This window comes from Massilia genomosp. 1, from assembly GCF_011682185.1.
Lineage (GTDB): Bacteria > Pseudomonadota > Gammaproteobacteria > Burkholderiales > Burkholderiaceae_D > Telluria_A > Telluria_A rubra.
In genome coordinates, this window is sequence record NZ_WHJF01000043.1 from 1 (window position 1) to 54,888 (window position 54,888).

The 54,888-nt window shown below is 64.3% G+C and carries 31 protein-coding genes; 9 read left to right on the forward strand and 22 right to left on the reverse strand.

Annotation, left to right across the window (positions count from 1 at the left end):
- Positions 1–608: 608 nt before the first annotated feature.
- The 5 genes from F1735_RS17070 to F1735_RS17090 all read right to left on the reverse strand — a co-directional run bounded on the left by F1735_RS17070 (position 609) and on the right by F1735_RS17090 (position 6,507).
- Positions 609–1,634, reverse strand: coding sequence for a glucokinase (locus tag F1735_RS17070; protein ID WP_167238042.1), 1,026 nt, complete (start codon positions 1,632–1,634; stop codon positions 609–611).
- A gap of 176 nt (positions 1,635–1,810) precedes the next feature.
- The gene (locus F1735_RS17075) at positions 1,811–2,758 is read right to left on the reverse strand and encodes a VTT domain-containing protein (protein ID WP_167238043.1); all 948 of its coding nucleotides are present in this window, start codon (positions 2,756–2,758) and stop codon (positions 1,811–1,813) included.
- A 115-nt stretch (positions 2,759–2,873) separates the two neighbouring features.
- Entirely contained in the window at positions 2,874–4,550 is a 1,677-nt protein-coding gene (locus F1735_RS17080) for an ABC transporter ATP-binding protein (RefSeq protein WP_167238044.1), read from the reverse strand.
- An 8-nt stretch (positions 4,551–4,558) separates the two neighbouring features.
- Positions 4,559–5,572 carry an ABC transporter permease gene (locus tag F1735_RS17085; RefSeq protein ID WP_167238045.1) on the reverse strand — a complete coding sequence of 338 codons (1,014 nt, stop codon included), beginning with the start codon at positions 5,570–5,572 and terminating at the stop codon, positions 4,559–4,561.
- The gene (locus F1735_RS17090) at positions 5,569–6,507 is read right to left on the reverse strand and encodes an ABC transporter permease (RefSeq protein ID WP_167238046.1); all 939 of its coding nucleotides are present in this window, start codon (positions 6,505–6,507) and stop codon (positions 5,569–5,571) included. The genes F1735_RS17085 and F1735_RS17090 overlap by 4 nt, the downstream gene beginning before the upstream one ends.
- 411 nt (positions 6,508–6,918) lie before the next feature.
- Here F1735_RS17090 and F1735_RS17095 point away from each other — a divergent pair, with 411 nt between their 5' ends.
- The 3 genes from F1735_RS17095 (at position 6,919) to F1735_RS17105 (ending at position 14,671) form a co-directional block, all read left to right on the forward strand.
- Complete coding sequence (locus F1735_RS17095; RefSeq protein ID WP_222853006.1) at positions 6,919–9,711, forward strand: TonB-dependent receptor; 2,793 nt, start codon at positions 6,919–6,921, stop codon at positions 9,709–9,711.
- A 282-nt stretch (positions 9,712–9,993) separates the two neighbouring features.
- Positions 9,994–12,612 carry a TonB-dependent receptor gene (locus tag F1735_RS17100; RefSeq protein WP_167238047.1) on the forward strand — a complete coding sequence of 873 codons (2,619 nt, stop codon included), beginning with the start codon at positions 9,994–9,996 and terminating at the stop codon, positions 12,610–12,612.
- A 535-nt stretch (positions 12,613–13,147) separates the two neighbouring features.
- Positions 13,148–14,671 (forward strand): NAD(P)/FAD-dependent oxidoreductase, encoded by a 1,524-nt coding sequence (locus F1735_RS17105; protein ID WP_167238048.1) that lies wholly within the window; start codon positions 13,148–13,150, stop codon positions 14,669–14,671.
- On the opposite strand, the gene F1735_RS17110 is transcribed toward F1735_RS17105, so the two are convergent.
- From F1735_RS17110 to F1735_RS17130, 5 genes are all read right to left on the reverse strand, one after another.
- Positions 14,647–15,690 carry a polyprenyl synthetase family protein gene (locus F1735_RS17110; RefSeq protein WP_222853007.1) on the reverse strand — a complete coding sequence of 348 codons (1,044 nt, stop codon included), beginning with the start codon at positions 15,688–15,690 and terminating at the stop codon, positions 14,647–14,649. The two genes, F1735_RS17105 and F1735_RS17110, sit on opposite strands and share 25 nt — an antisense overlap.
- A complete protein-coding gene (locus F1735_RS17115; protein ID WP_167238049.1) occupies positions 15,683–16,366 on the reverse strand; it encodes a COG1470 family protein in 684 nt (227 codons plus the stop codon). Before F1735_RS17115 ends, F1735_RS17110 begins: the two co-directional genes overlap by 8 nt.
- A 67-nt stretch (positions 16,367–16,433) precedes the next feature.
- Entirely contained in the window at positions 16,434–16,790 is a 357-nt protein-coding gene (locus F1735_RS17120) for a hypothetical protein (protein WP_167238050.1), read from the reverse strand.
- A gap of 25 nt (positions 16,791–16,815) precedes the next feature.
- Positions 16,816–17,769, reverse strand: coding sequence for a 4-hydroxy-3-methylbut-2-enyl diphosphate reductase (gene ispH / locus F1735_RS17125; protein WP_167238051.1), 954 nt, complete (start codon positions 17,767–17,769; stop codon positions 16,816–16,818).
- A gap of 216 nt (positions 17,770–17,985) precedes the next feature.
- Entirely contained in the window at positions 17,986–20,883 is a 2,898-nt protein-coding gene (locus F1735_RS17130) for a TonB-dependent receptor plug domain-containing protein (RefSeq protein ID WP_167238052.1), read from the reverse strand.
- A gap of 365 nt (positions 20,884–21,248) precedes the next feature.
- On the opposite strand from F1735_RS17130, the gene F1735_RS17135 reads away from it, so the two are divergent.
- Positions 21,249–21,404, forward strand: coding sequence for a hypothetical protein (locus F1735_RS17135; RefSeq protein WP_167238053.1), 156 nt, complete (start codon positions 21,249–21,251; stop codon positions 21,402–21,404).
- A gap of 89 nt (positions 21,405–21,493) precedes the next feature.
- Here F1735_RS17135 and aroG read toward each other — a convergent pair whose 3' ends face one another.
- Entirely contained in the window at positions 21,494–22,555 is a 1,062-nt protein-coding gene (aroG, locus tag F1735_RS17140) for a 3-deoxy-7-phosphoheptulonate synthase AroG (protein ID WP_167238054.1), read from the reverse strand.
- Between the two features lie 486 nt (positions 22,556–23,041).
- Between aroG and F1735_RS17145 the strand changes: the two genes are divergently transcribed.
- Both F1735_RS17145 and F1735_RS17150 read left to right on the forward strand, forming a co-directional pair.
- On the forward strand, positions 23,042–25,891 hold the full coding sequence (locus F1735_RS17145; protein ID WP_167238055.1) for a TonB-dependent receptor: 2,850 nt from the start codon (positions 23,042–23,044) through the stop codon (positions 25,889–25,891).
- A gap of 45 nt (positions 25,892–25,936) precedes the next feature.
- Positions 25,937–28,615: a TonB-dependent receptor gene (locus tag F1735_RS17150; RefSeq protein WP_167238056.1), complete on the forward strand. Its 2,679-nt coding sequence runs from the start codon at positions 25,937–25,939 to the stop codon at positions 28,613–28,615.
- Positions 28,616–28,728: 113 nt separating this feature from the next.
- Here the strand turns inward: F1735_RS17150 and tldD are convergent, their stop codons facing one another.
- The 3 genes from tldD to F1735_RS17165 all read right to left on the reverse strand — a co-directional run bounded on the left by tldD (position 28,729) and on the right by F1735_RS17165 (position 35,314).
- Complete coding sequence (gene tldD / locus F1735_RS17155) at positions 28,729–30,189, reverse strand: metalloprotease TldD (RefSeq protein WP_167238057.1); 1,461 nt, start codon at positions 30,187–30,189, stop codon at positions 28,729–28,731.
- An 82-nt stretch (positions 30,190–30,271) separates the two neighbouring features.
- On the reverse strand, positions 30,272–31,069 hold the full coding sequence (locus tag F1735_RS17160; RefSeq protein ID WP_167238058.1) for a carbon-nitrogen hydrolase family protein: 798 nt from the start codon (positions 31,067–31,069) through the stop codon (positions 30,272–30,274).
- Positions 31,070–31,096: 27 nt separating this feature from the next.
- Complete coding sequence (locus tag F1735_RS17165; protein WP_167238059.1) at positions 31,097–35,314, reverse strand: YhdP family protein; 4,218 nt, start codon at positions 35,312–35,314, stop codon at positions 31,097–31,099.
- A 181-nt stretch (positions 35,315–35,495) separates the two neighbouring features.
- Between F1735_RS17165 and glnE the strand changes: the two genes are divergently transcribed.
- Entirely contained in the window at positions 35,496–38,246 is a 2,751-nt protein-coding gene (gene glnE, locus F1735_RS17170; RefSeq protein ID WP_167238060.1) for a bifunctional [glutamate--ammonia ligase]-adenylyl-L-tyrosine phosphorylase/[glutamate--ammonia-ligase] adenylyltransferase, read from the forward strand.
- 7 nt (positions 38,247–38,253) lie between these two features.
- Here the strand turns inward: glnE and F1735_RS17175 are convergent, their stop codons facing one another.
- The 5 genes from F1735_RS17175 to F1735_RS17195 form a co-directional block, all read right to left on the reverse strand.
- On the reverse strand, positions 38,254–39,033 hold the full coding sequence (locus F1735_RS17175; RefSeq protein ID WP_167238072.1) for a phosphate/phosphite/phosphonate ABC transporter substrate-binding protein: 780 nt from the start codon (positions 39,031–39,033) through the stop codon (positions 38,254–38,256).
- Between the two features lie 20 nt (positions 39,034–39,053).
- Positions 39,054–40,037 (reverse strand): fatty acid desaturase, encoded by a 984-nt coding sequence (locus tag F1735_RS17180; RefSeq protein ID WP_167238061.1) that lies wholly within the window; start codon positions 40,035–40,037, stop codon positions 39,054–39,056.
- Between the two features lie 354 nt (positions 40,038–40,391).
- Positions 40,392–42,704 carry a TonB-dependent receptor gene (locus tag F1735_RS17185; protein ID WP_167238062.1) on the reverse strand — a complete coding sequence of 771 codons (2,313 nt, stop codon included), beginning with the start codon at positions 42,702–42,704 and terminating at the stop codon, positions 40,392–40,394.
- A gap of 237 nt (positions 42,705–42,941) precedes the next feature.
- Positions 42,942–45,752, reverse strand: coding sequence for a TonB-dependent receptor domain-containing protein (locus F1735_RS17190; RefSeq protein ID WP_167238063.1), 2,811 nt, complete (start codon positions 45,750–45,752; stop codon positions 42,942–42,944).
- Positions 45,753–46,002: 250 nt separating this feature from the next.
- Positions 46,003–48,894, reverse strand: coding sequence for a TonB-dependent receptor plug domain-containing protein (locus F1735_RS17195; protein ID WP_167238064.1), 2,892 nt, complete (start codon positions 48,892–48,894; stop codon positions 46,003–46,005).
- A 352-nt stretch (positions 48,895–49,246) separates the two neighbouring features.
- Here F1735_RS17195 and F1735_RS17200 point away from each other — a divergent pair, with 352 nt between their 5' ends.
- Positions 49,247–49,708 (forward strand): cache domain-containing protein, encoded by a 462-nt coding sequence (locus tag F1735_RS17200; RefSeq protein WP_167238065.1) that lies wholly within the window; start codon positions 49,247–49,249, stop codon positions 49,706–49,708.
- Between the two features lie 280 nt (positions 49,709–49,988).
- Here F1735_RS17200 and F1735_RS17205 read toward each other — a convergent pair whose 3' ends face one another.
- From F1735_RS17205 to tkt, 3 genes are all read right to left on the reverse strand, one after another.
- Complete coding sequence (locus F1735_RS17205; protein ID WP_167238066.1) at positions 49,989–50,354, reverse strand: hypothetical protein; 366 nt, start codon at positions 50,352–50,354, stop codon at positions 49,989–49,991.
- 191 nt (positions 50,355–50,545) lie between these two features.
- A complete protein-coding gene (gap, locus tag F1735_RS17210) occupies positions 50,546–51,556 on the reverse strand; it encodes a type I glyceraldehyde-3-phosphate dehydrogenase (RefSeq protein WP_167238067.1) in 1,011 nt (336 codons plus the stop codon).
- A gap of 222 nt (positions 51,557–51,778) precedes the next feature.
- Positions 51,779–53,776: a transketolase gene (gene tkt / locus F1735_RS17215; RefSeq protein WP_167238068.1), complete on the reverse strand. Its 1,998-nt coding sequence runs from the start codon at positions 53,774–53,776 to the stop codon at positions 51,779–51,781.
- A gap of 157 nt (positions 53,777–53,933) precedes the next feature.
- Between tkt and F1735_RS17220 the strand changes: the two genes are divergently transcribed.
- Positions 53,934–54,659 (forward strand): 16S rRNA (uracil(1498)-N(3))-methyltransferase, encoded by a 726-nt coding sequence (locus tag F1735_RS17220; RefSeq protein ID WP_167238069.1) that lies wholly within the window; start codon positions 53,934–53,936, stop codon positions 54,657–54,659.
- The last annotated feature ends 229 nt before the right edge of the window (positions 54,660–54,888 follow it).

Here is a 54,888-nt window from a genome sequence, read left to right on the forward strand (position 1 = left end):
ATCGCCTACCTTCGCATGTCCAAGTTTAAAAACCTTCCGGCCAATCCACTACAACCAGCCGCCGCTCCGTTGCGATCTACCATCTACCGTGCCGGCTGTCCAGTTCCACTCAAAACGGCATAGAGCCACTAGTTGCCACCAGGCTTCAAAACCACCCCAACCGGGGTCTGAGCTCTGATTAGTAATTAGTTACCCAAAGAATGATGCCAGCGGCACTAATTGGGCGCGTTTTCGCAACGGCCCTATGAAGGCACGACGATCACGCCACATTTTTGGGGCAGCAAGCATGCCGAAATTCGATTCGCCACGCCGGATTGCACAATTAAATGCAAATCAGAGGTCAGACCCTAATGGCGTTAACTTAAGCTCCGTCCTTCCCGCGCAGGCGGGAATCCATAGCACCTTCGCTACTCATAGGTGCTATGGATTCCCGCCTGCGCGGGAAAGACGGTTTTTAGGTTTGTGACCAGAAAGCCGCTTAACTTAACGCCATCAAGGTCAGACCCCGGTGCGGGAGGATTGCCATCAAAGTAACTAGTTGCCAATTAAAGCTCTGACCCCGGTTGTAGGAATCGGGGAGAGCTTTGGCAGGTTTTTTAGGAAAGATCTTAGCTGCCGAGCTTTTCGGCAAGGATGGCGGAGACGCCGAGGAAAGCCGGGTAGTCGGCCGTAATCACGAACGTCGGCACTTGCGCCAGATAGTTGACGAAGCGCCCTTTCTGCTCGAAGCGGCTGCGGAAGCTCGAGCGCGCAAAGCGCTCGCCCAGCCTCGGCACGATCCCCCCACCTATATAGATACCACCCTGCGCCCCGAGCGTGACCGCGAGATTGCCCGCCACCGTGCCCAGCATGCCGCAGAACGCTTCGATCGCCTGGTCGCACAGGGTACACTCCCCCGCCAGCGCGCGCCGCGATATCTCGGGGGCGTCCAGCGCTTGCCCCGCTTGCCCCGTATGCTGCGCCAGCGCCCGGTAGATCAGTTCGATGCCGTCGCCGGACAGCAGCCGCTCCGCCGAGACATGCTCGTACTGGCGCCACGCAAACTGCAAAATCGCCACTTCGGTCTCGTTGGCTGGCGAAAACGTCACGTGCCCGCCTTCGCTCAGCAAGGCGGTCCAGCTCTCGCCCGCGGGAATCAGCCCCGATACGCCCAGCCCGGTTCCGGCGCCAACCAGCCCCAGCGGTGTGCGGGCGCGCGCCACGCCGCCGCCGACTTGCCGCTTCTGGCTGGCGGCCAGGTGCGGCAAGGCGCGTGCCAGCGCGGTGAAGTCGTTGACCACTTCCAGGGTCTCGAAGCCGCACTCGACCCGCAAGGCGGCAATCGAAAACTCCCAGTGATGATTGGTCATGCGCACCAGGTCGCCCGTGATCGGATTGGCAATCGCCAGCGCCGCGTGACGCAAGCCGTCCACCCCGGCCGCCACCACGGCGGGCGAGCCCAGATAGGCGCGCAAGGCATCGGCCAGGGTCGGGTAGTTGTCACACGGCAGCACGTCGATCAGGCCGACTTGCCCGGGAGCGGTTTCGAGCGCGAAGCGGGCGTTGGTGCCGCCAATGTCGGCCAGCAGGCGCGGGCCGTCAACATAGGAGGAAAGCGGGACAACAGGGTGCGGCGCGGTGGCGTGGTCGGTCATGGTGGCGATTGTTCTATGGACTCGCCAAGCTTAATGGATCACCTGCCCACGGCGCAAGCTTTCTTTGTAGTTATAGTACAGAGACGCCGAAAATTCCTGCCTTAAGGCGGGTTTTCACCTGCCCGGGCGTAGTATAGGTACGCGCGGCACTTGCGCAAGGGGCTTGGCGGCGGCTGTCAGCCGGCGTGGGCCGGGTACTGTTCGGGGTCGAGCGCGCGATGGGCATTCCACGCGTCCAGTCCGCCATGTAGGGGGCGCGCCAGCCGATAGCCGCGCGCGATCAGTTCCTTGGCGACTTGCGCGGCCGTGACGTCGTTCGGGCAGCTGCAGTAAACGACGATGTGGCGCTCCTTGTCGAGCAGGGCCACGAAGCTGTCCGGCGCGCTGGCGTTGTAGATCAGCGCGCCGGGCACGGCTTGTTCGAGCTGCTGGGCGGTGATGCTGCGCGCGTCGATGAGGATCGGCTGCTGCCCGCCGCGAATCAGCTGGGCCAGTTCGTTCATGCTGATGCGCTCGATCTGCATGCCCTGGCGGAAGCGGCGCCGTTCGATGTACTTGTACAGGACGAACAGTCCCAGCAAGGTCAGCAGGACCATCAGGGCGGTGCTGCCCATGTTTTCGAGCATGAGCAGCACCTTGTCGACGCTCTTGTGGAACAGGGCGCCGATGCCGATCCCGGTGCCGCTCCAGAGCAGGCTGCCGGTCATGCTGAAGGCCAGAAAGCGCGCCGTGCTCACGCCCAGCGCGCCGGACATGGGCGAGGCGATGATGTTGAAACCCGGAATGAACTTGGCGACCATCAGCGATTTGGGCCCGAAGCGCTTGAAGCGGTCTTCGGTCTGGCTGACGCAGTAGTCGGGCGAGAGTGAAATCTTGCACAGCAGCCGCAGGATGCGCTTGCCGTAGAAGCGGCCGGCGTTGAACCAGATCACGTCGCTGATCAGGCAGGCGCCGATGCTGACGGCCAGGCACACGCCCCAGCTCATCTCGCCGCCCACGGACAGGGCGCCGGCCACGATCAGGATCGGGAAGGCGGGAATCGGCATACCGATTTGTTCGACCAGCACGATGGCAAACACGATGAGCACACCGTAGAGCTGAAGCAATTCGATAAGATTGGGCATGCCGCTATCTTATCCCAAAACGCCCCGCGCTTCTCCCCCGAAGGTGGTATTCCAGCCCGGCGGCGGCAAACGATTGTGGCGATGCCCCCGCACGCGCGCCATCGGCGTGCGGATGTCATGCACCCGGGATCGCCGCCAGCAAGGCCTGGGTGTACGGATGCCGCGGATTGCGGTACAGCTCGTCCGAGTCGGCCATTTCGACCACGCTGCCGGCACGCATCACCATCACCCGGTCGGCCATGTACTTCACCACCGCCAGGTCGTGCGAGATAAAGATGTAACTCATGCGGTATTCATCCTGCAAGTCTTGCAGCAGGTTGAGCACCTGCGCCTGCACCGACACGTCCAGCGCCGACACCGATTCGTCGCACACCAGGATCTCGGGGCGCATGGTCAGGCAGCGCGCGATCGCGATGCGCTGGCGCTGTCCGCCCGAAAACGCGTGCGGATAGCGCTGCATGGCCTGCGCCGGCAGGCCGACCTTGTCGAGCAGTTGCAGGGCCATACCGACGCGCTCGCCGTCGCCCGCGCCGATGCGGTGGATGCGCATCGGTTCGAGCAATATTTGCCCGACCGTAAAGCGCGGATTGAGCGAGGCGTACGGGTTTTGGAACACGATCTGGATGCGCCGCTTGTAGGGCAGAAAATCGCGCGCCGGCATGCCGATCAGGTCCTTGCCGTCGAACATCGCCGTGCCGCCGCTGGCCTGGTGCAGGCGCAGCAAGGTCAGTCCGAGCGTGCTCTTGCCGGAGCCGGATTCGCCCACCACGCCGAGCGTCTTGCCGCGCGCCAGGGTGAACGAGACCTCGCTCACGGCGCGCAGCGCGCGCTGGCCGAACAGCCCCTCGCGCGTGTAAAAACACTTGCTCAGCTTGCGCACGACCAGCACTTCCTCGTCGCCGGCCGCGTAGCCGCGCGCGCGTTGCGCCCCGCCCGCCGCTTCCCGCGCGTCTGACGTGTGGGCCAGGTAATCGTCCAGCACCGGCAGGCGCAGCGGGCGCTGGTCCAGGCGCGGCCGGCAGTGCAGCAAGGCACGGGTGTACGCGTCAGCCGGATGGTCCAGCACCTGGCGCGCCAGGCCCTGTTCGCGCACTTCGCCGTGGCGCATCACGATCACATGGTCGGCAATCTCGCTCACCAGCGCCAGGTCGTGCGTGATGAACAGCACCGACATGGCGCGCTCCTTTTGCAAGCGGGCAATCAGCGCCAGGATCTGCTTCTGGATGGTGACGTCGAGCGCGGTGGTCGGCTCGTCGGCGATCAGCAGGGCCGGCTCGCAGGCGATCGCCATGCCGATCATCACGCGCTGCTGCTGGCCGCCGGACAACTGGCCGGGGTAGGCGTCGATTCTCCGCGCCGGGTCGGGCATGCCGACTTCGTCGAGCAAGGCCAGGGTGCGCACCCTGGCCGCTTTCGCGCTCATGCCCAGGTGCTGGCGCAGCACTTCGCCGATCTGGTAGCCCACCGTCAGCACCGGGTTGAGCGACGACATCGGCTCCTGGAAGATCATGGCGATGTCCTTGCCGCACAGGCGGCGCCGCCCGGCGCGCGGCAGCGCCAGCAGGTCGACCCCGTCGAACACGATGCGCGAGGACGGGTCGATGATGGTCGTTTCCGGCGCCAGCAAGCCCATCACCGCCAGCGAGCTGACCGACTTGCCGCTGCCGGACTCGCCCACCAGCGCCACGGTGGCATTGCGCGGCACCGAAAACGATACGCCGCGCACCGCCTCGACCGTATTGCGCTTGTCGATGCGGAAGGTAATGCGCAAGTTGTTTACTTCCAGCAGCATGCCGGCCTTTACTTGAGTTTCGGATCGAGCGCATCGCGCAGGGCGTCGGTCAACAGCGAAAACGCCGTCACCAGCAGCGCCATGGCGCTGGCGGCGGCGCTGAGCTGCCACCATTTTCCGAGGATCAGCTCGTTCTGCGCTTCGTTCAGCATGCTACCCCACGACACCACGCCGACCGGCACGCCGAAGCCGAGAAAACTCAGGATCACTTCGGCCTTGATGAAGCCGACCGCCAGGATCGACAGTTGCACCAGGGCCACGTGGCTGACGTTCGGGAAAATATGCGAAAACATCTTGCGCCAGTGCGAGGCGCCGATGGCGTCGGCCGCCAGCACATACTCGCGCCCTTTGTGCTTCATGTATTCGGCGCGGATCAGGCGGTACGGCCCGGTCCAGCCGGTCAGCCCCAGGATCAGCACGATGGTACTCACGCCCTTGTGCTGCAGTACGGCCGCCACCGCGAGGATCATCAGGATCGGGGGAATCGCGGTAAACACACTGTAGAACCAGTTGAACAGGTCGTCGACCGCGCCGCCGAAGTAGCCGGACAAGGCGCCGCCCACGGTGCCCAGCGCGACCGCCAGCAGCGCCGCCGCCAGCCCCACCACGATCGAGGTTTCGCCGCCCTTGATGGTTTTGAGCAGCACGTCGTGACCCCATTTGTCGGCCCCGAACGGCAAGCTGGCCAGGCGCGGCGGCGCCGGGGCGGTGATGGCCGCGCCCTGCGCGGCGATGATGGCGGCGATCTCGCCGGCCAGCGGGTCGAAGGCGTTCGCCGGCGCCGGCCCGCTGCGCGCCGCGCCGGCGCCCTCCCCCGGCGAGCGGTCCGCACCGATGAACGATGGCGGCGCGTAGCTGACGCCCACCTCGTCTTCCCAGCCGGCCGCGACCAGGCCCGTGCTTGAGAGCGCCAGCAGCGCCAGGAACAGCGCCACCACCGCCAGCGACGCCAAGGCCACGCGGTCGGCGCGCAGGCGCCGCATGGCCAGGGTCCACAGGCCCGCCGGGCGGCCCGGCCTCATGCGAGCTCAACGCGCGGATCGACCGCCTTGTACAGCAGGTCGGCCAGCAGGTTGAACACCATGGTGGCGGCCGCCACGTACACCGTAATGGCTTTGATCACCGGAAAATCGCTGCGCTCGACCGCCAGGATGACTTCGCGCCCGATCCCGGGAATGCCGAAAAAGCGTTCCAGCAGGAACGCGCCGATCAGCAGCGCCGGCAGGTTCGCCATCACGTGCGTGATGATCGGAATGGCGGCGTTGCGCAGCACATGCACCCACTTGATGCGGCGCTCGGACAAGCCCTTGGCGCGCGCCGTGCGCACATAGTCCTGCTGCACTTCGTCGAGCACGAAGCTGCGGTACAGGCGCAGGGTCGGTGCCACCGACACCGCCAGCCCGATCAGCACCGGCAGTGCCGCGTAGCGCAGCAGGTTGTCGCCCAGAGCGCTACCCCAGCCCTGCACCGGAAACAGCCCCAGCTTGTAAGCGAGCGCGTACTGGAAGGCGATGATGTACACCAGGATACTGACCGACATGCCGACCGTGCAGGCCAGCATCAGCGCGCGGTCGGTCAGCGAGCCGCGCACGAAGGCCACGGCCAGCGCCAGCGCGATCCCGGTCACGGTTTCGAGCACGGTCAGCGGGATCAGCACCGTCAGCGACGGCCCCAGCCGGCTGGCGATGATGCGCGACACCGGCTCGCCGGTGCTCCAGGCATTGCCGAAGTCAAAGGTCGCGATCTGCTTGACGAAGATCCACAGTTGCACCTGCAGCGGCTGGTCGGTGCCGAGCTGGCGCCGGATGTTCTCGATCTCGGCGGCGTCGGACATCTTGCCGGCGAGCAGATACGCCGGATCGCCGCCGATCCAGTTAAACAGGATAAACACCAGCAGCACGACGCCGGCCATGGTGGGCAGCATCTGCCACAGGCGGCGCAGGATATAGGCAAGCATAGTGGTGCGGTGCGGTCCTTTCCTGGTCGGCGTGGCGGCTTGTGGCGCAGGCCATGACGATAGCGCATTTCGGCCCCGCGTGGGGGTGGCGGGCGAACACGACCTTGGTTGCCGAGCAGAAAACAATCTTCGTTGACGGCAGACAACGGAGAACAATTCAAGTACAAATTTGTAGCGTGGGGAAACTGTTGTTTCGCTGCCAAACTAGCCCGTGTGTACATTGACAGTCAGACATTGAGATGTTGAGATGTGTGCGCTTGGAAAATGTTCTCACCAACTATTTCACAAGAAAACGAGAGACATCATGTATTTTTCGCCGATCTCAGCAAGCCTGTGCTGGGAATCGGGCACAAAGCGAAATATGCATGCAGATATAGAAGTTTTTAACATTGATACCCTCTGGAGTGACACATGTTTAGAAAAACCGTAATGGCGCACGCCGTCTCAGTGGCGCTCGCTTCGGCAGCATTCACCCTGGCCGCACCGGCCATGGCGCAAGACCCGTCAGGCCCGATTCAACGCGTTGAAGTGACCGGCTCGAGCATCAAGCGTGCCAGCGCCGAAACCGCTTCCCCGGTCCAGGTCATCACCGCCCAAGACATGGCCAAGTCCGGCAAGGGCACGGTCGCCGAATACCTCCAGACCCTGACCGCCGATGGCGCCGGTTCGCTGCCGACCGGCTTCGGCAACGGTTTTGCCGCCGGTTCGACCGCGATCTCGCTGCGCGGCCTCGGCGCCACCTCGACCCTGGTGCTGCTCAACGGCCGCCGCATGGCGCCGTTCGCGCGCGCCGACGATGGCCAGAAGAGCTTCACCGACCTGTCGACCATCCCGATGGAAGCGGTCGAGCGCATTGAAGTGCTGAAAGACGGCGCCTCCTCGACCTATGGCGCGGACGCGATTGCGGGCGTGGTGAACATCATCCTGCGCAAGGATTTCACGGGCTTGATCGCCAAGGGCACCCTCGGCCAGTCCAAATACAAGGATGGCGAAATGGCCAAGGGCTCGCTGACCTGGGGCAAGGGCAACCTGGAAGCCGACGGTTACAACGTGCTGGTCAACGCCGAGTACTACACCAACAACGAACTCAAAAACAAGGACCGCGCCGACCGCGCCTGGATCGGCCACGGCGACCTGCGTCCGTACGGCTATGCGATGGATACCCAGTTCGCTTCCGGCTACCTGGCGGGCAGCAACAATACCGGTGCCAGCCCGACCGGCTCGATCCGCAACCCGGCCAACAACACCTACGTCTCGCTGCCGGGCTGCGCGGCCCTGTCGGCAACCAAGAACAGCGATCCGCAAGGCGGCTGCCTGTGGCACCACGACCAGTTCCGCTCGATGCAGCCGCAGGTCGACGGCCTGAACCTGTACACGCGCGCCAGCAAAAAACTCGGCGACGACCTGCAGGTCTACGGCGAAGTCGGCTACTCGAAACGCGATACCTCGTTCACCCTGATTCCGGGCGAAATCACGCGCACCTATGCCGGCCCGCCGACGGCCGCCAACCCGACCGGCGTGACCAACTGGGGTTCGGGCGCCGGCACCACCATGCAACTGGCCGCCAACCACCCGCAAAACCCGTACGGCGTGCCGGTCCGGGTGCGCTATTCGGCCTTCGACGTCGGCCCGAGCGAGCGTTCGGTCAACAATGAATTCAACCGTCTGGTGGTCGGCCTGAAAGGCGCGGCCATGGGCTGGGATTTCGACACCTCCTACGTGCATTCGGAATCGAAGCTCGACCTCTTGTACAGCAACATGCTGAACCTGCGCGTGGTGCAGGCGGCGCTGGGCAATGCGGCCAGCCCGTACTTTCCGTACTACCTCGGTGACCAGGCCAGCAAGAACCCGGCGTCGCTGTACCAGGCCATGGTGCGCACGGCAACGTCGCATTCGACCACCAAGCTCGACATCGTCGATTTCAAGGCCTCGCGCGAGCTGTTCCAGCTGCCGGGCGGCGCCCTGGGCCTGGCCGTCGGCGCCGAACACCGCCGCGAAAAACTCGACAACCCCTCCCTGTCGGGCACCGAAGACGGCTCCATCAACTCGTCCTACGTGGCGGCCAAGGGCGAAGAGAAAATCTCGGCCGTGTTCGTTGAGGTCGCCGCGCCGGTGATCAAATCGGTGGAACTGTCGGCCGCGCTGCGTTACGACAAGTACACCAACTTCTCCTCGAGCACGCCGAAACTGGGCGCCAAGTGGACGCCGGTCAAGAGCTTCGCCCTGCGCGGCACTTATTCGGAAGGCTTCCGCGCGCCGGGCGCGGCCGAAGCGAGCGCCTCGTCGCGTTCGACCGGCACCGCCACCACGCGCGATCCGGTCCGTTGCCCGGGCGGCACCCCGGCAGCCGGCGGCGGCAGCGCCACCGATTGCTTGATTTCTCTCGCTGCGGTCAAGGTCGGCAACCCGGCCCTGAAACCGGAAACGTCCAAGGGCATGACGCTCGGCATGGTCTGGGATCCGCTCAACGATACCAGCCTGTCGGTCGACCTGTGGAAGATCAAGCGCAGCGACGAGATCAATCCGCTGCCGTACAACGAAGCGGCGGCCCTGCCGACCGCGGTGCGCGCCGATAACAACCTGGTGGTCGGCGGCGTGGCCATTCCGAACACCGGCACCATCCTGATTTCGAATGCGCCGTACCGCAATTCGAGCTTCACCGAAATCAAGGGCGTCGACGTCGACATCAAGCAGAAGTTCCGCCTCGGCGACTACGGCCGCGCCAACCTGGGCCTGACCTGGACCTACATCGATTCGTGGATCCGGGCCGAGTCGGCTACCGTCAAGTACCAGTACGCCGGCACCCACGGCAACTGCGACACCTCCAACTGCGCCGGTACGCCGAAGCAGAAGATCAGCTTCGTGGCCGGCTGGGACTGGAACGACCTGAACCTGACGGCCACCACCAACTACCGTTCGAAGATGAAGAACGTGGGCTTCGAAGGCGACCTGTGCGCATCGAAGTTCGCCAACGGCACCTCGGCGCCGAACTCGGAATGCACCCTGGCTTCATTCACCTCGACCGACCTGTCGGTGCGCTACAACGTGTCGAAGAACTTCCAGCTGTTCGGTTCGATCAACAATCTGTTCGACAAGGTCGCACCCCTCGATGCCTACACCTACGGCGGCATGAGCTACAACCCGATGGACGCCAGCGGCGCCATCGGCCGCTACTTCAAGGCTGGCGCGCGCTACCAGTTCTAGCCTGAAACGCGGGTGATCGCATGACCCGAGGGCGGTGCGCAGGCACTGCCCTTTTTCATGCGCGTCTTGTTCATATGTATAGACGCAGCGGGCGTTTGTGTTGCACCGCAGCAGACAATTCCCGCAGGAACATGCTTGCTGACTGGAAGCTTACTTTGCAATCAAGCTAAACAATTTATCTATTTTCGTTGTATTTCGATCAAACCCAATCTTGTTCGATTGACACCCGCAGTTCCTGATGATTCTATAGTCCCCTCTCACTTTTGGATGGAGTTGAACAGCATGATGAAGCCAACCGTATTATCCCTGTCGTTGGGCGCGATGTTTGCAGCCGGCGGCGGTTTTGCAGGCACGGCGTTCGCACAGGACGGCCAGCCAATGCAACGCGTCGAGATCACCGGATCGTCGATCAAGCGCATTCAAAGCGAAACCGCCAACCCGCTCTCCATCATCAAGGCTGACGAGTTCATCAAGCAGGGATTGACCACGGCCCAGGAAGCGCTCTCGCGCATTCCCTCGAACCAGAGCACCATGGGCAGCGGCAACGTCGTTGGCGGCAACAGCAGCGGCCTGCCGACCGGCGGCCAGGCCAGCGCCGACTTGCGCGGCCTGGGCGGCGACAAGACCCTGGTGCTGCTCAACGGCCGGCGCCTCGCCAACCACCCGTACGACAGCTCCAGCGTCGACCTGAACATGATTCCCCTGTCCGCCCTCGACCGGGTCGAAGTGCTGCGCGACGGCGCCTCGGCCATCTACGGCACCGACGCCATCGGCGGCGTGATCAACTTCATCACCAAGCGCTCCGTCACGACCACCACCATCACCGGCGAAATCGTGCGTCCACACAAGGACGGCGGCGATGAAAAGCGGGTCAACCTGTCCAGCGGCTTCGGCAACCTCGACAAGGACGGCTTCAACGTCTTCGGCGTCGTCGACTGGCACAAGCAAACCTCGATCAATTCGCAGCAGCGCGAATTCTCGAAAACCGGCATCGTGCCGAGCCGCGGCCTGAACCTCACTTCCGGCACCACCTTCCCCGGCAACTACTACGATGCGGGCGCCGACAAGTCCGGCAATCCGGGCTGGGCCAGCGGTTGCAATCCACCCTTTTCGGTACCGAACGCGGCCGGCATTTGCCGCCAGGATTACACGCGCCAGATCGACAGCATGCCCGACCAGGAGCAACTGGCCCTGTTCGCGCGCGGCAGCATGAAGCTCGGCGCCGACCACCTGGCCACCCTGGAATTCTTGCATTCGCAAAACGACGTGACCTCGCGCACCGCGCCGCCGCCGCAGACCGGCCTGATCTTGCCGAACACCAGCAAGTACTATCCGAAGACCGGGGTGTCCGGCCAGCCGCTGTCGGTCAACTGGCGTCCGACCGAAGCGGGCCAGCGCACCATCGATTCGACCGGCAAGGCCGACCGCCTGGTGCTCGGCATGGAAGGCTTGCTGGCGGGCTGGGATTACAAGGGCGGCCTGGCGCACTCGATTTCGAAGTCGAGCGAAGATTTTGTCAACGGTTACGTGGCCGACGCCTCGTTCGCGGCCGGCGTGGCCAATGGCATCCTCAACCCGTTCGCGCTGCAGGATGCGGCCGGCAAGGCTTACCTGGAAACGACCGCCCTGCGCGGGCGCGTCCAGAGCGCCGAAGTGAAGAACACCAGCTTCGACTTCAAGGCCAGCCGCGACATCATGGCCATGGGCGGCGGCCAGATGGCGGTGGCGGTGGGCACCGAGATCCGGCGCGAAACGGCCGACTTCAACGTCAACCGCGCGATCGCCTCGCAGGCGTCCAGCTCGGGCTTGTCGGGTTCGCTGTCGAAAACCGGTTCGCGCAATATCCAGGCCCTGTTCACCGAGCTGAACCTGCCGTTCACCAAGGAACTGGAAGTGCAGCTGGCGGCCCGTTACGACCGCTACAGCGACGTCGGCAACACCACCAACCCGAAAATCGGCCTGCGCTACCAGCCGACCCCGCAGTTGCTGGTGCGCGGTTCGGCCAGCACCGGCTTCCGCGCGCCGACCCTGTTCGAAAAGAACGGTCCGCCGTCGCGCAACGATACCAACGACAGCTACAGCGATCCGATCCTGTGCCCGGGCGGCAAGCCGCAGCCAGGCTCGAATCCGCTGCGCGATTGCGACCTGCAACAGTTCAAGCTGCAAGGCGGGAATATCAACCTGAAGCCGGAAAAATCGACGTCGTTCTCCTTCGGCGCCGTGATCGAGCCGATCCCGAGCGTGACGATCGCCGCCGACTACTGGAACATCCAGTTGAAAGACAAGATCGCCGCCCTGCCGGAGCAAACCATCTACGGCAACTACGCAAAGTACAAGGCCTTGTTCCTGCGTAATCCGGACGGCTCGCCGAACGCGATCGAAGACTTCCTCAACAACCTGGGCGAAGTCAAGACCGACGGCGTCGACCTGAGCGCCACCCTGCGCCTGCCGCGCACCAGCGTCGGCAACTTTACCGTGACGGTGGACGGCACCTACGTACACAAGTACGACTACCAGAACGAGCGCAATGGCGAGTTCATCCACAACGTGGGCCGCTACGCCGACATGGCGCCGGTGTTCCGCTGGCAGCACACCGCCGCGCTGAACTGGAGCAGCGGCCCGTGGGGCGCGACCCTGTCGCAATCGTTCAAGTCCGCGTACCAGGATCAGAACCAGGTCGATCCGGAGTTCAAGCACAAGGTCGAGGCCTACAGCCTGCTGAACCTGTCGGGCAGCTACAGCGGCATCAAGGGCCTGACCCTGACCGCCGGCCTGAAAAACCTGCTCGACGAACAGCCGCCGTTCTCGAACCAGGGCACCCTGTTCCAGAAGGGCTACGATCCGCGCTTCAGCGATCCGATCGGACGCGCGGTGTACCTGCGCGCCAGCTACGCGTTTTAAGCGTTCTTAGCCTTGTAGGCTGACCCAAAAACCGCCGGATGCGAGTCCGGCGGTTTTTTTCGTGCATCAGGGTCGCTTCGGCCTCGGCTTACGCGGTGCGCGCATGCGCTTTCCGTGTTCAGCGTCACGTTCCAGTTGCGCAATCGCCACGCGTCGCCAGCCGTTGCAAGGTGGCTGTGCCCATCCCGGCGCGCTCGGCTAACGTTTCCAGGGCCATCCCTTTGATAAGCCGTCGCTACCTGAGGCGCGCGGTCAGCTCTTCACGAATCTCTTTTTCGGTTGCCAGCGAAAATTCCAACATTGATCACCCTCCATGCCGCAAGCCTCGCGGCCGGATCTGACAAGCGATCTTCCCAAATATCATTTTTGATCTGTAAAAAGCCAATTTTCACGATAAGACATCGATTTTGATATTTTGTTCTGCACACGTCCCTCCTCGGACATTTTCCGACAAGCGATGCAGCACTTGCGCTACATCAGCGATCTCATTCTCCATTGCGCCATACTAAAAGATTCCCATGCCCGGACCGTGACCATGCTGACCCTGAAAATTGGCGCCGCCCGCGATGGCGACGTGATCATCGCGGGCGCCGGCCCGGCGGGCGCATCGGCTGCCGCCCATCTGGCCGACGCCGGCTTTTCCGTCATCCTGATCGACCACCAGCAATTCCCGCGCGATAAAGTCTGCGGCGACTTCGTCGGCCCGGCCGCCCTGCTCGAACTGCACAGCCTGGGCATCGCCGGGCTGCCCGCGTTCCGGCAAACCAATATCATCGACGAGGCCGCGCTATACCTGAACGGGCGCCACCTGATCACCCATCCCATCCCGCGCATGCCCGGCATGCCCGCGCATGGACGGGTCATCGAACGCAAGGCGCTCGACCAGTGGATCCTTGAACGGGCGCGCGCCGCCGGCGCCCGGGTGATCGAAAACACCCGCGTGCAAGGCTTCGCGATCGAGCCCGACGGCGTGTGCGTGAGCCTCAAAGGCCCGGCCGGGCCGGCCACCCTGCGCGCGCAAGCCCTGATCGGCGCCGACGGCAGCAGTTCGGTGGTGGCGCGCCTGCTGCGCGGCCACGCCGTGCCGGACCGCAACCGCATCATCGCCATGCGCGGCTACCTGGACGGCTTGCCGGACACGGGCAAGCGCTGCGACCTGTACTTTTCCAACGACACTTTCCCCGGCTATTACTGGCTGTTCCCCACCGGCCCGCACTCGGCCAATGTCGGCATCGGCATGGTGCGCGAAACCCTGCCGCGCAATGAGGAACACCTGCGCCAGCTGATGCTCGGCCTCATCTCAAGCGACCCGGCCTTGCGCGCACGCCTCGGCGGCGCGCAACTGCGCGCTGCGCTGGTCGGCTGGCCGCTGACCACTTACGACGCCGCCCTGCCCTGCGTGGGCGAACGCGTGCTGCTGGCGGGCGACGCCGCCGGCCTGATCAACCCGCTCAATGGCGAAGGCATCCAGTACGCCATGCTGAGCGGGCGCTGGGCCGCCGAAACCCTGCTGGCGGCGCGCGCGCGCAACGACTTTTCGCAGCCCGGCCTGCTGCCCTACGCGCAGCGCATCGAACGCGAGCTGCGTTTCGACATGGCGCTGGCGCGTCTGCTGGTGCAACTGATCCGCAACCGCCACCTGACCCCGGTGTGGCTCGAAGCCTTGCACATCATCGTGGCGCGCGCCCGCGTCGACCCGGGCTATGCCGAGATCACCGGCGGGGTGCTGGCCGGGCTGGTGCCGGCACGCCGCGTGCTGGGCGCCGACATCGTGCGCAAGAGCGCCGTGCAGGCGCTGCTGTCGTTGGCCGGGATGGGGGCCAAGCACCTGCTGCGCGGGCGCGCCCATTGCGTGCGCATCGGCCTGCAAACCGGCACGGCGGCGGCCGCCGTGGCCGTGTCGATGGCGGCCGATCCGCGCGCCGCGCTGGCCTGGGGCATGGGGGTGGCCGGCAGCGCGCTGGAGCTGGGCGGCGGCATGGCCGGCGCGCTGCTGCGGCCCGCGGCCGAGGCGCCCTTGCCGATCGAAGCCGCTTACAAATCGCGCTCGATCATGTAAAGCACCACCTCGCGCAGGAAGCGCTTGTGCTCGGAGTCGGGCAGCGCGCCCAAATGCAGGTCGAATTCGTGCAGGGCCGCGCCGGCCAGCTGGCGCGCGCTGCTGCGCGCATGGGCGATGCTGTCGTACTTGTCCATCGTGGCGCGCAGCCAATCGACCTCGGCTTGCCGGCGCGCGGCGCGCGGCACCGACAAGAAATCCCGGATGCGTTGCTTCTCGCCGTCGCTGGCATGCCCGACGGTGTGGATCAGCATCAGGGTGCGCTTGCCTTCCCAGAGATCGCCATTGATTTCCTTGCCGTACTTGCCCTCGTCGGCGGCGAGGTTGAGGATATCGTCCTGGATCTGGAACGCCGCCCCCATGTAATAGCCGAAGCGGTCGAAGCGTTCGGGCGCGATGGCCCCGCCGCCGGCGACCAGGGCGCCGATGCGCAGCGGATGCATGCAGGTGTACCAGCAGGTTTTCTTGAGCACCATGCGCAGGTAGTCTTCTTCGCTCAGCTCGGCCACGTTGTCGCGCACCCAGCCCAGTTCCAGCGCCTGGCCTTCCACCGTCTGGCACACCATGTGTTCGATCTCGTTGACGATGCGCCAGGTCAGCTGCGGACCGACGATGCCCAGGTTGTTGAGCAGCAGGCGGATGCACAGCACCTGCATGGCGTCGCCCACATTGAGCGCGACCGCCAGGCCCTGGTCGGCCTGCAGGGTGGGCAGTCCGCGCCGGCTTTCGCTGCCGTCTTCGATGTCGTCGTGGATCAGGAAGGCATTGTGGTACAGCTCGATGGCGACGGCCGACTCGAGCACCCGCCGCACCTCGCCGCCAAACGCGCAGCAGGCGGCGATGCACAGCGCCGGGCGCAAGCCTTTGCCCGAGCGCAGCGGATACACCGGCAGCAGATCATACAGATAGCGCCGCGGCTCCTTGCTGGGCAGGTATTCCAGCAGGCGCGCCATGGTGAACTCCTTGTAGCGCGCCAGGCTGGCCTCGACAAAACGGGAACGCCCGGCCGCCTCACTCACCGGGCGACTCGACCCGCACGGTGAGCACGGCGCGCACCTGGTCCAGCTGGCTGGCCAGCAGCAACCCGGAATAGGTGCCGGGCGCCGCATCGGGCGGCACGCTGACGGTAATGTGTACCGTGGCCGAGGCATGCGCGGGGATGGACAAGGCCTCCGGCGCGAAGCCGACCTGGACCGCCGCAAGACGGGCGCCGCTTTCGCTGAGCAGGTCGGAGCAGTGGAAGCGCAAGGTCGCGGTCGGCACATCGGCCGCGTTTTCCAGGGTCATCGGCACGCTGAGCGAGCCGCCCGGCGCGATCGGCTGCGGCATGGTGAGCGATGCGGCGCCGCCGCCTTGTTTCGGCGCCGCCGCGCCGGGGCGCACCGTGACCACCCGCTCCGACAGCGCGCCCAGCGAATTGCTGGCCAAGACCACCATGTCGAGCAGGATGTCGACCACCTCGTGCGCATCGCGGCGAAAGCGCTGCATGACGTCGGCGGGGTCGCCGGCACGCAGTTTTTCCACGTCCACGAAACGCATTTCGACCCGTTTGGCGGCGGCCACGCCGAGGGCGATTTCCTCTTCCAGGGTCGAGGCGGCCTGCTGCACGATGCGCGAGGTGGTTCCGGCCATGCGCATCAGGTAATCGAGTTCGGCCCGGCTCATGCTGATGTTGTCGCTTTCATTGCTTGGCATTGCTCACAGCTCCTGATGAGGGTGATAACGGTTGTAAAGACGGGATGATCGGGCCTCGCCTGCGACCTCAGCCCGGTACCGGTGTCGGCGTCGGTGGATCGTCGCGGCAAGCGAACAGGCGCGTGGTGCCGCGCACCGAGATGCTGGCAAACGGGTTGCCGAACACCTCGATGCCGATGGTGTAGTCGCTGCGCGCGCAGATCGGTTCGCACACGGTGATGCACAGCGGTACCGGCTCGCGCGCGACCAGCTGCATGTTCATGCTGACCTGGAGCGGACGCTGCGGGTCGCTTGAGAGCATCACGTTGGCCGGCGCCGGCTCGAACGAGATCGAGACCGGGCACGGCTTGTCGAGTTTGAAAGTGTGTTCGAGCCGGGCCGATTGTTCCGGCCAGGACACGATCGAGACGGTTTGTTCGGGCATGACGGTTCTCCTTACAGGGTAAAGTTCAGGTTGCGGAGCGCGCGGCGCCGGCCAGTTCGCGCGGCAGGGCGAACACCACATGTTCGCGCACGCCGGGCCGGTTGAGCACCGGGCCGGCGCCCCACTCTTCCAGGCGCGCCACCACCTGCGCGAGCAGGACTTCGGGGGTCGAGGCGCCGGAGGTGATGCCGACGCAGCGCCGGCCCTCGAACCACGCGCGCTGCAACTGGTCGGCGTGATCGATCAGATGGGCGTCCACTTGCTGCTGGGCGGCGATCTCGCGCAGGCGCTGCGAATTGGCGCTGGCGGGCGAACCGATCACCAGGATCAGGTCGCAGGTGGCGGCCAGTTCCTTGACCGCCGACTGGCGGTTCTGGGTGGCGTAGCAAATGTCTTCCTTGCGCGGGCCGAGCAGCGCCGGAAAGCGTGCTTGCAGCGTTTCCAGGATCGGCTTGATGTCGTCGATCGAAAACGTGGTCTGGGTGGCGTAGGCCAGGCGCGTGCCGTCCTGCACCTGGAGCCGCGCGGCTTGCTCGGGGTTGCCGACGACATAGATGGCGCGTGCGCCCGCGCCGCTGTAGTGGCCGAGCGTGCCGATGATTTCGGGATGGCCTTCGTGGCCGATCAGCACCACTTCGCGGCCGGCGCGCGCGTGGCGCGCCACTTCCATGTGTACCTTGCCGACCAGCGGACAGGTGGCGTCGAACACGTGCAGGCCGCGCTGGCGCGCCTCGGCCGCGACCTCGGGCGCAATCCCGTGCGCGCTGAACACCACGACGCTGTGCGCGGGCACCTGCGCCAGTTCCTCGACGAAGACCGCGCCGCGCTCGCGCAGCCCAGCGACCACATGGCGGTTATGCACGATTTCGTGGCGCACGTAGACCGGCGCGCCGAACACGTCGAGGGCGCGTTCGACGATCTCGATGGCGCGCTCGACCCCGGCGCAAAAGCCACGCGGATTGGCCAACACGATTTGCATACATCCTCCGCAAGGGGAAATGGATCAGTCCGCTTTAGAGCTTACGTGCGCGAGGCCGGGCGAGCTTGCGCCAGATCAAGCTGATGATATTTCGCAAACACAAACGCCCAAGAAAAAACCCCACCGGACACGAAGTCCGGCGGGGTTTTTAACGCCCTACAAGTTTCTTACAACAGTACGCGATGGCTGTCTGTCAACCGCCGCGCACGGCGGCAATTACAGGAACTTGTAGTTCAGACGTGCGTAGAACGTGCGACCGAGCGGGTTGGTGAACGAGGCGTCGTAACCGACCTGGAAATTGGCGCCGTTACGCGACGATGGTGGATCTTCGTCGGCGATGTTCTTGATACCGAAGGTCATGCTCACGTTTTTCATCGGTTTCCAGCCAACGGTGGCATCGAAGGTCGAGTAGTTGCCAACCTTGCGCAGCTCCGGGTAGGTCGCGGCGATCAGCGACGGATCGGTGTAGTCCCAATAACCTTTGGTGTAATTGTGGGTGAGCGAACCGGTCCATTGGCCAACGCCGTAGGTCAGGCCCAGGGTGTGGCGATAACGTGGGGTCGGGCCGAAATCCTTGAAGTTGCCCAGGTCGCTGACTTCCTTTTCGCCTTCATACTGATAGCCATGCTTGGTATAGTAAGTCGAATCGTAGTTCGCACCCAGGGTGCCCATGTCACCGAACTTCTGGCGATAATTCAGGTTCAGATCGACACCGGCCGCATAGAACTTACCGGTGTTTACACGTGGCAGGGCCACGTAAGCAAGCGGGAAGTCCTTGTTGGCATTGGCTTTATAAGGCAGATCAATGCCGCCTACAGGCACTGGAGGTGGTGGCAATTTATTGAGCTCCGCCAACTCCTTATCATCCTCATACTTCTTCTGGATTTTCGGGTCGTAGCGATAGAACTGGCCCAGATTGGCCACCGGATCGCCGAACACCGTGTTTTCGGACATGGCGTTGATCGATTTATCGATCTTGACGTTCCAGTAATCGAGCGAGCCGCTAATGGTCGACGTTGGCTGGAATACGAGGCCCAGGGTGTACTGTTTCGATTTCTCAGGCTTGAGATCCGGGTTGCCGCTGTTCTGGGTAGTCAACTGAACAGAGCACTCGTCCTGCAAGGCGCCGACCTTGTTCACACTGCTTACTTCCACGCCGTTCGGGCAGCGCACCGGGTCGTTAAAGTTCGACGAGGTGTTGTTCAGCGCCTTCGGATTGAGGTTATCGACCAGGGTCGGTGCGCGGAAACCGCGCGCCACCGAACCGCGCGCCATGATCATGGTGCTCGGGCGATAGGTGAAGCCAAGTTTCGGGCTCAGGTTGTCGAACTCGGTGCCGAAACCATTCTTGTACTTGTCGTAGCGCGCGGCAGCGGTCAGTTCCAGGTCCTTGACGACCGGAACCACGACTTCGGAGAACAGGCCGAACACTTTGCGGTCGCCAGTCACGCCAGGAATTTCGCCCGCGCCGCCAACCTCGTCACCTTTACGCAGCACTTCCGACGACACCTGGGTCAGCTCTTCCTTGCGGAACGAGGTGCCGACCGAGAAGCCAACCGCGCCGGCCGGCAGGTTGAAAATTTCTTTGGACATTTTGAAATCGAACTCTTTCGAGATCGAGCTACCGCCATTTTCAAAGCCGCTCAGCTGCGAACCGAGCAAAGCCGCCAGGCTGGCCGCATCTTGCGTACCGAACACGTTGATTTCGCCTTTGGCGAGCAAGGGGTCGAGCTTGGCGTAGCTGAACTTGCCCGGACCGAACTGGATCTCCACTTCGTTCTTGCCGTAAGTGAGGGCGGTCTCGTAATCCCAGCCCGCGACCATCCCCTTGGCGCCGACCACGACGCGGGTGTTCTCGGTCTTGGTCAGGTCGTTACGGCCGCCACCGGCGACGGTACGCCAGGTGCCGCCGATGCTGCCGGTCGGCACCACATCCATGTCGGCGGCAAGTTCGGTGTCGGCGGTTGTGACGGTACCGTTCGGCATTTTGTAGCCAGCCGGGAGTTTCAGCCCCTTGGGCAGTTTGATGGTCGCCGGATAGAAGCGGCCCGTGGCCGGATACTTCATGGGCTTGGTGTACGGCGCCGGCGACGCCGCCGCGATCATCTTGTCCTTGGTGTAGGCCGCTTCGGCGAACAGTTCCAGGCTGTCGCTGACCTTGAACACGCCACGTGTGACGATGTTGTCGTGCTTGGCTTCAGGAACCAGGTCGATGTACTTGACGTAGTCGGTGCCGCAGCCTTTTTCGCTGTTGACCACGAGGCTGAATTCGTCGTTCTTGCAACCGTTGTAGCGGAAAGGATTCACGCCCACATATTCGTTGCCGAGCTTGTCGGTGAAGTTCAGGTTGGGCACGCCGTTACGTGGCGACGACTTGTTGATGCCCAGGTCGGGCCGCACGGAGGTGGTCGAGAAGCTGCGGTCGGACGCGCGCAGTTTGTCGTTCTCTTCGTGGTTGGCGCTGACCAGCACGTTGAAGCGGTCGGTCGCGATATCGCCGAAGCCGGCCGTGATGTTAAAACTCTTGGTGTTGCCGCCACCCTGGTCGACGTGGGTCTTGTAGGCGGACATTTCCACGCCCTTGTAATCCTTGCGCAGGATGAAGTTGATCACGCCGGCCACCGCATCGGCGCCGTACACGGCCGAGGCGCCGTCGCGCAGTACTTCGATGCGTTCGATGGCCGACAGCGGGATCGAATTCAAGTCGACCGGGTTGTTGCCGACCGCATAGTTGGCCACGCGGCGGCCGTTCAGCAGCACCAGCGTGTAACGGGCGCCCAGGGCGCGCAGGTTGGCGGTCGACGGCACGCCGGAAGCGCCGACGTTGTTGGCGGTGACGCCGCCGCCGAAGTTACCGGGAATCAGGTTGACGAGGTCTTGGGCGGAGGTGGCGCCGGTGCGCTCGATGTCTTCGCGTTTAAGGATGGTGACAGGCAGCGCGGTTTCAGCGGCAACGCGTTTGATCGACGAGCCGGTGATCTCGACGCGCTGCATCGAATTGTCCTGGGAAGCGGTCTGGGCGACGGCTGGCAATGCCGCAAGGCCGAGGCCGACTGCGATACCGCCCGAAAAGACCAGGCGCAGTGAACGCGATAAAACGGTTTCTGTCATCATGTGTGAATCCCTTTGATTTTATATAATATTAGTATTAACACCATCTCTTTTGGAGGGTGCATCAATTTAAGTAGCGAACCTCGCGGTGCCACGTGCCGGATCGCGGACAGGTGCCGGTGCAAGGTACAACAGCCGAGTTCTTGGTCTTGCTGTCTCCGTCGGCTGAAACTTCTTCACTTCGCTTAAAGCGACTTTCTCCAACTGGCGTCGCACATCTGTGCTTTTTTGCCAATCAAGCCCAAGATAGAAACATATGGGAATAATTGATGTCAACGGTAAACACACAATATGTATATAAACAACAGCCGTGGTCGCGTGCAGTCGATTGCAGTGTAGTTTCTTGCATACGGAACAGGAATTTGTGATTGAATAAAGGTAATGAATTGCAGGTGTTGGCAATGCACAGCCGCGCCCGCTGGAAAAGTGGCGCGTCGAAGCGCGCCATGCTGGGCATGGCGGCGTGCGAAGTGGGCGCCGGTCGCGGCGTGGGAATGTTCGGACGGGCGGCAGCGCCGCCGTGAGGCCATATCAGGACGCCGCGCGGATGTAATAGCCAGCGCGGGCCGGTGATGCATACTTTATTCGTCGTGCATATTCAGTCGCGCTGGCGTCAGCCTTGCGCACCCTGGCGGCGCTGGCGCACCGCCTCGGCCAGGCCTTCGAGCACGGCCACGCTGCTGTCCCAATCGATGCAGCCATCGGTGATCGACTGGCCGTACACCAGTTCCTTGCCCGGCACCAGGTCCTGGCGCCCGGCCACCAGGTGCGACTCCACCATCACGCCGACGATACGGCCATCGCCGCCGGCCACCTGGGCCGCGATATCGGTACACACCGGCACCTGGTTTTCCGGCTTCTTGGAACTGTTGGCGTGCGAGGCGTCGATCATCAGGCGCGCTTGCAAGCCGTGCGCGGCGATCTGCTGGCAAGCCAGCTCCACGCTGGCGGCGTCGTAGTTCGGGGTCTTGCCGCCGCGCAGGATGATGTGGCAATCCTCGTTGCCGTTGGTCGACACGATGGCCGAATGGCCGCCCTTGGTCACCGACAGGAAGTGGTGCGGCTGCGAAGCGGCCTTGATCGCTTCCACCGCGATCTTGATATTGCCGTCGGTCCCGTTCTTGAAGCCCACCGGACACGACAAGCCGGACGCCAGTTCGCGGTGTACCTGCGACTCGGTGGTGCGGGCGCCGATCGCGCCCCAGCTGATCAGGTCGGCGATGTACTGCGGACTGATCACGTCGAGGTATTCGGTGCCGGCTGGCAAGCCAAGTTCATTGATGTCGCGCAGCAGCTCGCGCGCCATGCGCAGCCCGTCATTGATGCGGAAACTGTTATCCATGTACGGATCGTTGATCAAGCCCTTCCAGCCCACCGTGGTGCGCGGCTTTTCGAAGTACACGCGCATGACGATTTCCAGCTCGCCCTTGAAGCGGTCGCGCTCGCCGGCCAGGCGGCGCGCGTATTCCATCGCGGCCTTGGTATCGTGGATCGAGCACGGCCCGATCACCACCATCAGGCGGTCGTCCTGGCCGTGCAGGATGCGGTGCAGCGCCACGCGCGAGCCGGCCGCGGTCTGCTCGGCCCGCTCGCCGCAGGCAAACTCGCGGATCAGATGGGAGGGCGGCGTCAGTTCCTTCATTTCGCGGATGCGTAGATCGTCGGTGCGTGGCATGGTGTTCTCCGTGGCTGGGTCATTCAAATGGTCGGGCTAAAAAAAAACCGCCATGGCTGGCGGTTTATCTGGATATTGCAAGATCTCGTTGTTGCTACGTGAACCTGCCGCTACTCCACCGCCTTTGGGTTGGAATTGCTAAAGTAAAAGTAGCAGGTAAAGAAAACGACGTTGTGCATGGCAAGATCCGAAAGTGGTGCAAGGACTATAACAACAATTCCTGCAATTTGGCAAGCTGTTTGTTCGGCGTCCGTCAAGGCCGCACGGCACAAGCGGTTGCGCCGTTCCCACAACAGCGGCGCCGATGCTTGTCACATTTGATCCAGATCAGTTGTGCAAACGCGCCCGGTGCAAAACTCAGTCACCGAGCCCCCTGCCGGACTTTGCGCCAGATCAAACGCGATCAACTTTTCCAGTCAGATAGATTGACTTGGATCATGGCTTTTCGAAGCGGACGGGGCAGTCATACGCTTTGTGGAGCCTGTCATGAAACATACTATCTTGTCCCGTTCGCTGCGGGGCCTGTTCGCCGGCGGTGGCGCCGCCGGCCTGGCCCTGCTCGCATACCCCGCGCGCGCGCAAGCACCGGCGCCGCCGGCCCCCATCCCGCGCGTCGAAATCACCGGCACCCTGATCCCGCGCGCGACGCGCGAAACGGCGGCCGCCGTCATCACCCTCAACCGCAACGACATCGAGCGTTCCGGCAAGACCACCGTGGCCGAGCTGCTGCAAACGCTGGCGGTCGACAACCAGGGCTCGGTGCCGTCGAGCTTCGGCGGCGGCTTCGCCAGCGGCGCCTCCGGCATCTCCCTGCGCGGCCTGGGCGCGGCCTCCACCCTGGTGCTGCTCAACGGGCGCAGGGTGGCCCCCTACGGCCTGGCCGACGATGGCCAGAAAGTCTTTTCCGACCTGAACATCATCCCCACCGACGCGGTCGAGCGGGTCGACGTGCTCAAGGACGGCGCCTCGGCCATCTACGGCTCGGATGCGATCGCCGGCGTGGTCAACGTGATCCTGCGGCGCGACTTCCGCGGCACCACCGTGCGCGCCAGCTTCGGCCAGTCGCGCGAGCACGACGGCAACGACGGCGTCGCCTCGCTCACCTGGGGCAAGGGCGACCTGCAGGCCGACCGCTACAACCTGCTGGCCAGCCTCGAGTACGGACGGCGCGCCGAGATCTGGAACCGCGACCGCGCCGAGCGCGCGTACATCGGGCGCGGCGACCTGCGCCCCTGGGGCTTCAGCGCCCAGGAAACGCTGGGCGGCACCGGCGCCATCACCGCCAACAATGCCGGGGGCAGCGCCCTCAACGGCAATGTGCGCAAGCCCGATACGCTCGACTACGTCAACCGCGGCAACCCGGCCGGGGCCGGTTTCACCCGCACCTTTCCGGGCGCGGCCTGCGCCAACTTCACGCGCCATCCGCAGGGCGACCCGGGCGGCGGCTGCCTGGTCGACGCCCAGCAACTGTACAACCAGATCCAGCCGCGCCAGGAGCGGGTCAACTTTTTCGGGCGCGCCACCTTCCAGGCCACGCCCGAGGTGCAAACCTACGCCGAACTGAACCTGTACCGCAGCGAGTCGGCCACCTCGTCCACGCCGTCGGCGCTCAGCGGCGCGGTCGGCTATCCGGGTGGCCCGGTCAACAGCGCCAACGTCATGCTGGGCGCGACCCATCCCGACAATCCCTACTTCGGCACGGCGGCCCGGCTGCGTTACACAGCCGCCGATGTGGGAGCGCGCGTGAGCGAGATCGATTCCAACTTCGTGCGCTTGCTGGCCGGCGTCAAGGGCAGCGTGGGGCCGTGGGAGCTCGACAGCGCCCTGCTGTTCTCGCAAAACCGGGTCAGCCAGGACCGCAGCGGCTACCTGCAGCGCGACGTCATGTACGCGCTGCTCAATCCGAGCCCGGCCAATGTGGCGGCGGCCAGCGCCAACCCCGCCTACGCCGCGCTGGCGCCCGGCAGCGTGTGGCGCATCGCCGAGAACGCCGGCCTGAACTCGCCATCCCTGTACGCGGCGCTGGCGCCGACGCTGGGCAACGACGCCAAGAGCCGCATCGCCCAGCTCGACCTGCGCGCCTCGCGCCAGTTGACCGACCTGCCCGGCGGCGCCCTCGGCATCGCGCTCGGCGGCGAATTCCGGCGCGAAACGGCCGAGCTCGCACCGACTCCCGGCACCGAACGCGGCAACATCATCGGCCTCGGCTACTCGGCCTACAAGGGCGCGCGCAACGTGGCCGCACTGTACGGCGAGGTGCTGGCCCCGGTGTACCCGACCGTCGAACTGTCGGCCGCGCTGCGGGCCGACCGCTACACCGACGCCGGCGACTCCTACACCCCCAAGTTCGGCGTCAAATGGACGCCGGTACGCACCTTTGCCCTGCGCGGCACGTATGCGCGCGGCTTCCGGGCGCCGAGCACGGCCGAAAACGGCGTCGGCGGCCTGGCCGCGTTTTCCACCGCGGTCGACCCGCTGCGCTGCAGCCTGGGGGTCGAGATCGCCTGCAACCCGGCCGCGATTGCCATCATCACCTCGCCCAACCCGGCGCTGTCGCCCGAAAAATCGCGCAGCGTCAACGTCGGCATGGTGTGGGACCCGTACAAGCGCACCAATATCGCGCTCGACCTGTGGCAAATCAAGCGCAAGAACGAGATCAACCAGGAGCAGAGCGACGCCGCCATCCAGGCCGGGCGCATCGCGCGCGATCCCAGCGGCGCCACCCGTCCCGGCGACCCCGGCCCGATCACGGCGGTACTGGCCAGCTACGTCAATTCGGCGCGCACCGAAGTGCGCGGGGCCGACCTGGAACTGAGCCAGCGCGTCGACTTCGGGCCCGGCAGCGGCGAAGTGAGCATGAATACCAAGTGGACCCACCTGTTCAAGTGGCTGCGCACCGAGCAGGACGGCAGCGCGCGCGACTTCGCCGGCACCCACGGCAACTGCGACGTCACCAACTGCGTCGGCACGCCCGACGACCGGGTCAACTTCAGCCTGTCGTGGGAGCGCGCGGCCTGGCGCGTGGCGGCCAACGTCAACTACCGGGGCAAGCTCAAGAACACGCTGTTCAAGAACGACCCGGCCGCTTGCGCCAGCCATGTCGCCAATGGCGATCCGGCCCCGGCCGGCTGCGAACTGCCGTCCTTCACCACGGTCGACCTGACCTTCCGCTGGAAGCCGGCCACGCGGGTGGAAGTGTTCGGGTCGGCGCACAACATGTTCGGCAAGATCGCCCCGCTCGACCCGCTGACCTACGGCGCGAACGCCTATAACCCGCTCGACTACGCCGGCGCCGTGGGGCGTTTCTTCACAGCCGGCGTGCGTTACACCTTTTAGCGACATCCCTTCAGCAACCGTAAAACCACCCCACCGGAGCAGTCCATGATTGAAAAAGCCTTATCCGCCGCCGTTCGCCGCCTGTGCGCCGGCGGCGCCCTCCTCGGCGCCGGCGTGCTGGCCTTGCCGGCCCAGGCCCAGGCCCTGGCCCAGGCCCCCGCCGAGGGCGCGCAGCCGATGCAAAAAGTCGAGATCGTCGGCACCTCGATCCGCCAGCGCCTGGCCAGCCAGACCGCGCTGCCGATCAGCACCATCCGCGCCGAAGACTTCGCCAAGCAGGGCCTCTCGACCGTGCAGGAAGTGCTGGCCACCATTCCCATGAACCAGACTTCGACCGGTTCGAGCCAGTCGGTCGGTTCCGGCACGGGCGGACGCGCCACGGCCAACCTGCGCGGCCTCGGCAGCGACAAGACCCTGGTGCTGCTCAACGGCCGGCGCCTGGCCAACCATCCCTTCTTCGCCGACACGGTCGACCTGAACATCATTCCCGTGGCCGCGCTCGAACGGGTCGAGGTGCTGCGCGACGGCGCCTCGGCCATCTACGGCAGCGACGCCATCGGCGGCGTGATCAACTTCGTCACCAAGCGTTCCTACCGGGGCATGGAAGTGAGCGTGGAAGCGCACGAACCGACCGGCTCGGGCGGCGGCGACGAGCAGCGCATCAACGTCACCGGCGGCTGGGGCGACCTGGCCAGCGACGGCTACAACCTGCTCGGCATTGTCGACTTTCACCGCCAGTCCACCCTCATGGCCACCGACCGCGACTTCGCGCGCACCGGCGTGCGCCCCGAGCGAGGCCTGTACCAGACCAGCGGCACCACCTTTCCCGCCAACTTCTTTTCCGACGAAGGCATTGCCGGCAATCCCAGCTACGCCAGCGGTTGCCGGCCGCCCTACTCCATTCCCAACCAGAGCGGCGCGCCGAACTGCCGCTTCGACTCGACCCAGTTCGTCGACCTGATTCCGCTGACCAGGCAGGAAACCTTCCTCGGCCGCTTCAGCAAAAAAATCGGCGCCGACCACACCGGCACCCTCGAATACCTGCACAGCCGCAGCACCAACGAAGCGCACGTGGCTCCGCCGCCGCTGGCCGGCATCGGCCTGACCATGAGCAGCACCAGTCCCTTCTACCCCGGCGCCGGCATCACCCCCGCCGTGGCCGGCCTGGCCGGCGAAGCGCTCGACGTCAGCTGGCGCCCGCTGGTAACGGGCAAGCGCGAAGGGCTCGACGTCAGCCTGACCGACCGCCTGCTGGCCGGCATGGAGGGCACGGCCGGCGGCTGGGACTACAAGCTCGGGCTATCGTATGCGGTGGGGCGGGCGCGCAGCGCGTTCACCAACGGCTACGTGGTCGATGCGCGCATCATCGAAGGGGTCGGCAATGGCTTGCTCAATCCCTTCGGCGAACAAACGCCCGCCGGCAACGACTACCTGCGCCAGTCGCTGCTCCTGGGCGAATATTTGCGCGCCAAGATCAAGAGCGGCGCCATCGACGTCAAGGCCAGCCGCGAACTGATGACCTTGCCCGCCGGCGCGCTCGGCTTCGCCCTCGGCGCCGAATTCCGGCGCGACGAGGCCGACTACCGGGTCAACCGCGAACTGGCCAGCCAGGCCTCCAGTTCCGGCTACGCCGACGCCCAGGACCAGAGCGGCAGCCGCAATATCGGCGCTGTCTTCACCGAGCTCAACATCCCGGTCATCAAGGACCTGGAAGTGAACCTGGCCGCGCGCTACGACGACTACACCGATTTCGGTCACAGCTTCAATCCCAAGGTGGCGCTGCGCTGGCAGCCGAGCAAGCAGGTACTGCTGCGCGGCTCGTTCAACAAGGGCTTCCGCGCGCCCACCCTGTACGACCTGCACGGGCCGCAGACGACCACCAATACCGGCAATCCCTGGAACGATCCGGTGCTGTGCCCGGGCGGCACGGCGCTGCCGGGGGCCAACCCGAATATTTCCTGCGACCAGCAGCAAAAAATCCGCGCCGGCGGCAATCCCGAGGTCAAGCCTGAACGCTCGCGCACCTACAGCGCCGGGATCGTGTTCGAACCGAGCACCAGGCTGACGCTCACGGCCGACTACTGGGATATCCGGCTCAAGGACCAGATCAGCGCATTGGCGGAAGAATCGATCTTCGGCGACTACCAGAAATACCAGAACCTGTATGTCTACAATGCCGCCCGCACCCGGCTCGATTACGTGCTGGCGATCACCCAGAACCTGGGCGAGGTCAAGACGCGCGGCGTCGACCTGGGCATGCTGTGGCGCTTGCAGCGCGGCCAGCTGGGTAACTTTACGCTCGGCGTGGAAGGCAGCTATGTCGACCGCTACGACTACCAGAACGAGCGCAACGGGCCGTTCACGGTCAACGCGGGCCGCTTTGCCGACGCCAGCCCGGTGTTTCGGTGGCGCCACACCGCCACCCTGGGCTGGACCCGGGGTCCGCTGAACATGACCTTGTCCAACCGCTACCTGTCCGGCTATGACGACCAGCCCGACGCCGACGGCGTCGTGCCCGGAAGAGTGGGACATTACTCGACCTGGGCGCTGGCGTGTACGTACACGGCCAACCAGAAGGTCAGCGTGACGGCCGGGGTGAAGAACCTGCTGGACGACGACCCGCCTTTCACCTTGCAGAGCAGAACGTTCCAGCAGGGCTACGATGCGCGCTACACGGACCCGCTCGGGCGCACGTTTTACATGAGGGCGACCTACAAGTTCTGAGTGCGGCCGAGAAACGCCGGCCGCCAACGCAAGGGGCGCACCACCAGTGCGCCCCTCGGGAACTTTCTTGAGCAAGGTCATCGCCGGCAGGGCCGGCGATGACGGCCTGCGATTTACGCGGTACCGCCCACGATCACGTCTTCGATGCGCAGGGTCGGCTGGCCCACGCCCACCGGCACGCTCTGGCCTTCCTTGCCGCACACGCCCACGCCGGAATCGAGGCGCATGTCGTTGCCGATCATCGATACGCGGTTGAGCACATCAGGACCGTTGCCGATCAGGGTCGCGCCCTTGACCGGATAGGTGACCTTGCCGTTTTCGATCATGTAGGCTTCGCTGGCCGAGAACACGAACTTGCCGTTCGTGATATCGACCTGGCCGCCGCCAAAGTTGACCGCGTACAAGCCGTTCTTGACCGAAGCCAGGATTTCTTCCGGGTCCTTGTCGCCGCCGAGCATGTAGGTGTTGGTCATGCGCGGCATCGGCAGGTGCGCAAACGATTCGCGGCGCGCGTTGCCGGTCACCGGCATCTTCATCAGGCGCGCATTCATGGTGTCCTGGATGTAGCCTTTCAGGATGCCATCTTCGATCAGGGTGGTGCATTGGGTCGGGTTGCCCTCGTCATCGATATTGAGCGAACCGCGGCGGTCGGCCAGGGTGCCATCATCGACCACGGTGACGCCCTTGGCGGCCACGCGCTCGCCGATGCGTCCCGAAAACGCCGACGACCCCTTGCGGTTGAAGTCGCCTTCCAGGCCGTGGCCGATCGCTTCATGCAGCAGCACGCCGGGCCAGCCCGGCCCGAGCACGATGGTCATCGGGCCGGCCGGCGCCGGACGCGCGTCGAGGTTGACCACGGCCGCCTTGACCGCTTCGTCGGCGTAGCGCTCGAGCACCACATCGTCGAAGTAAGCGTAGTTAAAGCGTCCGCCGCCGCCGGACGAGCCCATTTCGCGCCGTCCGTTCTGCTCGACGATGACGGTCACCGAAACGCGCACCAGCGGACGGATATCGGCCGCCAGCACGCCATCGCTGCGCACCACCAGCACCACGTCGTATTCACCGGCCAGGCCGGCCATGACCTGGACCACGCGCGGATCTTTGGCGCGCGCCATTTTTTCCACGCGTTCGAGCAATGTGACCTTGGCGGTCGCGTCGAGCGAGGCCAGCGGATCGTTGGGCAGGTACAGCGAGCGCCCGCCCACCGGGGTCATCGAGGAGGCCACCTTGATCTTGCCGGCGCCGGCGCGTGCAATGGTGCGCGTGGCCGCGGCCGCGTCGAGCAGGGCGCGTTCCGAGATTTCGTCGGAGTACGAAAAAGCGGTCTTGTCGCCGGACACGGCGCGCACGCCGACCCCCTGGTCGATCGAGAAACTGCCGGTCTTGACGATGCCTTCTTCCAGGCTCCAGCCTTCACTCTTGGTGAACTGGAAATACAGGTCGGCGTAATCGACCTTGTGGGTGAACATCGTGCCCAGGGTACTGAGCAGCTTGCCTTCGTCGAGGCCAAAGGGCGTCAGCAGCACATCGCGCGCGACAGCCAGGGAGGAGAGATTCGGTTCGAACGGTGTCATTTTGCGGGTCTTTCAATGTGGATCAGCCATTGTGCCATAGTCGGCCCGTTACAGTAGCTCACAGGGGAGCTCACAGCGTCGTTCACAACTTTCTGTGCTTGAGTGCGGGCAAGCTTTCGCGCACACCCGCCAGGAAAGCGGCGTCGAGCGCGCCGCTGACGACGCCTTCACCCTCGTCCAGCACCGCCTTGACCTCGCCCCAGGGGTCGATCAGCATGCTGTGGCCGAAGGTGCGGCGCCCGTTCACATGGGTGCCGCCCTGGGCCGAGGCCAGCACGTAGCACTGGTTTTCGATGGCGCGCGCGCGCAGCAGCACTTCCCAGTGCGCCAGACCGGTGGTGTGGGTGAAGGCGGCGGTGACCACGATCAGCGTACACTCGCCCATGGCCCGGTACAGCTCGGGAAAGCGCAAGTCGTAGCAGACCGACAAGCCGACCCGCCCGAACGGCGCTTCGAAGGCCACCACCGCCTCGCCCGGCACGATGGTGCGCGCCTCGTCGTAAGTTTCAAGCCCCTTGGTAAAGCCGAACAGGTGGATCTTGTCGTAGCGCCGCACCGGCGCGCCCTGCGGGTCGTACACCAGGGTGGTGTTCATGACGCGCCCGGCGTCTGTGGACACCAGCGGCAAGGTGCCGCCGATCAGCCAGATGCCGTGCTCGCGCGCCAGTTGCGCCATGCAAGCCTGGATCGGTCCCTGTCCGGGCGCTTCGGCGTGGGCCACCTTGTCGGTATCGCTCATGCCCATGATGGGCCAGTATTCCGGCAAGCTCACCAGGGTGGCGCCGCGCGCCGCCGCCTCGCCCACCAGCCGGCGCGCCGTGGCGATATTCCCGGCGACATCGGGAGTGCTGATCATTTGTACTGCGGCCACGCTCGTCATGTCTCGCTCTCCGGTCGGTCGTTCTGTTTAGTTCGTCTCGGGTTTCACGTTGCTCGCCGGCAGCACCAGCGGCGGCGGGCCCTTGGGCGCACCGAGCTTGGTGATGACCGGCGCCTTCCACGGGCCGGTGATCTGCATTTCGTAAGTCAGCGCCTTCATCACGGGCGCGCGCAGGAACAGTTGCGCGAGGAAACTGCCCAGCCCGACCACCGGATTGACCGCCAGCGCGTACACCAGCGGGCCGGTGCCCAGGTTGAATTCGGGGATCACCACCACATGCAGGTTGGTCGACTCGTTGGCAATGTCGGCGGTGCCGGCCATGAGCACGGTGGCCGCCACGCCATGCATTTTGAGATTGTCGGTGCGTACCACGCCGCGCGTGATGCTGGCGTTGGCGGTGATGCCGTCGAAGGCCAGCCCTTCCGAAAACACATCGTGGAAATCGAGCTTGAGCAGGCGCGGCAGCATTTGCAGGCTCAGCACGCCCAGCAGCTTGGCCGCGCCCGGGTCTTGCTTGAGAAATTGGCCCGCAGCCACGCCCATCTCGATCTTGCCCGACAAACTAGGGATGTCGAGCGAATACGGCAAGCCGTTCCAGGCGATCTCGCCCGCCATCTTGCCCTTGCCGCGCCGCAGCGTTTCAGGGAAACCGAAGCGGTCCAGCAACTTGCCGGCATCTTCGATGTCGAGCACGAACTTCAGGCTGGTGTTGCTGTGCCCTTCCCCGGTCACCCACTTGCCGGTGCTGCGCAGCACGCCATCGGGATTAGCCAGCAGCAAGCTGTTAATCTGCCACTCGCGCCCGCCGGCCAGCTGGGCGTTGCTGGCAACCAATTCCAGGCGCCCGAGTTTCTTGTTGAACAGTTCGAAATGCTCGGCCACGATGTCGAGCGCGGGAATGGTGGCGGCCGCGCTCTTGCCGCCTTCGAGCAAGTCTTTCACGCCGGCGGCGGCCGATTCGGGAATGATCAGCGACGCCAGGCGCGCCGTGACCTTGCCCAGGCCCTGGCCGCGCGGCCCCTCGGCCCAGGTGACGTGGCCGGCCACCTGGCGCGCATCGACGTTGGCCTGCCAGGTATCTTTCACGTGCGAGACGCCCACCACCACGTTGTCGAGCTTGCGTTCGCTGATGATCAGTTCGTTCGCGCGCGCGGCCAGCACATCGGCCACCACGTACTGGGCCAGGTCGATGCCCTCGCCCGGAGCGCCGGCCGCCGGAGCGCCGGCCGCCGGAGCGCCGGCCGCCGGCTCGGGGGCGGCGTGCGTCACCGACGAGCCGATCGCGATCCACTGGTCGACGTTGATGGTTTTCATATCGGCATTGATCATCAAGCCGCTATCCGGGATCGGGGCCGGCACATTCACGCCGATGCCGCCGCTGTCGACCTTCCACGCTCCCTTGCCCAGCTTGCTGCGCTGGTAGCGCGCACTGATGTTCGGCCCCAGCGCCAGCCGGATCTCGTCATGCGCCACGCCGGGGTCGGCGCCCGCCAGGCCGGTCAGGGTGAAATGCAGCGGCAGGCTGTCGGCCGCCGTCTTGTTGAGCGGCGCCGGCAATTCCACGCCCATGCCGGCCAGGGTCGAGTCGACCGTCACCTGGGCCTGGTGATCGCGCACCACCACCGCGCCGTTGTAGCGGGCGGCGCCCGAGACCAGCCCCAGCACGTGCTGCAAGGCGGCCGCCGGATAGGTCTTGCGGATGCCGTCGGCGGTGGCCGTGCCGGCCAGCTTGATCACGATCGCATTGTCGCGCTGCGTGCCGCCGGTCAGCGCCAGCGGCCCGCCCAGGAAGCTGGCGCCGACGCCGTTCAGGTTGAGGCCTTTTTCGTTGAATTCGAGCTTGCCGATGGCCGACTGCAAGGGCGGCAAGGGATCGAACAGCACCACGTCGTTGTTCATCAGCTGCAAGCTGCCCTGCACTTTCGATTCGATCAGGTGGGCCAGCGGCAGTTGCAGTTTCAATCCCAGCTTGGCGTTGCCGGTTGCGCGCGTGTGTTCGGTAAAGCGGCCGATCCAGTTCAGCACCGGGCTCGCTTCCACGTAGCCGAGGAAATCTTGCAGCGGCCCGGCGGCGTTGCCGTCGATTTCCAGCACCTTGTCCGGGTCGGCCAGGTCGGCGATCACGGCTTTGACCGCGCTCAGCGCCACGCCACGGGTTTTCGCCGTGTCGCCCTTGATTTCCATGCGCGTGCGGTCGAACAAAAAGCTGCCGTTGATCTGCTCGGCCTGCGGCCACACCGGCGCCACCCCATCGGGCGCAAAATGGCCGGGCGCGTAGTTCAGTTTGGCGTTTTCCAGGCGTCCGCCGACCCGGAATTCGCCCTTGCGCTCGCCCGGCGTATTGCTGCGGAACGGGAAGTGCGCCAGGTCGCCGCGCAGGCGGAAGGTGGCGTCCTGCGCCATGCCGTCTTCCAGCGCGCCGGTCAGCCAGCCGCGCAAGTGTTCCGGGGTTTTCAGGGGCAGGTAGCGCCCGATGGTGTTGATCGCGAAGCCCGACAAGGTGCCGCTGACGTCGACGATGTCGGCCGGCTTGCCGGCCTGGCTTCCCAGGGTCATCTGGTGCGTGCCCGACAGCGATCCGGTCAGCGTCCCTTGCGCAAAATCGAGGCTTTCGAGTTGCACCAGCAATTTGTTCTCGGGTGCAAAGGTCCAGCGCGCGCGCGCATCGAATTGCTCGAATGTCATGGCCGGGTCGGCGAACCAGGCCGGCAGTTGCAGCACCAGTTGTTGCGAATTGAGGGCCAGCGTGCCGCCCTTTTCGCTCGCGTCCAGGACGCCCGACAAATTCTCGATGCCGGGAATCGGCGGAAACGCCGCGCGCGCCGGGCTCGAACCGGTCCTGGCCACGGCCGGCCGGGCCGCCTGCGCGTGCATGCCCAGGCCGTCGAGCTTGCCGCGCACGCGGTAGCTGGCGAGGTCGGGGAACTTGCCCTGCCACTCCACCGAAAAATCGCTGACCTTGCCGCGCAGGCCGCCGTCCACCAGCAACTGGCGCTGCACAGCGGTCAGCGGCAATTGGCCGGCCAGGCGCGACAGGGTTTCCAGGTCGAGTTGGCGGGCACTCACTTTCACCTGCTCCGGCGCCTGGCCGCGCGCCGGGGTGTAGGACTCGGACAAGGTGGTGGGCGCCAGGCTCAGGCCGTCGGCGGTGAGGAGGGAAAAATTGGTGAGCGTCACTTCGTGCCCGTGCGTCCCGAAGGCCGGGGTGCCTCGATTACTGCCGGCGGCAAAGGTTTCGCGCGCGGACAAGCGGCCGCGCACGCGCGCCAGCGCCAGCGCCGGCAAGTCGCGCCCCAGGCGCGCACTGACGCCGGCCAGCGCCACGTCGGCGGTAAACCCGGCCAGCTTGGCCCGGTCCAGGCTCAGCCAGGCGCGCACCGATCCCTGGCCCTGGCTCAGCTTGACCGGGTAATCGAGGTAGGGGGTCCAGGCGGCCAGGTCGGTATCGGGCAGGTCGGCGTACAGCTCGCCTTTCCACTGGCGCATGTCGGCCATGCGCGCCGTAAAGCGCGGATGGGCGAAGTCGGCGCGCACATCGAGCGGCCCGGCCAGGCTGGCCGGGGGCGTGGCGCGCAGGCCGAAGCGGTGGTGCTGCCAGCGGTTCTTGAGCACCACGTCGACGTTCTCCAGCGCCAGCACCGGCGCGCCGCGCATCTGGTCGGTCCACTGCACGCGCCCTTCGCGGATCAGGATCTGGCGCTGCTTGAAGGCCCAGTCGGCGCCGCCGGCGTCGCCATGCTCGCCCTGCTTGATCGGCATGCCGGCCACGAACAGCTGGCCGCTGGCGTCGCGCCGGATGTCGAGGTCGGGGCGAATGATTTCGAGGGAGTAAAAACGCGGTTCCAGGGTCGGCACGCTCCACCATGACAGGGTGGCCGACACGCTCGGCAGGCTCAACACCTGGCGCCCGGCCGGGTCGCGCAGGATCACATCGCCCAGGAACAAATTCGGGCGCAAGCCGCGCCAGGACGCATAGATGCGGGTGATGCTGACGTCGCTGCCCAGCGCGCGGCTGGCGATGCGCTCGATATTGCCCTTGTAATAGTCAATATTCGGCAGGATCAGGTAGCGCAGCACCAGGAATACGATGGTGAACAGAAAATACACCAGCAGCGCCAGCTTGATGGTGAAGCCCAGCACGTGATGCGTGGCGCGATTGCAGGCCCGATAGGCGGAACGCAGCCGCCGCCAGCGCTCTGCGATGGGCAGGTGCTCGGCAGGAGCCTGTGCTTCCGGTGTATGCATCAATAAGCTGATAAAGGGTCCCGCCGTATCCAAATGTAGTGCAATAAGGTAAGGCTTGCGCGAATCGCGCCGGCTCCCTTACCATCGTCCTGATCCTCACCGTAGCGCGGCCCGTCCCAATTTTACCTTATACAAGCGCTACCGAACCCGACTTTCACTTACCCTTTCCTGACGCCAACCAATGAATCCAGCCTCCCTGACACCGCTGTCGCGCTTTTATCAACGCTGGCTGGCGGCCGATCCGAGCCGCGCCGGCGCTGTGGCCAGCATCAGCGCCGGCCCGCTCGACCAGCTTGACCTGGCGCAAGGCTTGGCCCGCGTGGCCGTGGACGATGCCAAACCGGGCGCCCCGCCGCTTCCCGCCGTGCGCGCCATGCGCCGCCTGCGCAACCTGCTGGTCTCGGGCCTGATACAGCGTGACCTGGACGGCCAGGCCGACCTGGCCGAAGTGGTGGCCACCATGACGGCGTTTGCCGACTTTGCCATCCGCACCCATCTGGCCGCCCTCATGGCCGAGCAGGTGGCCAGCCACGGCATGCCGGTCGGCTACGAATCGGGCTTGCCGCAGGAAATGATTGTGTTGGCGATGGGCAAGCAAGGCGGCGGCGAGCTGAATGTCTCGTCCGACATCGACCTGATCTTCGTGTACCCGGAAGATGGCGACACCGCCGCCGGGGCCGGCCAGCGCCAGCTCTCGAACCACGAGTTTTTCACGCGCCTGGGCAAGAAGCTGATCGCCGCCCTGTCCGAGATCACCGAGGATGGCTTTACTTTCCGCGTGGACATGGCGCTGCGCCCGAACGGCAACTCCGGCCCGCTGGTCGCCAGCCTGAACATGGTCGAGGAATACCTGATCGTCCAGGGCCGCGAGTGGGAGCGCTACGCCTGGGTCAAGGCGCGCGCCGTCAGCGGCGCGCCGCAAGAGATCGCCGCGCTGGAAGCCATCGTCCATCCCTTCGTGTACCGGCGCTACCTCGACTTCGGCGTGATCGACGCGATTCGCACCATGCACGCCCAGATCCGCGCCGAGGTCGACCGCCAGGAACGCCTGCATCCGGACCGCAGCAACAATGTCAAGCTGGGGCGCGGCGGGATCCGCGAAATCGAATTCCTGGCGCAAGTGTTCCAGCTGATCCGAGGCGGGCGCGACAGCGCCCTGCGCGACCGTTCCACCCGCGCCACCCTGCGCGTGCTGGCCGACAAGGAACTGCTGCCGCTTGATACGGTCGAGCAATTGCTCGCTTCCTACACCTTCCTGCGTAACCTGGAACACCGCCTGCAATACCTGGACGACGCCCAGACCCACACCCTGCCCGCCAGCGAGGCCGACCGCGCCGTCATCGCGCAGATGATGCGCCTGCCCGACGTGGCCACCCTGCTGGCGCAACTGGAACAACACCGCCATTTCGTGGCCGCCCAGTTCGACGCCATCTTCAGCGACAAGTCCGAGCAGGCCGGCGACACGGTCGACCCGGGCGCCAGCAGCTGGGCCGGGGCCGACCTCGACAACCGCGAAGCGATCGAAACGCACCTGCGCGCGCTCAGCTTCGACGACGCCGGCGGCGCCGCCCAGCGCCTGATGAGCACCTGGCAATCCGGCAAGGTGCAAGCCCTGCCCGAAGCGAGCCGCACCCGCCTCTTGGCGCTGGTCAACGCCGCGCTGCCGCTGATCGGCAAGACCGCGCTCGAAGCCGGCGCCGGCAGCGCCAGCTCGACCCTGACCCGGCTGCTGGCGTTTTTCGAAGCCATCGCGCGCCGCTCGGCCTACCTGTCCTTGCTGACCGAGTATCCGCACACCCTGGAACGCGTGATCCGCATGATGTACGCCAGCGGCTGGGCCGCCACCTTCCTGACCCAGCACCCGATCGTGCTTGACGAACTGTTAGATGAGCGCGTGCGCAGCGCCGTGCCCGACTGCGCCGCCCTGGCCGCCGAACTCAAGGAGCAACTGGGCGCGGCCGCCGGCGACACCGAGCGCCAGATGGATATTTTGCGCGAAGCCCACCACGCGCAACTGTTCCGCCTGCTGGCGCAAGACCTGGCGGGCGAACTGACCGTGGAAAAGCTGGCCGACTACCTCTCGGCGCTGGCCGACACCATCGTCGCGGCCACCATCGACGCCGCCTGGCAAGCCATTTCCACGCGCCACCGCGAGGTGCCGCGCTTCGCCGTCATCGCCTACGGCAAGCTGGGCGGCAAGGAACTGGGCTATGTGTCGGACCTGGACGTGATTTTCCTGTTCGACGACGACGACCAGGAAGCGCCCGGCAACTACGCCAAGCTGGCCCAGCGCTTCATTACCTGGATGACGGCGCACACCTCGGCCGGCATCTTGTTCGACATCGACACCGCGCTGCGCCCGGACGGCGCCAGCGGCATGCTGGTCTCGAGCGTGGCCGCGTTCGAGCGCTACCAGGAAAATTCGGCCTGGATCTGGGAACACCAGGCGCTCACGCGCGCGCGTTTCTGCGCCGGCGACGCGGCCATCGGCGAGCGCTTCGAAGCGGTGCGCGAACGCGTGCTGCGCACCGACCGCAGCGCGCGCGCGGACGAACTCAAGCAAGAAGTGCTGAAAATGCGCAAGAAGATGCACGACGCCTATCCCGCGCGCCCCGGCCTGTTCGACCTCAAGCAGGATGTGGGCGGCATGATCGATGTCGAATTCATGTCGCAGTACCTGGTGCTGCGCCATTGCGCGCAGTATCCGCAGCTGACCATCAACCTCGGCAACATCGGCCTGCTGCGCATGTTCGCCGACCTTGGGCTGATCGATGCGGATCTGGCGCTGGCGGTGGGCGACGCCTACCGCGCCATGCGCAAGCTGCAGCACCAGATGCGCCTGCAGGGCAAGGATAATGCGCGCGTCGACGCGGCGCTGGTGGCCAGGCACAGCGCGCCGGTCAAACAGCTGTGGGAGGCGGTGTTCGCTTGATGGGACCTCAGGCGAGATGCGGATAGCCGCGTGCGTGCGCCTCTGCTTGCAGCGCGCCGATGCGTTGATAGTCGTGCGCGGTGTACGGCGCAAAGTGGCCGATCGACAGCGCAGGCAGCAGCGCGGCCAGCGCCGCTGCAGGCGCCAGCAAGGCCTCGCGCAAGCGCTGGCGCAGCGCGTCCGGCACGGCGGCGCCCGTCACGAACGGCAGGCCGGGCGATGGCGCCGAGTAGCCCAGGATCGCGATGCCCTCCAGGCTGGCCGGCTGCTCGCGGCGCAGATAGCCGAGCGTCACGCAGTCGATCGCCGCCAGGTCGGCCACGCCGCTTTGCACCAGCGCCAGGCTGGCGCGGTGACTGCCCGACCATGTCACGCCGCTGAAAAAGCGCCCGTCGCGCGCGAATGGCGCCACCGCATGGCGCAGCGCGTTCATGCCGCTGTTGGAATCGATGTCGTTGGCGGCGGCTACTCTTCCGCGCGCGTCGGCCAGGGTGGCGATGCCGCCGCCTTGGCGCACCACGATCGCGCTGGCGTAGTCCGCCCCCGCGCAGCCTACCAGGTCGTAGGCCGGCGTGGCGAGCAGATGAACGTGTTCGCGCAACTGCGTCAGGTAAGGATAGCCGCACGTCTGGCTGAGCAGCATGTCGGGCCGCTTCCAGAAGTCCGGCAACACCGGCTCGCGTTCGAATTCGACGGCATCAACCATGCCCTCGGCGCGCAGCACGTCGAGAAGCGCCTCGAACAGGGCTTGGTAGCCTGCCGCAACACGGGCGGACACCTGATACATCGGAAAAGCCACTCTCCACCTCATCGGCTTGAGTCCTCCATGTGCGGATGCACGGGCGCATCGACCGCCGTCAGGCCGAAACGGCGCATCAGATCGCCGTAACCGCGCACGTAAAAACCGCCGCTGCGGGCAATATACGCCTCGCGCCGCGCATGGTAGACGCGCGGCAGCAGATACCACGGCAGCGATGGAAAGTCATGGTGTACCAGATGGAAATTGTTATTCAGATACAGCAGGCGGAACACGAAGCCCGCTTCGTTGAGCACGATGCGCTGCTTGTGGTTTTGCGCCGGGCGATGTTCGTAATACGAGCGGATCATCACCAGCGACTGGGCCGGATACGAAATCGCCAGCACGTAATACAGCGCCGACACCCCGAACGCGGCCTCGACCACCCACAGCAGCGCCCCCAGCATGAGCACATGGCGCAGCCACATGTGGGCCTGGGTCCAGTCCCCGCGCAAGGGCTGGCGCACGGCCTCGATCCAGGCGGACGCAATCGCGATCGCCGGGCCGACCAGCATGCGGCCCCAGAAGGTCTTGTTAAACCACAGCAGTTGTTGCAGCGGCTTGCTCATGCCGGCCCAGGCGGCGGGCGACACATAATGGCTTTCGGTATCGAGCGCCGGCATGGTCAGGTGGAAATCGACGTGATGGCGCAGATGGCTGTCGCGATACAACTGATACGGATACCACACCGCCAGCGGCAAGGTGCCGAACAGGCGGTTCAGCGTCGGCCAGCGAGTCGGATGGCCGTGAATCAATTCGTGCTGAAGCGACATGTACCACGCGCACCACCAGATCATCAGCGCCGTGGCGGCGGGTGTGCCGAGCGCGCGCCAGGTCGCCAGGGTGGCCAGCCAGCCGCCATGAATGACGACGATCAACAGCCAGGTGGGCCATTCCGCCAGCCATAAGCAGCGCTGGCGTTCGCCGCGCATTTGCTGCTGTTGCGCGGCGTCCATGTAGTTTGTACACACTTCCTTTGCCACTGCTGTTGTCATAAGCAAGTTCTCCTGGTAAGTGCATTACAAGACGGGTTAAAAGCGCGCTTTGAGACCAACTCCACCCGAAGTTATTTTTGCCCGGAAACTCAGCTCCGTCATTCCCGCCATTGGCAGAAATGACTTCCCGCACAGGAGGCTGTCTCAAAAGGGGAGTGTGCAACGATTACCTCCTCCAGACCGTCATTCCCGCGCAGGCGGGAATCCAAGTTCGCTGCAACGCCACGCAATGGGATTCCCGCCTGCGCGGGAATGACGGATGACGGATATGAGTCTACCGCCGAGCGGTGATTTTAGCGTTTTGAGACAGCCTCACAGGCGGGAATGACGGAGCTTAAGTTAACTACATCCTCATCAAAAACGCGATTTCACACGAATGCCCACTGTGCGCGGACGCGCCATGAACAAGGTATCGCCCGGCTGGATGGCGATGCTGTTGCTCGTCACATCGCTCACTTTGTTGCCGTTGCTCAGATTGGTGCCGAACAGGCCGACTTCGACAGCGCGCGTGGTGTAGGTCAAGGTGGCGTTGAGCGTATTCGACGATGGAATCTCCGAATAGCTGCCCTGGGCGGCGGCAAAATTGGTGTAGGCGCTGCCCTTGTAGGCATAGCTGGCGGCCAGGCCGACTTCATCCGTGCCGGCGACCGGAATCCGGTAGCTGACGGTGGCGCTGGCGGCCACGCGCGGCGCATACGGCGTGCGCGCCCCGGCCGGAATGTTTTGCGCCGCGATGCCGGTCACCACCGCGTTGCGCGCGTAGGCATGGTTGTAAGCGGCATTGAAACCGATGCTGGCGCGCCGCGTCAGCTTGAAGGCGCCCTCCACTTCCACGCCTTCGCTGCGGATCTTGCCGGCGTTCTGGGTGAAGTAATACGTGCATGGCAGCTTGTTGAACACCTGCACATCGTCCCAGTTGCTCAGGTAAGCGTTCACATTGAGCGTCATGCGGCGCTCGAACAAGGTGTTCTTGGAACCGATTTCGTAACTCCACAGGCTGTCCGGCGCGAAAGTGGACGGCGCATTCAGCCCGCAAAAGTTGAACGGCACCGGCTGGTTGTTGCCGCCGTAGCGGAAACCCTTGCCCGCGTTGGCGTACAGCAGGTGATCCTGGTCGATGTGATAGGCCGCCGCCAGGCGCGGATTGGCGCCCTGCGCGGTGGCGCTGCTGCTGCTCGTCTCCGGGCTGCCGACGGGCGAGGCCGGGGTGGCGCCCACCAGGTTGCCGAACAGGCCCGAAAAATGCAGGTCGAAATCCTGGGTACCCTTGAACAGGCGCAAGCCGGCGCTCAGGTCGAGTTTCTCGAACACGGTGTAAGTGCCCTCGGCAAACAGCGCCACCTGGTGCGACCTGGTGTCTTGGCGGCCCGAAAAATAATTGTTGGGCGTCGTGGCGCCGTCGTTGGCGTGCGAGTCATAGCCGGGGAAATTGCGCGTTTCGCCAAAGCGAGTGTCGAAGCCTGCGGTGGGTTGTTCCTGGCGCAGCTTGCGTTCGCCGGTTTCAAAAAACGCGCCGGCGGTCCACTTGAACGGCCCGCCGCTTGTCGAATTGAGCCGGAACTCTTGCGCAAAATCGGTCACCGCATTGCCGATCGTATACGCCGACGCCATCAGCGGATTCTTGCCGCTGAAAATGAACGCCGTAGCCGGATACTGGGCCGACTGCACATAACGCGTATCGCGGTGCAGGTAGGAGCTCGACGACACCAACTGCGCGCCGCCCAGGTCGTAATTCAAGGCCAGGTTATACAGTTGCAGCGAATCGTTGCTCTGCTGCGGCAGCAGCGCGAAGGTGGTGAACGGCGCCAGCGTCGAATAGGCATCGTTGATGCCGCCCTTGATATTCGAGGCGGTGGCGCTGGCGTCGATCACCAGGTCGGACGAGGCGCGCAGGCGCAGCGCGGCGCGGCCCTGGTTGGTCGAGACGGCATTGGTGGTAGCGCCGTTGAAGTCGTTCTTGATATAGCCGGAATCCTTGCCGGTATAGCCGGTCAGGCGCAGGCCGGCCACGTCCGCCTTGAGCGGCATGTTGACCATGCCGCGCAGGTTGCCGTTGTTGCCGCCGAAGCCAGACGTGCGCGAGCCGACCGCCTCCACCGAGCCGAACAGGTCGGTGGTATCGGGCTTCTGGGTGATCTGGCGCACCGCGCCAGCCATGGCGCTGGCGCCGAACAGGGTGCCCTGCGGGCCTTGCAGCACTTCGATGCGTTCCAGGTCCAGCACTTTCAGGTCCGGGTTGCCGGATTTCAGGGTGACCGGCATCTCGTCGACGTACACGGCCACCAGCGAGGAATCCTGGATTTCGGACGGCACGATGCCGCGCACGACCAGGCCGCGCATGGTGATGTTGTTCACCCCGGCGCCCTGCTCCTGTACGCTCATGGCGGGCACCAGGCTGGCGATGTCGGACAGCTTGCCCAGGCCAAATTTGGCCAGGCCTTCGGGTTGCAACACGGTAATGGCGGCCGGGACTTGCTGCACGTCGACCGCATTGATGGCGCGGGTGGCGGTGATTTCGACCTTGTCGATTTGTTCGGAAGTGCTGGTCCCGGCGGCCTGGCGCGCAGCGGCGCGGGCGGCGGCGGGCGTCTGCTCAGCCTGGGTTGGAGCGATGACGCCGAGCGACAAGATCGCCAGTGCGCCGTGGGCGATCAACTGCTTTGCCATCGGTGTTCCTTCTTGTTTGATTGGTCATGCGTGCGGGTCTATCTCATCCGAAAAGTATATAGAAGGCAGGAAACCTCGGACACGAAGATAAACAAGTTTGCTTATGTGATTCAGCGCTGTCTTTCCCGCCCAGGCGGGAAAGACGGTCTTAAGGTGAGCGATTTTCGCAAAATCGTCGACGCTTCTGGCCATTGCGATTCCGCAGAATGGCGCCCTGCGGCGCCATTCATCCGGTTATCAGAACTGGTACTGCATCGCTGCCCGCACCGAACGGCCGCGCGATGGCTCATCGTCGGCGCGTACGTCAGGCGCCGGCGCGCGGTCGAACACGTTGTACAGGTTCATCGACAAGGTGGTGTTCTTGAACCCCGTGTACGCCACGTGCATGTCGGTCACGACATCGCGCTTGATCTGGCAGTATTCGGCATCGATCCCCTGGCTGGCGCAACCTGCGGTCGTGTAGTTGGTGTCGTACTTGTCATTGTACAAACGGGTGCCCGGCAGGTAGGTCAGCGCGCCGCCCACATTCCACGCGCCGCGCGTCCACGCCGTCGAGGCGCGCACGCGGTAGCGGTATTTCTCGTAGTTGCCGGCCAGGTTTTCGGTGAACGTGTCGGTCACCGTATCCCAGCTGCGGTAGTCGAGCTGGTAGTTGGCTTTCAGGTTGCTCACCAGCTTGCCGGCCGAACCCATGTTCCAGCGGTGGTTCATTTCCATGTCGAGACCGGAAACGCGGGTGCGGTTCATGTTTTCGTAACGGTTCGACACCGCCGCGATCGGACCGACCGGGAACACCACATCCGTGCCCGTCAACTCCTTGGCGCGCGCCGCCAGGCGCATGTCGTCGGCCGTCACCGCCAGGCGCTGCACGCTGCCCGGACGGCGGTCTTCGTCGGCCAGGATCTGGCGCGTGCTGCGGGTGCTGATTTCATTGCGGCGCTCGATATGGTAGTAGTCGAACGTCAGACTCAGGTTGGCCAGCGGCTCGATCACCAGGCCAAGATTGTAGCTGCGCGATTTTTCAGGCTCAAGTTCCGCATTGCCTTTGGTGAGCGAGGCAAAGCTGACGCTGCAACCGACATCGCGCGCGCGCAAGGCGTCGGCCTGGTCCAGGGTGGTGCCGGTTTTCAGCGCGGCGTAGAGCTGGTTGGCGGTGGCGCAACGCTTCGGATCGACGTTGCTGTTGCGGAAGGCGGCCAGGTCGACCTTGCCGGTTTCGGCCACATTCGGGGCGCGGAAACCGTTGGCGATCGTGCCGCGCAGCATGAAGCGCTTGTTCACTTCATAGCGCATGCCGACTTTCGGCACCAGCGACAGGTCGGTGTCGCCCACCTTGTCGAGGCGCACCGCGGCATTGAGCTCGAGCTGTTTGGTCAACGGCGCATTCAGTTCCGCGAAGGCGGCGCTGACATTGCGCGCACCGTCCACATTGATCGCGCCCAGTCCCTCGATCTGGCCGCTCGAGATATTCTCGCTCACGTAGGCGTTGAACGCATCGCGCCGGAAGTCGCCGCCGATGGCCAGCGACAGCGGGCCGCCGTCGAGCTGCATCAGCTCGCGCGTGGCCTTGGCGTCGATAAAGGTTTGCTTCGATTCGCCGCCGACCGTCGAGGCCGGGAACATGCGTTGCAACAGGTCGTCGCTGTTGACGCCGCCGAACTTGTATTCGCCGCTCATGATCGCGGCCGTGTAGTTGACGGCATGCTTGCGGCCGCGCGATTCATTGTCGACCTTCGAGCCCATGACGCCGATCGCCGTGGTCCAGTCCCAGCCGTAATCGCTGCCTTCCAGCCCGACCAGCGCGCGGTACTGCGTCGCTTGCGCCTCTTTCTTGAAGATGCCCGCATCGTCGGCGTAGCGGTAGCGCAGCGCCACCGGGAAGCTGTACGGATTGTTCGGATGGCCGACCGGCAGCTTCGGCTCGGTGTAGGAATTGAGCTTGCCGCCCTTGCTGTTATACCAGTTGATCGGGGTGCCGGTAAATTGCATGATGGCCGGCGCATTGAAGTAGGTGGTATTGGTCTGGCCCAGGGTCACTTCGGAAAAGGCGACCCGGTTGCCGCCCAGCTTCATGCGGCCGGTGCCGAAGAAGTTGTAACGTTTCGCTTCCGGGCTGCGGCCAACGCCGGCCCACTGGTCGTAGCGGCAGGTGCCGTCGAGCACGTTAGTGCAGCCGGTCACGGGGGTGCTGAAGGTCTTGCCTGCCAATGCGGGATTGGCCGGGTATGGGTTGGGATAACGGTCGACGTAATTGCCCGGATACGAATAGGTCGATTGCACGCCGTAGCTCGGGTTGACGTACTTGCTCCACCAGAGCGGAACCGCATTGATGGTTTCGCGCGTCGCGTACGGATCGCGCTGGTAAGCCTCGACGTGGCCGAACACGTTGTAGCCGTCGGCTTCGAAGTCGCCCTTGCCGAGTGTCAGCGAGGCGGTCTTGTCCTTGTCCAGCTTGCTGTTGAGCAGCGACTGGCGCGCACCGGCCTTGGCCAGCGCACCCTGGAAATCGCGCTTGGTGATGATGCTGATGACGCCGGCGACCGCGTCCGAGCCGTACACGGCGGACGCGCCGTCAAGCAGGATCTCGATGCGCTCGATCACTTCGGACGGCATGGCGTCGATGTTGACGAAGGTTTGCTGGCCGCCGTCGGCCAGGCCGTAGTTGGCGACCCGGCGCCCGTTGAGCAAGGTCAAGGTGGAATTCTTGCCCAGGTTGCGCAGCGAAATGCCCGAGGCGCCGCCGGCGAAGGACACGCCGCCGGTCTTGTCCGACAAGGTGTTGGTGGCGCTCGACGTCAGCGTGTCGAGCACGTCCTTAACGGTGCTGGCGCCGATGGCGGCGATTTCGGCCTTGCCGACCACTTGCACCGCCGACGAGGTTTCGGTATCGACCGCGCGCTTGATGTTCGAGCCAGTGACGATGACCTTTTGAATCGCTTGGGCGGCATCCCGTTGGGCGGCTTGTTGCTGCGCCAGCGCGATCTGTGCCGCGCCCAGGGTCAGGGCGACGGCGACGACGCTACGTTTCAATGCGAGTTTCTTGTTCAAGTTCAGCTCCAGAATTGCTTTATAGGTATGGGTAAGTCTTGTTTTCCGATCCCGCCGCTGCCCGCCCCAGCAGGCGCGCGCAAAAGCGAGGGCCATGAATTTTGCACAAAGGTGGATTCATGGCAAAGAGGAATTCACAAAAATGACCATATGCCGACATTTCCGTTGTTTTCCGCACGAAATGGCACGCCGCGCAGGCGGAAAAAAACCCGGCGCCAGGGCCGGGTTGTTCCGCTACCGCCGCAACAGATCAGAACGCGTAGCGCGCCGTCAGCTGGAAGTAGCGACCGTAAGGATTGTGCAAGCCCTCGTTGTAGCCGGCCAGCGGCTGGGCCGAGGTGTTGACGCCATAGATCGGATCGTAAGGCGCCTTGGTATCGAGCACGTTCTGGATGTTCAGGTTCAAGGTCAGGTTCTTGATGCCGGTATAGGTGTAACCAAGGCCAAAACGGGTCCAGCTGTTGATCGAGCACTCCGGGAAATACGCTTCGTACAGGGGCATGGAGGTATCGCGATTGGCCTCGGCGTCGCTATCCTTGCGCGTGCCGTATTGGCAGAACGGCTGCTCGTAGGTCACTTCCCTGTTATAGCGGCGCAGCAGCGATACGCGCCCGGTGTAGTCGATACTGGCATTGAAGGCGTGTACGCCGTGGCTCCACGACGACGACAGGGACGTCTTCCAGCGCGGCTGGTCGTTGCCGCTCAGGTTCCAGTCCGCATAGCCGACACTGGTGCCGGCCAGGTTGCGTTCGGGATCGCCCGCAGTCCCGGCCAGGGCATAGTAATCCAGGAAGGTCGAGCTCAGCTTGGCGTTGAGGGTTCCCCATTCGCCCAGGTTCTTGCGGACAGCCACGTCCAGATCGACGCCGCGCACTTCGGTCGCGCCCTGGTTCATCCACGGCGTCTTGACCATCAGTAGCGGACCGCTGTTCTGGATCACGTTGCCGTTGGCGTCACGCACCCAGTTGGCCGGGTTCGGGTCGCGCAACACGTTGCCCGGGACCCGGGCCTCGTTCTTGAGCGCGTCGGCGGCCAGACCGAGCGCGACTTCACCTTCCTTGCGGATCTTGTAGAAATCGAGGCCAAGGTCGAGATACGAGGTCGGCGAGAACAACAGGCCGAAGGAAATGCTCTTCGATTTTTCCGGTACCAGGTCGGGGTTGGCGCCGCCGGTGGCGGCCGCCGACTTGTTGCAATCGAGTTCGGTCGCGCCATCGCGCGGGGTTTCTTCATCGGGCTCGCAGCGGCGCGGATCGGCGATGTTAGTCAGAAAAAACTGGGCGCCGCCCGGCGTCACCTGCACCAGCGCCGGCGCACGGAAACCGCGGCCATAGGTGCCGCGCAGCGCCAGGCTGTCGCTCACGGTCCACTTGGCGCCCACTTTCGGCACGAAATTGGTCTTGATGCCTGGGTATTTGTCGAGCCGGCCGGCGAAGTCCATCTCGACGTTCTTCAGGAACGGCGTGCGCAGCTCGATGAAGGCCGACTTGATGTCGCGTTCGCCGTCGATCTTGGTATTGGCCAGGCCGAAAATATCGCCGCGCTGCAGCACCGGATCGGGGATCAGCTTGATCTTTTCGCGACGCAATTCGGCGCCCACCGCCAGGCCCATCGCCCCGCCGCCAAGTTGGCCGAACTGCGTGCTGACCTTGCCATCCCAGTGCAGGATCGAGGCCTTGTCGTCGCTGACCACGTTATGCCCGACGCTCGGATCGGCGCTGATGGACGCGATGGTCGCGCCAGCATTAATCTTGCGCAAGGTCGGCAAGTACAGGCGGCCGTAATCGGTGTCTTCCTTGGTGGTCTGGTTGTACAGCACGGCCGTTTCCCAGTCCCAGCTGCCAAGCGTGCCCTGCAGCCCCGCCAGCACGCGCGTATTGTCGTTCAGGGTGTTGGAACCGCCGCGCAGGTTCACAAAGCGGTGCCCGACCGACGCGCGCGCATTCGGGAACGGATTGTCGGGGTGGCCGATTTCCAGGATGGTCTGGTACGGTTGCCCCACGCTCTCGCTGGTAAAGTTGGTGGTCGCGGACTGGCCGATGGTAATCGGGGCGGCGGTGTAGGCACGCTCGGTGCGCGAGTAAGCCGCCTCGGCGAAGGCCTTGGCGTTCTGGCCCAGTTTCAACACGGCGCGCGTCATGACGCTGGCATCCTTGCCCTCGCCTATCCCTTCGAGAAATTGGGTGGTGTCGTAGTTGCAAAAGGTGCGCCCGATGAACACGCTGGTGGGAGCGATGCCCATCTTGGTGGCGCCGACCAGTTGCTGCGACGGATCGCAGCTGGTGCGGGTGACCAGGCGCTCGGCCATATTGCTGCGGTTGACGGCGAAGTTCTTGCTGCCCGGCACGCTTTCACGGTAAAACGAGGTCACGCCGGAAACCGTGCTGCCGTACGGCGTGGCGAAGCGGCCATTGATCTGCTGGTAGGTCTCGAATTCGATGTCCTTGACGTCCGCGCGTTTCACACGGTCGCGGTTGGACACGTCGGCGCTAATGAACACATTGTAGCCATCGCTTTCCACATCGCCCTTGCCCCAGAAGATGTTGGCGCCCTTGCGGGCGAACTTGCCATCGTCATTGGCGCTGGCGCGGGCCGCCACCTCGGCGCCCTGGTAATTGGTCTTGGTAATGAAGTTGATCACGCCGCCGATCGCATCCGAGCCGTACACGGCCGAGGCGCCATCCTTGAGGATTTCCACCCGTTCCAGGGCCGACAGCGGAATCGAATTCAAGTCGTACAGTGTCGAATTACCCTTGTTCGGGTCGGCATAGGCGGCCGGCGTCATGCGCCGGCCATTGAGCAAGATCAGGGTTGAAGTCGAGCCCAGGCCGCGCAGCGAGGCGGTCGACGCGCCGCGCGAAAAACCGCCGTCGTTGGTGTCGAGGTTGACGTCGCTGCCCATCGACGGCACTTTACGCATCAGTTCGGTGACGGTGGCGGCGCCGCTGTCGCGGATATCCTTGGCAGTGATGACCTGGATCGGCTGGGCGCCTTCCTTGCCGATGCGTTTCAGGTTCGAACCGGTGATATACACGGTGGCGGTCGGTGGCGCGGCAGCCTGTTGCGCCAGGACGATGTGCGAGGAACCCAAGGCAAGCGCGACGGCGAGGACGCTCTGTTTCAATACAAAGTGTTTTTTCAAGATAACTCCAGGTGAGATATTCGGCCGTGGAAAATTGACTCTTGTTTTTGAAACCCATTTATATGTATGAATGATGACAAATTTCGCATGAACACGTCGGGGAAGCAAACAACTTCACCATACAAGCTCATTTCGCCGTCTTTAATGTTGTTTTCTGACGAATTCACCCAGGAAAAAGATGACGTTCTGCCAAATCCGCTGTAGGTAATTCAGTTCAGAAAAAACTGCGGTTTTTGCGCATGTATTTGTTCGCCAGAACGCGATATTTCAGGAAAGCGAGTGACAAGCAAAAGAACGTCGGCATAATGGTTCCACGCAACAACGCGCCATGGTCGAGATGGGGAGTGTATTGATGAGAACACTGTTTTCCGCAAGCTTGTTCAGCGTCGCCCTGCTGGCCCTGCCGGGAGCGGCGTGGTCGGCCGACAAAGGTGGTTCCGACGAAGCGGTCGCGATGGTCAAGAAAGCCATCGCGCTGATCAAGACCGACAAAGCCAAGGGCTTCGCGGCCATCAGCGACACGGCCAACAAGGAATATCACGACCGCGATCTGTACGTCTATGTATACGACCTGAACGGCGTCTGCCTCGCGCACGGCAACAATCCCAAGATTGTCGGCAAAAACCTGATGGCGCTAGCCGACAGCAACGGCAAGTTGATGATCAAAGAGATGGCCGACCTGGCCAAGTCCCCCGCCGGCAAAGGCTGGGTCGATTTCAAATGGCCCAATCCGGTGACCAAGGCGGTCGAGAACAAGTCGGGCTATATCGAACGGGTGGACGACATGATGGTGGGATCGGGCGTCTACAAATAAGCGCCCGCCGCACGCCGCAGGAATCGTCCTAACGCTCCCCACGGCAACCCCTTACAACCGGGGTCAGAGCTTTAATCAGAAATTGTTACCCTAGCCCACAACCGGGGTCTGAACTCTGATTAGAAATTTTTACTAAGCCGCATCGAAAAGCGGTGTATTTGCCTGCCGGTGGCCGGCACGCAGGGGCATGCCTGCCTCCGGCACGGTCATCGTCCCGCGATTCAAGGAAAAAATTACGAATCAGAGGTCAGACCCCGGTGGGAACCTGAGCAAATTATTGCTAATTAAAGCTCTGACCCCGGTGTGTGCGCTGCACCAGCACATGAAACGGGATCGGGCGGCCAAGTCCAGCTGACTGTGCGACCGGAATGTCCGCATGGTGTCCGCCGGGCTCGCAGTGTTTGTCGTAACGCGTGCCAACGATGTCGTCCCGCTTCATCGCCTCGGCATGCGCAAACGCAAACGTCAGGTCGAGCGCGTAGCTCTTGTCCACCGGAACCGAAAACGCGGCAGCGGCAACGGCCCCGGCTTCGGTCAGCGCCAACGGCTGCTCCTTGATCAGCGGCGCAAAGGCGCACGCGCCGGTGATATACATGAGCAGCCCGATGACTGGCTTTTGGCAGAGTGCGTACGCGATGGGTCCCATAAGGCGGCTTGTGCTGGATCGGACCAGCAGTATCGGCTACGCGGTCGTGCTTCAGCGAATTGACTTTTCGCAGCGGCAGGGCAGGCACCGGAGGGAGCGCTTGTCGATACGCGCGATTTTTTCGCCCCCGGCCAGCGCCTTCAGGGCGAAAAAAACGCCCCGGAGGGCGTCGTTGTCGATGTGGCCGACAATTACTTGGCGTTCATCAGTGCAACCGTGGTGTCCAGCATGCGGTTCGAGAAACCCCATTCGTTGTCGTACCACGACGATACTTTCACCAGGCGGCCCGACACTTTGGTCAGCGTCGAATCGAAATTCGACGAGGCCGGGTTGTGGTTGAAGTCGATCGATACCAGCGGCTCGGTCTGGTACGTCAGCACGTCTTTCAAGGCGCCTTCGGATGCCGCTTTCATCAGGGCATTGACTTCGTCCACGGTGGTGTCGCGCTTGGCGATGAAGGTCAGGTCGACCAGCGAGACGTTGATGGTCGGTACGCGGATCGCGAAACCGTCCAGCTTGCCATTGAGTTCAGGCAGCACCAGGCCGACCGCGGCGGCGGCGCCGGTCTTGGTCGGGATCATGCTCATCGTGGCCGAACGGGCGCGGCGCAGGTCTTCATGCATCACGTCCGACAGCACCTGGTCGTTGGTGTAGGCGTGTACGGTGGTCATCAGGCCGGTTTCCAGGCCGATCGCATCGTTCAGCGGCTTGACCAGCGGGGCCAGGCAGTTGGTGGTGCATGAGGCGTTCGAAATGACCGTATCGCTCGCTTTCAGGACGCCTTCGTTGACGCCGAACACGATGGTGGCGTCCACGTCTTTACCGCCCGGCGCCGAAATGATGACTTTCTTGGCGCCGCCCTTCAGGTGGGCCGAGGCTTTTTCTTTGGTGGTGAAGAAACCGGTGCATTCCAGGACCACGTCCACTTTCAATTCGCCCCACGGAATTTCAGCAGGATTGCGCTGCGCGAACACGCGAATGGCATCGCCATTGACGATCATGTTGTCGCCCTCGACCGTGACGGTGCCCGGGAACTTGCCGTGCGCCGTGTCGTAACGGGTCAGGTGCGCGTTCGACTTGGCATCGCCCAGGTCGTTGATCGCCACGATCTGGATGTCGTGTTTCTTGCCGCCTTCGTAGAAAGCGCGCAGGACATTGCGGCCGATACGGCCATAACCGTTGATTGCAACTTTGATCGTCATTACTTTGCTCCTGAGTGATAAAAATGGGTGGGCGGCGACGCCCGGGCGCCGCCTGCGCTTCAATTAAGTACCCGCGCAGAAATATGTGTGAGATTTTGGCGAACATAGCCGGATGCGATGCAAGGCGCCCTCCACTAGCAGTGCAAGCACTGCTAGTGGAGGGCAACGCCGCAGCGCGCCGGCTATGGAAGACAAAAATCACAGTTATTTATGGGCGGGTACTTAGTTCGTCAGTACCGACTTGACCTTGGCCACCACGTTCTCGACAGTGAAACCGAAGTGCTTGAACAGCACCGGCGCGGGCGCCGATTCGCCAAAGGTGTCGATCCCGACCACAGCGCCTTCCAGGCCAACGTATTTATACCAAAAGTCGGTGACGCCCGCTTCGATCGCCACGCGCGGCACGCCACGGGTCAATACGCTGGCCTTGTAGGCGGCGTCCTGGCGGTCGTACACGTCGGTCGAGGGCATCGACACCACGCGCACCAGGATGCCTTCGGCGGCCAGCGCGCTGGCGGCCTTGGTCGCCAGTTCAATTTCGGAGCCGGTGGCGATCAGGATGACTTTGGGCTCAGGCACGTCTTGCAGCACGTAGCCGCCGCGCGCGATGTCGGCGATCTGGGCCGCAGTACGTTCCTGGAACGGCAGGTTCTGGCGCGAGAAGATCAGGGTCGACGGGCCATCCTTGCGCTGGACGGCGGCGCCCCAGGCGGCAGCGGACTCGACGGTGTCGCATGGACGCCAGTTGTCCAGGTTCGGGATCAGGCGCAAGGACGAGACGTGCTCGACCGACTGGTGGGTCGGGCCGTCTTCGCCCAGGCCGATCGAGTCGTGGGTGAACACGAAGATCGAGCGCAGTTTCATCAGCGCGGCCATGCGCAGCGCGTTGCGGCTGTAGTCGGAGAAGGTGAGGAAGGTGGCGCCGAACGGAATGTAGCCGCCGTGCAGGGCGATACCGTTCATGATGGCGCTCATGCCGAACTCGCGCACGCCGTAGTTGATGTGGTTGCCAGGTTTACCGGAACGCAGCGCGATGCACTCTTTCCAGTTGGTCAGGTTGGAACCGGTCAGGTCGGCCGAGCCGCCCAAAAATTCCGGCAAGGTCGGCGCCAGCGCCTGGATCGCGTTCTGGCTGGCCTTGCGGGTGGCGATGTTTTCTTTCTTCTCGACGCAGGCGGCAATCGCCGCGTCCAGGGTGGCGCTAAAGTCGGCCGGCAGCTCACCCTTCATGCGGCGCTCGAATTCGGCGGCCAGCTCGGGGTATTGCGCGCGGTAGGCGGCGAACTTGGTGTTCCACTCGCCTTCCAGCGCGGCGCCGTGCTCTTTGGCGTCCCAGGCGGTATACACCTCGGCCGGGATCTCGAACGGGACCGAGGTCCACAGCAGGTGCTCGCGCACGGCCGCCACTTCCTTCTCGCCCAGCGCGGCGCCGTGTACCTTGTCGCCGCCTTGCAGGTTGGGCGACCCCTTGCCGATGATGGTCTTGCAGCAGATCAGGGTTGGCTTGGACGACAGCTTCGCTTCGGCGATGGCGGCATCGACCGCCGCCACGCTGTGGCCGTCGACGGCGGCGATCACGTTCCAGCCGTACGATTCGAAGCGTTTCGGGGTGTCGTCGGTGAACCAGCCTTCAACCTTGCCGTCGATCGAGATGCCGTTGTCGTCGTACAGGGCGATCAGGCGGTTCAGGCCCAGGGTGCCGGCCAGCGAGCACACTTCGTGCGAAATGCCTTCCATCAGGCAGCCGTCGCCCAGGAAGGCGTAGGTGTAGTGATCGACCACGTCGAAGCCCGGCTTGTTGAATTCAGCCGCCAGCAGGTATTCCGACAAGGCCATGCCGACCGCGTTGGCGATGCCCTGGCCGAGCGGGCCGGTGGTCGTTTCCACGCCTGGCGTGATGTCGACTTCCGGGTGGCCCGGGGTCTTCGAATGCATCTGGCGAAAATTCTTCAGGTCGGCCATGGAGAGGTCGTAGCCCGACAGGTGCAGCAGCGCGTAATGCAGCATCGAGCCGTGGCCGTTCGAGAGCAGGAAGCGGTCGCGGTTGAGCCACTTCGGATTGGACGGATTGTGCTTGTAGTGGCCGGCCCACAGCGCCACCGCGATTTCCGCCATGCCCATCGGCATGCCTGGGTGGCCGGAATTAGCCTGTTGCACTGCGTCCATTGCCAGCGCGCGGATCGCGTTGGCCATCAAAGTGGTGGGGAGCGTCGTTTTCATGGGTCGAATCTGTGAGGTCGTAGGATTGGAAATGCGGGTGGCGCTGCTTGGCGTACCGGGTCAAGTATTTTACCAGACCACAGGGTGGCGAATTAAAATGAAGCACTTGCCGCGCCTGCCGGCCTCGACTACGCCCTCAACTCTTTCACAGGATTTCATGCCCCGTTTCTATTGTTCCGTGCCGCTGGCGGTTGGCCTCACGCTCGACCTGCCCGAAGCGGTCGCCCACCATCTGCACGTGCTGCGCTTGCAGGTCGGCGCCGAACTGTGCCTGTTCAATGGCGATGGCGGCGAATACATCGCCCACCTGGCCAGCGTGGACAAGCGCCGCGCCAGCGTCACCGTCAAGGCGTTTGTGGCGCGCGATGTCGAACTGCCCTACCAAATCACCCTGGCCCAGGCCCTGCCCGAAGCGTCCAAGATGGACTGGATCATCGAAAAGGCGGTCGAGATGGGGGTGGCGGCGATCGTCCCGCTGGCGGCCCAGCGCTGCGTGGTGCGCTTGTCTGGCGAGCGCGCCGAAAAGAAACTGGCGCACTGGCAGGGCGTGATCGTGGCCGCCTCCGAGCAGAGCGGACGCAACCGCCTGGCGCGCCTGGCCCCGGTAGACGAGCTGCACCAGTGGTGCGCCCAGCAAGACCTGCACAAGCGCATTTTGCTCAGTCCGCGCGGCGGCCAGTCGCTGGCCGACTGGGCCAGGCACCAGCCGCCGCAGGCGGTCTCGCTGATGATCGGCCCGGAAGGCGGCTTCAGCGTGCAGGAAGAAGACCATGCCATGGCGCGCGGCGCGCTGGCGCTGTCGATGGGGCCGCGCATCCTGCGTACCGAGACGGCCGGCATCGCCGCCGTGGCCGCCCTCAATGCCCTCTGGGGCGGGCTGTAACACCAGCGCCACCAGCGCGCGGGCGCTTCCCGCGCGCGCCATTCCCGCCCCCACTGAACTTTCCTGAACCACTTGCCTGAACCACGTGCCTGAATCAGCAGGCATCGGCATAGGGGGCAGCTAAATATAGCTGCTCCCCTGCCACACCACCCGGCATGCGGGTCCGCACCGGGCGGTTCGAGTAGTTGAGGTTATGTGAGGCGAGGCATGCCAAGGCGATCAAAGTAGG

Excerpts from the sequence above, each read along its gene's own strand:
- F1735_RS17070 (WP_167238042.1), bottom strand. The coding sequence starts at position 1,634 with ATGACCGACCACGCCACCGCGCCGCACCCTGTTGTCCCGCTTTCCTCC.
- F1735_RS17075 (WP_167238043.1), bottom strand. The coding sequence starts at position 2,758 with ATGCCCAATCTTATCGAATTGCTTCAGCTCTACGGTGTGCTCATCGTG.
- F1735_RS17080 (WP_167238044.1), bottom strand. The coding sequence starts at position 4,550 with ATGCTGCTGGAAGTAAACAACTTGCGCATTACCTTCCGCATCGACAAG.
- F1735_RS17085 (WP_167238045.1), bottom strand. The coding sequence starts at position 5,572 with ATGAGGCCGGGCCGCCCGGCGGGCCTGTGGACCCTGGCCATGCGGCGC.
- F1735_RS17090 (WP_167238046.1), bottom strand. The coding sequence starts at position 6,507 with ATGCTTGCCTATATCCTGCGCCGCCTGTGGCAGATGCTGCCCACCATG.
- F1735_RS17095 (WP_222853006.1), top strand. The coding sequence starts at position 6,919 with ATGTTTAGAAAAACCGTAATGGCGCACGCCGTCTCAGTGGCGCTCGCT.
- F1735_RS17100 (WP_167238047.1), top strand. The coding sequence starts at position 9,994 with ATGATGAAGCCAACCGTATTATCCCTGTCGTTGGGCGCGATGTTTGCA.
- F1735_RS17105 (WP_167238048.1), top strand. The coding sequence starts at position 13,148 with ATGCTGACCCTGAAAATTGGCGCCGCCCGCGATGGCGACGTGATCATC.
- F1735_RS17115 (WP_167238049.1), bottom strand. The coding sequence starts at position 16,366 with ATGCCAAGCAATGAAAGCGACAACATCAGCATGAGCCGGGCCGAACTC.
- F1735_RS17120 (WP_167238050.1), bottom strand. The coding sequence starts at position 16,790 with ATGCCCGAACAAACCGTCTCGATCGTGTCCTGGCCGGAACAATCGGCC.
- ispH (WP_167238051.1), bottom strand. The coding sequence starts at position 17,769 with ATGCAAATCGTGTTGGCCAATCCGCGTGGCTTTTGCGCCGGGGTCGAG.
- F1735_RS17130 (WP_167238052.1), bottom strand. The coding sequence starts at position 20,883 with ATGATGACAGAAACCGTTTTATCGCGTTCACTGCGCCTGGTCTTTTCG.
- aroG (WP_167238054.1), bottom strand. The coding sequence starts at position 22,555 with ATGCCACGCACCGACGATCTACGCATCCGCGAAATGAAGGAACTGACG.
- F1735_RS17145 (WP_167238055.1), top strand. The coding sequence starts at position 23,042 with ATGAAACATACTATCTTGTCCCGTTCGCTGCGGGGCCTGTTCGCCGGC.
- F1735_RS17150 (WP_167238056.1), top strand. The coding sequence starts at position 25,937 with ATGATTGAAAAAGCCTTATCCGCCGCCGTTCGCCGCCTGTGCGCCGGC.
- tldD (WP_167238057.1), bottom strand. The coding sequence starts at position 30,189 with ATGACACCGTTCGAACCGAATCTCTCCTCCCTGGCTGTCGCGCGCGAT.
- F1735_RS17160 (WP_167238058.1), bottom strand. The coding sequence starts at position 31,069 with ATGACGAGCGTGGCCGCAGTACAAATGATCAGCACTCCCGATGTCGCC.
- F1735_RS17165 (WP_167238059.1), bottom strand. The coding sequence starts at position 35,314 with ATGCATACACCGGAAGCACAGGCTCCTGCCGAGCACCTGCCCATCGCA.
- glnE (WP_167238060.1), top strand. The coding sequence starts at position 35,496 with ATGAATCCAGCCTCCCTGACACCGCTGTCGCGCTTTTATCAACGCTGG.
- F1735_RS17175 (WP_167238072.1), bottom strand. The coding sequence starts at position 39,033 with ATGTATCAGGTGTCCGCCCGTGTTGCGGCAGGCTACCAAGCCCTGTTC.
- F1735_RS17180 (WP_167238061.1), bottom strand. The coding sequence starts at position 40,037 with ATGACAACAGCAGTGGCAAAGGAAGTGTGTACAAACTACATGGACGCC.
- F1735_RS17185 (WP_167238062.1), bottom strand. The coding sequence starts at position 42,704 with ATGGCAAAGCAGTTGATCGCCCACGGCGCACTGGCGATCTTGTCGCTC.
- F1735_RS17200 (WP_167238065.1), top strand. The coding sequence starts at position 49,247 with ATGAGAACACTGTTTTCCGCAAGCTTGTTCAGCGTCGCCCTGCTGGCC.
- F1735_RS17205 (WP_167238066.1), bottom strand. The coding sequence starts at position 50,354 with ATGGGACCCATCGCGTACGCACTCTGCCAAAAGCCAGTCATCGGGCTG.
- gap (WP_167238067.1), bottom strand. The coding sequence starts at position 51,556 with ATGACGATCAAAGTTGCAATCAACGGTTATGGCCGTATCGGCCGCAAT.
- tkt (WP_167238068.1), bottom strand. The coding sequence starts at position 53,776 with ATGAAAACGACGCTCCCCACCACTTTGATGGCCAACGCGATCCGCGCG.
- F1735_RS17220 (WP_167238069.1), top strand. The coding sequence starts at position 53,934 with ATGCCCCGTTTCTATTGTTCCGTGCCGCTGGCGGTTGGCCTCACGCTC.